Raw genomic sequence first — 57,671 nt, forward strand, 5'->3', positions numbered from 1 at the left:
AGAACACGCTAGTTCAAACAAAAGCTCGGGATGAGGTCTCCGATTCGGGGAAAGACATGCCCGTCACCATTTCAATGGTTGAAAAAGCCTATCAAGACGAGCTGTTCAAATACTTGCCCACGATGGCTCTAGTTATTTGTTTGGCGGTTTTACTGTTGACGTTTTTGCTTTGGCTGCTCCTGCGAAAAATATACACGAATCAGATATTGGCCATCACTCATGACCTGAATTTTATTGATCAGCTGCCGGAAAACACGGTGAAGGATGAGGCGCTGAGCGAAGCTTTCAATAATTTAAAAGATAAATTCGATGGTCATTTAGAGGATTATCGCCGCTTGAATAGTTATCTGACCCATGAACAAAAGAATGCCATCGCGATTTTACGAGCGAATCTAGAAATCGAACGCCAGCAAGAAGCCAATCAAGGGAATCTTACTCTGTTGGATCGTTTGACAGACAGCATCGACGATATTCTCACACTCTCCAACAATACGGCTGATCTTGGAGATGAAGTCGTGGATGTTTCTTTAGTTTGCGCCGAGGTCTGCGATGCATATAAAAAGAACTATCCTGATCTGCTGTTTGAATTCGATGAAAATGAGACGACCATGATCCGTGGACGTGACCGCTGGATTTACCGCGCCGTTTCTAATTTAGTTGATAATGCGATCAAATATGGAAACGATAAATTGGTGACTGTCAGTATTACCAACAAAAATGGCAGTGTGGTCGTTCAAGTAAAGGATCGTGGGATCGGTATAGCACAAGAGAAGCAGCCAGCGATTTTTTCCCATCGTTATCGTGTGCACGGTCTAAAGCAAGATGGCTATGGTATCGGATTATCAGTGGTTTCGCATGTTTGTGAACTGTGTCGCGGGTTCGTCTATTTAGAAAGCGAGGAAAAACTCGGCTCAACCTTTTATTTAAGTTTTCCCAGTGTGGGTTAACATTCAGTTAACACTGCATTTGCTACTATACGCTCATAGGAGGAGACGAAAGCGATGATCATCATCCGACATGCTTGGCTAAATCTTAAACGCAACCGTTCCAGTCATTTGAAAATAGGCGGTATGATTTTGTTGATTCTGCTGATTATTTTTTCAATGCTGAAAATCTATCGAACAGCGACAGCCTATTTCTCAGATTACCGAGCACAGGCAGCGGTGGTAGTCAAAGGTGTAAAAGATTTAAATCAAACCGAACAAGCGAAAAATTTGAAACCAACCGATTATGAAAAATTAAAAAACTTGTCTTATGTAAAGAAAAGTCAATTGAACGCGCAAGGGATTATTCCATCTACATTGGTGCAACCCAAAGGAAACGGCCAACCGACTAAGGACTACACTAGTTTTCCGCCAGAAAAGAATCAGGAAAACTATTTAGCGATCACCATGCTGGATAAGGACTCATTAAAAGAACTTTTAGCCAAAAAGACGGAAAAACTGAAAGGGACTGCACCGATCGACAGGAATACTTGTGTCATCAGCAGAGATTTTGCCAAGGAAAATAAGCTGAAGCTAAACGATACCCTCTCGTTGGGAGCCAAGGGGCAAGAACAAAAAGTAACGATCACAGGAATCGCTGAATTTGCCAATGCAGAAGGAGAGGGCTTTTCCAGCCCTGTTTTGATCAACTGGGATACAGGCGCAGCGATACAGGAGAGTATTCTTCCGACATATTCAATGGTGATGTTCCAACTTACTGGTAAAAAGGAACTGAAAAAATTTGTAAAAGTCTTTAAAGAATCAGAGTCCTTTGAAGAGTATTCGTTGATCGGTCAAAATTGGTCACTGCGTCTATTCCAGTCATTTAATGACACGCTCGATCTGCTATTCAATGGTCTGATCGTGGCTTTGATACTGGGAATCGTAGTGATCGCTTTGATCTATCAACGGGCGATCAATCGGCGGCAAGATTTTTACACCTTGCACCTGATGGGAATGGATCGAAGGACGCTAGCGTTAAGTGGTTCGCTGGAAAGCACTCTGCTTACTTTCGGGATCGGGGCAGGTGCCTCTATCGTCTCACTACGCTTGAGCCGCTGGATCACGGGTGAATGGCTGATTAATCTGCAACGGGAATTGTCTCATCAAGAGCCTTTTGTAGAGTGGGTGTTTCCCAAGGTTAATGAGGAGACCCTCGAAGCAAGCCGCTGGTTCGACCACGCCGAACTGCTTTTTTTAGGTGTTTGTCTGATTACCATGTTGCTGCTGATCAATTTTCGAATCGTAAAAATCGTCAGTAAGCCCTTGCAGGAGGTGTCGAAATAATGACTGAATGGGTATTGGAACAGGTTGATTATCAATACGAACAATCTGAGATTAAAACGCTGGCTGCTCTTTATGGCAGCTTTCGAACGGGCAGAAGTTATCAGATTATTGGCGATCTTGGCAGTGGGAAAAGTACGCTCTTAGCACTTTTGGCAGGGCTGGCAGTTTGTTCAAACGGTTCCTTAACGTTTGCTGAAAAAGAGCTGGCTTCACTGGATCGAAATACTTACCGCGGACGGGAAGTTGCTTGTTTGTTTCGAGAAGGCAGCTTGTTGCGGGATTCAGCATTGGCAAATTTGGAGATGGAAGTCTTATTGTCTGGCGGGAAGTCTGACAAAGAGGAATTGACGAAAGTGTTATTGTCAGTCGGCTTGCAAGAACATCAGTTAAAACGTCCGTTGAAAAAATTATCGGAAAAAGACCAGCAATTAGTCGCGTTAGCTAAATTACTAGCCAAAAAAACTGCTCAATTACTTTTAGTAGATGAACCCGAGGTCGTTTTTAGCGAATGCGGTGTCTCCTTCGCGATGGAGCGATTACGAAGACAGTGTTTACAACAGGAAAAATGTTTAGTCTTTACGACTCAAACACTACAATCGGTCAAATTTGCGGATGAATTATGGGGACTCAATGGAGGAAAACTCCTGTTTATTAAAGAACAGTAACCATGATCTGATCGCGCTTTCCAATCATCCAAGTTCTCTGACAGGAAGGATGCTACGATGAATTATTGGAAACGAGCGAGAAATAGTATTTTTAGAACCAAAGGAAAGTCCTTGATTCTATTTGCAGTTATTTTTGTTTTAGGAAATGTCATCGCCGGAGCGATCGCGATTCAGCAGTCCACGGCGAATGTTGAGAAAAAAATGAAGCAGCAATTAGGCGCGACTGTTGCGCCGGAGTTAGACCTCGATAAATTGATGAGCCAAAATAGTGGCGGTTCAGCCATCAAAGGGCCAGAAAGACTCAAGGAAGAGACTATCAAGAAAATGGGGGCCTCGCCTTATGTGAAGGACTATGATTATAGCTATTTAACCTATCTTAACGTAAAAAAATTCAAAACCTATGAAATGAAACAAGAGGGCGATATGCAAATCACTAGTCCTCATAAGTCCATGGTGCTGAAGGGCAGCAACAGTACAGAACCGATGGACTTCAAAAATAAAAAAGTCAAACTGGTTGATGGCCGAATGTTGACTAAGGAGGAACTTGAAGGCAAGAAGCCTGTTGCATTAATCTCCAAAAAAGTTGCCGATGAAAACGGACTATCCGTTGGCGATCAAATGCTGCTTGATACAGTCACACTATTGCCGAAAGATGACGGTACATTGGATTCGCAGGATTCAACGGAACATAGCATTAAGATCGTTGGCTTATTTGAACCAATAACTTTAGATAAAAAGAAAAACGACAATCAAGGACAAGATGCCATAAACAAACAGATGATAGAGCTGGATCAGTATAATACGGCCTTCGTCTCGAATGGCTTAGCCCGTGAGATCAATAAAATAGAAATTGAAAATATGTCGCCCGAATTGGCGGAAGGCATGGGCGAAGAGGTTTTACCAGTCTTCACGTTGAAATCGCCAGATGATGTTGCCGCATTCAAAGCAGAAATCAAGCCGCTATTACCAGATGGCTACAAAACAGTCGCGTCTTCGGATGAATTCGATAAAGTTGGTGCAAGTGTCAAACGCTTGTCCAAAATTTCTGGTTACGTTGTCTTGCTAGCCATTCTTGCTTCTTTGATGATTATCTCGCTGGTCGTGGTGCTGTTTATGAAAGACCGCAGGCATGAATGGGGCATCTATCTATCTCTAGGGGAACAGCGGAAAAATGTCATGAAACAAGTAATCGCTGAATTATTGGTGATTAGTATTGCGGCACTTTTGGTGTCACTCGTTACAGGAAATATTTTAGGGAAAATTGTTTCAGAATCTCTGATCGCTGGCGATAAGATGGAGCAGGTCGCTCAAAATGTCGGCAATCAAGTCATTATGACAGGTGGGGGATCATCGGTCCTAGATTCAAATTTGACCAATGAAGATGTTCTAAATAATTATGAGGTGCGTTTTTCTATGGCTTACTTCATTACATTCTTTGCTGCTGGTATCGGCACGATTTTGGTATCGGCGATTTTACCGCTGACGTATGTGATGCGGTTGAATCCTAAGAAAATCATGATGTAGGGTATTTGTTCTACTTTTTACGGTGGTTCTTGCAAAATAGAAAACTTGAAAGACAAGTTGAAACATCATAGTGGAATGAGGGTCGTCAGAAAAATGAGCACCTCAATATGAATTAGGAGAGAATGGATAATGACAATTTTAGAAGCGAAAGAGCTAAATTATTTCTATCAAGATGGCGGAAAACGACGGATGATCTTGCAGGATACTTCAGTGAAATTTGAAAAAGGTCAGTTTTATACGATCTTAGGCGAATCAGGTTCGGGAAAGACCACTTTCCTATCCTTAATCAGCGCGTTGGATGCACCGACTTCTGGTGAAATCTTATATAACGGAGAAGATATCAGGCAGATTGGGTATGAAAGATTTCGCCGTGACGATGTCAGTATTATTTTCCAAAATTACAACTTGGTACCATACTTGACTGGACTGGAAAATGTGCTGGTAGCGATGGCGATCACCGACAATGAAATGCCGAAGGACACGACCGAGATCGCCTATAATCTTTTGGATTATATCGGGATCACCAAAGCGAAGGCTGACCGCCTGATTAATCAGCTTTCTGGTGGTGAACAACAACGAATCGCGATCGCGCGGGCATTGGCGACGAATGTGGATATTATTCTTGCCGATGAACCGACGGGAAATTTAGATGTCGGAATGGAAGAAGAGATCGTGACGATCTTCAAAGAATTGGCTTCGATCCATAATAAATGTGTGATCGTGGTGACTCACTCCAGAGAAATAGCCCGTCAGTCGGATGAAACCTTCTATTTAAATCAAGGTGAGCTGTTGCCATATGAGTGATTTTCTATCAAATTTTCATGGTGATAATTATGATCGTCGCAAACAGGTAAAGGAACCGCCGAAAGAGGTGGAGCAGAAATCGAAACAGGAAGACCTTTCGACAAAAAGAAAAGAATCTCCTGAACCACCGATAAAGCGAAGAAACAGGACAAAAAATGATGACGTAGAGATCGATCCGGATTACAAAAAACAGAAAAAAAGAAAACGGCGTTTAATGATGGTTGGCATTTTCGCGGCGTGCCTAGCAATAGGTGTCTTCTATTATCAGCAGACCCACATCAAGGTTCCAAATTTTATTGGGAAAAACGTAACGGATATGCAGGTCTGGGCTTCGGAAAACAAAGTCAAGGCCAAGGTCAAGCAATCCTATGATTTAGCGAAAGAGCCCAATACGATTTTAGCTCAGCAGCAAAAGGCCGGCTCGCGGATTAAAAAAGGGGGCGTGCTCAACATAACGAACAGTCTGGGTGCAGATCCTAAAGAAAAAATCCCTTTGCCAGATTTTATGAAGATGAATAAGCAGCAGGTGGAGCAATGGATCAAGGAGAAGAAGGCGGACAATCTTTCTTTGATCGAAGAGTACAGTGACACCATCGAAAAAGGCCGGCCGATCCGTTCTGAGATCGCGAATGCGGAGGTGAAGCCAGAAACCTATCAACGGAAAGAAGCCGCTAAAGTATTCTTTTCAAAAGGCCCTCAAACCTATCAAAAGGACATCAAAGTTCCTGATTTCCAGCGGAAGCCCCGCAGCGAGGTCGAGACGTGGGCAAAAAACAATGAGATCGATTTGACTTATGAAGAAAAAACGTCAAACGATGTTCCAGTGGACAGTATCATGGAACAAAGTATTCCAAAAGATCAAAAAATCGCCAAAAAGGATAAAATGCGCGTGACGATTTCGCTAGGGAAAGGCTATGTCGTTCCTAATTTTTCTGACTATAACTTGGAAGACGCAGGCTCAGCTTTGGAGGGCGTGCAGATTCAAGCCAAGGGCATTTACACAGACAATCTTCCTTATGGTCAGTTAGTTTCCCAAAGTGAAGAAGCAGGGAAAGTCCTGAGTGCAAAGGACAATTTAACGATCAAAGTGCTGTATTCATTAGGGCAGCCCTATATGAAGGACCTGCGAGGAACGATGGTGGAAGGCGGACTGCAAAAATACTTCCACGATGAGTTTCAATCGAAGGGCGCCGCTATCAACTATGTGATTCGGCGCGTTGATTCTGACCAGCCAAAAGGCACGGTCGTTGGGATGAGTCATTTCAGTGATTATGTTCCGTTAAATCTAACCGTATCAATCGATATCAGTCTAGGAAATCTAGGATCAGCACCAAATAGTTTTCCAAATAAAAATAATCAAAGCGGAGAAACGCCAGAAGCACCAGAAAAATCAGATAATCCAGAAACGCCCAGCCAGTAATGTGCAACAAAGAAAAACTCGATCCTCCTTTTTTAAGGTGGCTCGAGTTTTTGTTATTTAATCGTGACGAAGCATTGGGAAAGTTTCTCGACAAAGGTTTCAAAAGAATCTAACTGACTCAAGCGATGGACATTTTGTTCGTCCGTACAGATCATCGCCAGGTCATCGAAAATCTCTCGGAAAATATGACGGTTGTGGTAATTGATCGAAATCAGAAAGACCAAAGTGACGAGTTGTTCGCCCCATTGAATCCCATTCGGTGCAACGACGATAAAGATTCCTGTCTGGTGGGCATCCATCGTTAACGTGTGGGGCAGCGCTACAGGTCCAAAAGCAGTGGAGGAGAGCGCTTCACGTTCCATGATCTGTGTGAAAAAATCCGTGTCTACAAAGCCGTCCTGCTGCATTTGCTGACAGATGCGCTTCAAAAGAGCCGTACTTGTGGTCTTCTTCTTCAAATGGAGAAAATGGTCGCTATTGACGAGGGACAAGAGATTTTTGCTGAATTGTTCCTCTCGTTTCTTTTCTTTGATGTCAAAGATTTTCTCGGAGACGTGCTGCCGATCCTCTAAGGTGAAGAAGGGGTTGATCATGACATAGGGAGTAGTAGTCACTTGCTTCAATTTGACGGCTGAAATAATCAGCTCGGTCGACACGTGCCGCAATTCTTTTTCATTCGTCAGGATATTTTTGATGTCCAAGTCATCGCCAAAATGCTTCTGCAATTTTTCCATGACTTGGATGTTCATATTGTAATAGAGAGGCACCAGCAGCGCACAATTGATCTTGGTAGTGCGCTGTTTTTGCACTTCCAAGGCATAGCCTAAATGAAAGGCGATGTAGGCGATCTCGTCTTCGTTGATCGTCTGATCAAGTTCTTTTTGAATAATATGTGAGACTTGAACGGCGCAATCGTAGATCAGGGGGCATTCTTTTTTCAAAGTCTCGGTCATCGGGTTTCTACAGGAATACCCGTTGTCTAAACGGAACAACAGGTTTTTGATATGGAGCGTAAAACGGATCAGAAATTCTGGTTCGTTGTTATCAATAAAGTAGATTTCTGAGACCTTGGCTAGGATCGTCGACACGAGATCGATACAGCGTTGATCGGCGACTTCAGCTAATTCTTCTTTCGAGATTTGGGTAAAATTGACATTCGTCCCGTTGGCGGAGATCAATAAAGCCAGATCCCGAATTTCCTCCTGCGGAAAGTGCAGGTCATAATGAGCAGCCAGTTTGCCGGCGATGTCTTCAGCAATCTGATTGATCAGCGGTGGGACCGAGCTGGGGGGCAGATGCTCTGCTCCAGAAAATTGAAAATTGCTTTTCATACGGTCGATTGAAATCGCCAAATGAATAATGATATTGGTCAGGGCATAATCGTTGGTGAAAAAATTGTAGTTCGCGAAAATCTCAGCCACGATCTCCTTGATGTAATCCAAATCAAAATCCGTAAAGCTTTCCTGCAGCTTCGAGATGTCGACAAAGTTTTGATCCAACTCGGAAAGCAAAATCGTATGGATCAACTGGCGTTTGGCTTTTTCAGTGCCGATCAAACGTAGAGAATCGTTGGATTGCACCAGCTCAAGAGACTGTTCTGCACATTTCTTCTTCACTTTCTTGATGTCCTTCATTAGCGTCGACTCGCTGACGTACAATTCTGCGACTAAGTCTTCGATGGAAAGCGCCTCTTCTGCGGCTGTCAGTTTTAATAGGAGATAGGCGATCCGTTCTGCGGGTGTCTCAGGGATGCCCACTTGGATGCCTTCTTGGACGGCCTTCAAACGAAGAGTGTCCACGCGATAGCCTTTGTTGGAGGAAAGAATCAATCCAGGCTCATTTTGCTGAATCTCAGAAATATAGGATTTAATGGTTCGTTTGGATAGGGAAAACTTCTCAGCCAACTGACTTGAGGGCGTCCACGTTTCCTGTTCGTTCAAATAGCGCAAAAAGGGTAAATATTTAACCTTCAAAAGAAAACCTCCTTCACCGCTGCGGTGCAAATAAATAGTTGTTTCACCGTGGGGATTTTCCTATAGTATACCTATAGATGGCAGCGCTATCAACAAAGCTTTTTAGAAACAAACAAGCAAGGAAAATGTGAATGGAAATGGGAGGAATCAACGTGGAAAAGTTAAATGTATTACTAGTGTGCGGGTCTGGAGCAAGCTCAGGGTTTATGGCGGCGAATATCAGAAAGGCGGCGTCAGCGAAGGGCATTGAGTTGAAGATCACGGCACGAGGCGAAAGTGAGATCGAAAACTATATTGAGGAGATCGATGCCTTGATGGTGGGGCCGCATTTAGCCTACATCTTAGACGAGGTGGAGGAATTTGTTGGGGATGCGCCAGTGAAGGTCATTTTGATGAAGCCGGAATACTACGCGACGTTGGATGGCGAACAAGCGTTGACGCATTTGTTGGAAGAGATGGGCTAGTTCTACAATAGGAGGGTATAAAAATGAATTCTTTGATCCATTGGCTAGAAACAAGCTTTACCCCAAGGATGAACAAAATCAACAACAATGTTTGGATCGTGACATTGAAGGATTCCATCATGCAGGCACTGCCGTTGATTTTCTTAGGGTCGATCTTTTGTATGTTGGCGATATTGAACGACTACTTCCCTTGGCTGCCGAATTTCTGGACGCCATTCGGGTGGACGATGGGGATGATCTCGTTAGTGATCTCTTTCTTGATTCCCTTTAACTTAATGGAAAAGAAACGGTTGCGGAAGCAGCGGATCAACGCGGGGATGGCAGGCATTATTTTATTTCTGATCATTATTACTCCGCAGGTCATCACGGATGGGCAACCGGGGTTCAACCACAGCGCATTAGGCGCTGGCGGGATGTTCGTGGCCATCGTGGCGGGGCTGTTTGCCGGCTTCGTGCTGAATCTATTCGGAAAATTCTCTTTCTTTAGTGAGGAATCCGTGATCCCGGACTTTGTACGTTCGTGGTTTGACGCGATGCTGCCGATCGGGATCGTGGTCGTTGTTGGATGGGTCGTTGTCGATATCGTCGGGTTCGATGTGTACAATTTTGTGTTGGCGCTCTTCATGCCGCTGCAAAATATCGTCGAAACGCCGTGGGGCTTCTCTTTGATGCTGTTTGTGGTGTGCTTCCTTTATTCGCTGGGCATCTCGACGTGGGTATTGACGCCGGTATTGAATCCCGTTTTATTGGCGGCGATCCAAGCGAACATTGATGGAACGGCGACGAATCTAGTGACGGACCCAACGATTTACTCTGCGTATCTGTGGATTGGCGGGATCGGCTGTACGATGCCGTTGGTCTTCATGCTGATGCGCTCCAAATCGAAAAAATTAAAAGCGCTGGGGACGGCATCGGTGGCACCAACTGTGTTTAACATCAATGAACCGATCGTGTTTGGCTGCGTTGCGTGGAATCCGCTGTTGATGATTCCGATGTGGCTGCAGGGGATTATTTTACCGCTGATCGTTTGGCTGCTAACTAAGGTGATCGCGTTTGCGCCGATCCCGATGGAGATGTTCCAGATGTGGTACTGTCCGTTTCCGATCGCTACGTGGCTGACCACCCGCTCGGTGTCTGGCTTATTATTGATGGTGTTGATTTTCGTGGTGGCTTCTGCGATTTGGTACCCGTTCTTTAAAGCCTACGAAAAGCAGGAGATGGAAAAAGAGGCAGAGGCTGCGAAAAAGGCCTAAGTTAAATTTGGAAGAAGGGTTGATAAAGAATGAACGAGCAGACAGTTCAAGACGCGATGCAGATCATCTTGCACGCTGGTGATGCGCGGAAATATTGCATGGAAGCATTAAAAGCGATCGAGACCAGTGATTTTGAGACCGCAGAGGAAAAAATGGTTTTAGCAAACGAAGAGATCGTGCAGGCGCATCATATCCAGACGGATGCGATCACGGCAGAAACTTCCGGCGAGGAAGGTCATTATTCGGTGCTCTTTGCCCATGCGCAGGATACGCTCATGACGATCTATAGTGAATTGAATATTGCCAAACGCATGCTGGCTATTTTTAAAACCTACGATCAGCGAATCCAACAGATCGAACAGCAGATACAAGGGGGAAGCGAAGATGAATAAAGCACCAAAGGGTTTTCCAAAAGACTTTCTATGGGGCGGTGCGATCGCAGCAAATCAGGCAGAAGGTGCTTGGGATGTGGATGGCAAAGGCTGGTGTGTGGCGGACATCAATGAATTTCGTGACGATGTCGCCTTAGAGAAAAAATCAAACATGGAAACGACGATCGCTTATGTAAAAGATGCGATGGCAAGTGAGGATCGGATCTTTCCCAAACGGTGGGGCATCGATTTTTACCATACGTATCAAGATGACCTGAAATTGCTGGCGGAATTGGGCCTAAAAACCTTCCGTACCTCGATCAACTGGTCGCGGATTTTTCCAAACGGCGACGAAACAGAACCCAATGAGGCGGGTTTGAAATTTTATGATGACCTCTTTGATGCCATCTTGGAAAATGGGATGGAGCCGATGATCACGATGTCTCATTACGAGATTCCGCTTCATTTGACGACAGCATACAAGGGCTGGTATTCACGGGAAGTCATTGATTTCTTTGTTCGCTATGGTCAGGTGATCTTAGATCGTTACCATACTAAAGTTAAAAAATGGATCGTGGTCAATCAGATCAATTTGATCATCCATGAATCGTTCAACCACTTAGGGATCGGAGAGGATGTCGTAGACGATTTGCTGTCTGCGAAATACCAAGGCGTTCATAATGAAATGGTCGCGAGCGCTCTGATTACGAAGTACGCCCATGAAAATTATCCAGACAACGAGATCGGGATGATGCTGTGCAGCGGACCTTCCTATGCCGCAACCTGTAAGGCGGAGGATGTGTTGGCGACCGTCAAGCTCAATCAAATGGAATATTTTTACGCGGATGTTTTGCTGCGGGGGTATTATCCAGGCTACGCTTTCCGTTATTTTGAAGACAAGGGAATCACGGTCGTCTTCGGAGAGGGCGACGAAGACGCACTGAAGCATACGGCAGATTTCATGTCCTTCTCTTATTATTATACGCAGATCTGCGATGAGGATTCTTACGCCAAAGACTTAGGACCCCATCGCAACAAGGAGCTCGATGCGAACCCTTGGGGCTGGACGATCGATCCCGTTGGCCTGCGGATCGCATTGAACGAGTTTTATGATCGCTACCAATGCCCGATCTATATCACCGAAAATGGCATCGGCTATTTCGATAAGCTGGAAGAAGGGGCGATCCACGATTCCTATCGCATCGACTATTACCGCGACCACCTGAAGGCGATGAAAGAAGCCATCAAAGACGGCGTAGACCTGCGGGGGTATTATGCTTGGGGGCCGATCGATATTATTAGCTGCTCTTCCAGCGAGATGAGCAAACGGTACGGCTTCATTTATGTGGACCTTGATGATTATGGAAAAGGCAGCGGAAAACGATTGAAGAAAGACAGCTTTGCTTGGTACCAACAGGTGATCCAAAGCAATGGCGACTCGCTGGACTGATTATTTAAGAGAACTTAACGAGGAGACTCGTTAGGTTTTTTTGTTTGTTTCCAGCCTCATCCGAAATATATCGAAAAATGTTTATTGTTTACGGATTTAAAAGCAGAATGATTTACTGTAGAAAGGGCATAAAAGCTTCCTAGCAGCACTTAAGGGTAGTGGGCTAAGGGCAGTATGAACCAAACGATAACTAAAAAAATGGAAATAAAGGCTATAAACGTATTCGTATAATCGAAACATAAGTATATTTATATCTGCGATAAAATAATTATTTGCATTATAACGATAACTATATTAATATTAAAACAATAGAAAATATCATTTATTTGTATTTTGCAAATGGGGGTTTTTAGCAATGGATGGAACAACTGAGGAACAGGATAAAATTCGCCGAGCGACGTTGATGATCTCGCTCATACTGCTGCTGGTTAGCTGCGGAAGTTTTTTTCTTTACCAATATGCCTATCAGACCAGATTGAATGTGACCGTTACCAGTAAAAAACTACTTCCAGAAACTGAAAAGGTGAAAAAGAATTCAGTGAAGTCCTCTAAGAAACCCGACGAAGACCAAGCGGTGACAAATAATCAAACGACAAATGAAGGGATCAAGGAACTGGAGCAAGACCCGTTAAAACAATTGCCAGAGACAGCCAACGATCCTTTGAAAAAGAAAAAAGCAGTGATCTCTTCTTCGAAAATTTTTAAGTTAGGAGATACGACGGAATATCTGCCGTAAGCTTTACGGACGATTATCGCTTCAGTTTTTCTAAACGACAAGAAAATTTAAATAACGAATAAAGTGTAAAAATACGGATTATCCTGCGAGGATAAACGCTCAACGCGCTAAGAAATGATTGTTCATTTCTTAGTTCGTTGAGTTTTTTTATGAGCTTAAAAGCGATATTCCGCTAAGAAGTGGAAATAAAAAGCAATAATTTAAATAACGACTGTTTTTAATTCGCTGAAAAACGACGAAAACGTTTATATTGAAGAATACTATTAATAAACCACAAAAATTTATACATTTTACGGTTAGATTTCGATTTAATAAAGGTTTTTTACTTATTTATAGAAAGAAAATTCTAATGAGGGTGACTTTTTTGTTATTATTTTGGAAAATAAAATTTTGAAAGCATTCCATATGCTTCTTTAAAGAATATAATGTTCTATAACTGAATAAAAACCGTATGGCAATCCAGTTTGAACATATTATTTGTGTTATTTAAGAGCATATAATAATATTAAATTAACGAATAAAGCTCATTAAGAAAGAGTCATTCTAAAATAATAAAAATTAAATGAAGTTGAAGGGGGTGGGTGAATTCATGGTATTTGTTAAAAAAGCAACTGGGATCGTCCTTGTTTCCCTGTTATTTATTTGCAACGGCAGCTCGTTGATAGGCGTTCATGCAGAAGGAACACCAGAAGGATCGGAGCATAATGAAACAACAGCATCTAATGAACAAAGCTTAAAGACGCTCACTAGTTCTGATGAATTTTTAGAGGACCTGTCCGCGGATGATGGCGCTACCAAAAAAACGACCGCGTCTACGGAGGCGTCAGCGACCATCGAGTTCGCAGCTGCAAAAAACGAATCGGGAGAGGAGCAGGAGGCAACTGCTTCCAGTTCTGAAGCAACGGAGGCATCAACGGAAGAAACGACAGATTCTTCTGTTGAACAGGCGGAAACTTTCGCAATTGGTGTACAGGCAGTAGGTGAAGGAACAGCAGAAAGCCCGCGTATCGTCGAAAATGAAAGTGAATTAAAAACAGCGATCGAAGTGGATAAGGTCAGTCATATAAAGCTGGCTCCTGCAAGCGACCCTAATCAAGTGTTTGCTCTCACAAGCAGTGGCAGAATCGGCATCACGAATAGCATGACGATCGATGGCAACGGACGAACGGTCTCCTATACGTCTTCACGTGCATTTGAAGTAAACACGGCGGGTATTTACGTGACGTTTAAAAACATCACTTTCGGCTCAACCGATTTTACCGTTCCAGCAGATGAATATTATGGCTTTTGCCGAATTTTTGGACAAACGAATGTCACCTTGGAAGTCGAGAATGTGAAGTATTATTCGAACAGAGGAGCACAGCCGTTTTATAATCGGAACACTGGCGGAAAAATTATTTTCTCAGGAATCAACGATTTTAGAGTAAGCAATGGTACTTCCGCACAAGAATTTGCGGAGGCCAACAACTATCTTTTTAAAAAAGATAGTCAGACAATGGTGCGTCACAGCACAGGTTACGCTCGTGCGGTACGAGCGAATGGTGAACTTATTTTTGAATTAGAAGAAAACGCGCAGGTTGATTTTACTACCAACTCGCCTGATTTCGCTGAAATATCAGCGGACGGTGCAAGGTTCACCGTAGGAAAAAACGCCAATTTAAAAATCAATGGGGAGACGGATTTTTCAAATAATAACAGTCGTAATGTTTCCTTTGACATTCAAGATCAGGCAAAGGTGGCAATGACCTTTGGAAATGCGATCAATATCAGCAGCGATTCCACACTCAAAGTAGGGAAAGGGGCAACGCTCGATTTGAAATCGACGAATGACAGCAGGATTTTTCGCAGTACCATCCCGCCGGAAAACTTTGTCGTGGACAATGCCCTTCGAATGACCTTCAATGTGTCGGGAACTAGAAGTGGCGAGCCGCTAAATACCGGCTTTACTTTCAGCGACTTTATAGCGGATGTTACAAGCTACGGGATCACAGCGAATGGCGAGCCAATCGCGAGTACAGTCCAAGCGAGGGACAAGATTACTTCGAATGGCACAAATCTTACATTGTCGAACGCTTCCACTCGAGCGGACTTTACCACAGAGGAAAAAACCGCGATCCGAGGAGCAACGAGCATGATTTTTCAACGGCTGCCGAATCCGTCGGTCGTGTTGAATGTGAGAAGTGTCATCAGAGATACGACGGCGACGTTTACTATAAGCGACTACCTCTCAAATAGCAATACAATAACGAAGGCTATCTTTCGTCTGTACGACAAGGAAAAATCTCCAGACGACCTGAAGCAGGACAGTGATTCGGATTTGGTGGAGGAAAAGACACTCGCAAGCGACGCCCTTACGTCAAAACTCGAATTTACGGATTTAGATGCTGAAACAGATTATTGGCTGTATGTTCAATTAAAAACCAATTTTGATTCCACGGATAGTGAGTGGTACGGCGTGCCATTTGTCACAAAATCCAGTCTGTTATCCGTGTCGATCCCAACGTCGATGTTTTTCACGACGGAGATGGACGAGTCAGGCAATTTGTATGTGCAATCACCTAGCTATGCCGTAAAAAATAACAGCGCTTATTTTGTCGATGTGTCAATGGCAAGCTTTGAAGAGGAAAGCAATGGAAATGTTGAACTGGTGGACGGTCCTCAAACAAACAATACGAAAGATCTGTGGTTGGAGCTGACTAAAAACCGGGAGCAACTGACGACACTAAAAACGGATCTATCCAATGTTCCCATCAGTAAATTGGATACAGATGAACGCAGCGAGCTCCGATTCGCCGGCGAGTATTACGGACCGGGGGGAAGAGAGGTCAACGTGGCCTATAAAATGACATTGAAATTTGAAAGAGCGGAGGATTAACGCATGGAGGAACTCAATAAACAGCCAGAAAACAAGCGGAAACGACTGTTGTTACTTTTACTTCTGTTGTTACTGTTGAGTGTTGGCGGCTATTTCGTCTATCAGCACTTTAACCAACCAGATACACCTGTGACCGTGGTCAGCGGCGAATTTTTACCAGACGGGAAAGATGCTTCAAAAATCTCGGAAAAAGAACTTCAAAACATGGCTCAGAAAAAAGTCGACGCGAGTCAATTCAATATGGTGATCGCGCCAACCGCAACAGTCAATCAAGACATGACAAGCGATCTATTCATTCAGAATCCGGCGCACAATGGTCATCCCATCAATGTCGAAATTCGTTTAAAAGGGTCAAATGATTTGGTTTATACCTCGGGGGCGATGCAACCGGGTTATGAAATAAAAGGAGCAACCTTAGAAAAAAAATTGGAGAAGGGGGAACATCAGGCAACTGCACTCTTTAGTATTTATGACGATACTACCAAGGAAAAACGCGGCCAAGTCGCGGCAGCAATCACATTTCATGTAGAATAATACCATTTGGAAGGAAGATGAGAGATGAAAAAATTTATCAGTTTAGTAGCGTTATCAAGTTTGATGTTTTTAGCAGTACCAGTAGGAGCAACAGATATTGTTGGAGAAGAATCCGGCGAAATTCCGATCAACGGAACTTTAGGGATGGACAATACAGATGAAGAGGCAAAAATCGTGGAAGGCGAAGATTCATGGATCAATGTCACATTGCCGACAGAAACGATTTTCTATAGTACGAATACTAAAGCAAACGCGCCGATCAAATCACCAGACTACACGATCACTAATAATTCAGGACGTCCAGTGGACATCAAATTCAGTAAATTGACTAAAGACGCGGGTTCAAGCACTACTGATGTAGATTACGACGTGTCATTACGAGGATTTACTACAAATCCTGCTATCATCACTGGTGGTGAAGAGGTTGATCAATCAGGTTCCCCTACGACGATTCATCGATTAGCCAACAGTAAAGGAAAATTATTAGAAGGAGATACGGACGGTTCAAATCTGAAAACAGTGACTTACGGCTATGAAGGAACAGTCAATGAAGACTTAGCTGCTACCGTCAATCATAACTTTGATATGACACTTGAATTTGAGTCTGTTGGCTGGTAATCAAAGGATAATTTCGGGAGGCCATGCAGATGAATGATACGATCAAAGTTACAGGGACCTTGAACATGCCTGTTGAATCGTCTGTTCCAGAGCCTGAGGCTGCTTCCCCCAGTTCAAAGCCTAAAGAAGTGATCCACGCGACTACGCGAAATGAGTATTACCCCCAAACAGGCGAAAGAATGGAAAATGAGTTTTTGATCTTAGGAATTCTGCTGATCTTACTCGCAATCGTTATTTATATGAGACAGCAGTTGAAGAGTGAAGCTCAATAGATAGGAAATAAACTGACGGGCCCTCGTTGGCTTTCAGTGGAAGAGAAACTCGAAGCGTTGAAGACTTTAGTGACTTCAACACTTCGAGTTTTTTTGTTTAATGGTTTAAAGAAGCAGGAGAGGTCTTTCTTTTAATAGAAGGCTCTTTTTGAACACCGTCTAGTTCCGAGAAAGAAGGGATGGTAGCGCTTAAAAAACGGTTGACACTGAATTTTTTCTCCCGTACAATAATAGTGAGAAAACTTAAATCAAAGCAACGGTGGTAGTTGCTGCTTTGAGTATGTTACTGATAATGCAGGCAGAACTCAAATTACCTTGGGATAAATTCGCTATCCCCAGGTAGTTTGAGTTTTTTTGTTGGAAAGGAGGGAAAGCATGATCATCAGTCAAATTCTAAACAATAATGTAGCCATTGTAAAAAAAGGGAGCAATAACCAAGCTCGCGGGAATGAAATCATTGTTTACTCAAAAGGAGTGGCCTTCAAGCACAAAGTCGGGGACGGCATCGCAGAGGCAGAGATTCAAAAGACGTATGTGTTAGATTCCCATGACAAATTGGAGCATTTCAGCTATTTACTTTCGAATACCAAAGAGGAATACCTTCAAATCGTGACCGAGACGATTGAATATGGGGAGAAAGTAATCAAGAAGGATGTTTCTGATTATCTGTATCTGGCGCTGCTGGATCATATTGATTTTGCAATCAAGCGTCTGAAAAAGCAGCAGATCGTAAAGAGTCCTTTAGATTGGGAGGTTCGGAAATTCTATCCGGATCACTATAAGATCGGCTTGTACGCGGTAGGCTTGATGGAGAAGGCAATAGGGATGACCTGTCCGAATGAAGAAGCCGTTTCGATCGCCCTGCATTTTATCAACCTGCAAAACAAAGGCAGCGAGGATGACACCATGATGAAAATGATGGAGGCGGTTCGAGACATTTTGTCCATCATTAAATATCACTTTCGATTGGATTTTGAAGAGGAGAGCATCAACTACATTCGGTTAGTGACCCACTTGCAGTATTTCATCGTTCGTATGTTCAAAAACGAGGCCTTTACATCAAATGAGACTGAGCTCAATCGGCAAATTCGGAAGCTTTATCCAGAAGCCTATAGCTGCGTGAACAAAATACGTATCTATGTTAGAGACACATTTGGAAAGGAATTGTCTGATGATGAGGAAGCGTATTTGATGCTCCACATCCAGCGTGTAACGAAACGAGAAGAAGACAGCATCTGAGTGTGTAGTGAGGCTCAGTGACTGTCACTGTGAAAAGTGAGGAGAAAAAAATGAGCTATGAAAAATTTGGAAAACAACTGATCGAGCTGGTCGGCGGGAAAGAAAATATTCAAAGCGTAACGAATTGCATGACGCGCCTGCGTTTTAAATTGAACGATCGGTCGATCCCAAAAACAGAAGAAATCAAAGAATTGCCTGATGTTATCGACGTCGTATCGAATGATGTCGCGTACCAAGTCATCATAGGGACGCAAGTACAGGAGATTCGACCGGAGATCAATCGGCTTTTGGGATTGACGGGTGGTGAAAAAGCGCAGGGAAACGGTGAAAAAGAAAAGTTTGTCACGATGGCGCTGCGTGTCTTATCGGAGGCAATGGGGCCCATCCTGATCCCCATCATGGCTGCTGGTTTGTTGGCAGGGATCTTATCGTTAGTCTCTTTGACTGGAGTCGTATCTGCGGAGAGTTCGACCTATCTGATCTTAGATGCGATTCGTCAATCGGTGTTCTTTTTCTTACCAGTATTGATCGCGATTTCTTTTGGCCGTCAATTAGGAGTGAATGAATATTTGGCTGTCACGATCGCTTTGACTTTGATGTCAGACACGATCAATGGTGCTAAAGGCTTGGATTTTCTTGGCTTGAGCCTGCCGGAGACAACCTATTCTAATTCGTTCTTCCCGATTATTTTAAGCATTATTTTCATGAAATATGTTGGGAAAGGCTTGGATAGAATCATTCCAAAGGCTTTGCAGTATTTCTTTAGTCCCGTGTTGACGTTGATCATCACGCTGCCAGTGACGTTGATTTTATTCGGACCCTTAGGTATGTATATCGGTGATGGGTTGAACTTTATCTTTGATTTTATCGGCAATACTTTTGGCAGCTGGAGTGTCGTGATGCTCTACGCAGCTTTACAGCCGTTCTTGATCACGATCGGCGCAGGGAACTTTATTATTCCGATCTTTATGAACTCTTATGCGACGTTAGGCTACGATCCAGTATTTACCGCAGCATGGGTCATTTCAGATATTGCAGTATGCGGCGCCGTTTTAGGGTATTTCTTCCGCTCAAAGGACAAAAAGCAAAAACAATTATTCGCGACGACAGCCTTCAGTGCATTCATGGGTGTGACGGAGCCAGCTGTTTATGGGGTATTCGTGAAATATCGTCGCCCCTACATCGCCGTTGCTATTGGAGGCGGATTGGGTGGATTGTTCGCGGGGATGATGAAGGTTGTCGGCTATGCACCGGTTGGAATCTTGGGGCTTCCTTCTTTCATCGGTGAAAGCAATTATCGGAACTTTTATATGATGCTGATTGCTGTGATCATCGGATTTGTAGGAGCTGGGATCGCTTCCTTCATCTTGGGGATACCGGATGACGAAAAAGTAGCGACGAAGCAAACAGATCCTAGTGAGAACGGCGCGGAGGCAGTGACAAAATTATTGATCAAAGCGCCAGTGAAGGGGAGAAATGTGGCGCTGAGCCATGTGGATGATAAAGCTTTTTCTTCATCCGCGTTAGGAAAAGGGTTAGGGATCGAACCAGCAGAGGATACGATCCATGCGCCTGTCAATGGCGAAATCGTGAGTTTGTTTCCTACCAATCATGCGATCGGAATCAAAACAGAGTATGGTGTAGAGATCCTAATCCATATCGGAATCAACACGGTTGAATTGGAAGGCAAGCATTTTGAATCCTTTGTGAAACAAGGAGACATGGTCTCTGTCGGGGATACGATTCTTAAAGCCGATATGGCAGCTATTCGCGACGACGGGTACGATCCGGTCGTGATTACGGTGATCACCAATACGGCCGATTATTTAGATGTGTTACCCACAAGTGATTTAAGCGTGAATAATGAAGAGGACTGCTTAACAGTCGTCGTATAATACGGAGGAAGTAAAATGAAGGAATTATCAAACAAGTTTCTTTGGGGCGGCAGTATCGCCGCGCATCAATTAGAAGGTGCCTGGCAAGAAGGCGGAAAAGGCCCCGCGATCATGGATTTTGCGACTTCAGGTTCAGCCGCGATCCCTCGTGAATACACGAAAACGATCGAAGAAGGCAGACGCTATCCTTCCCATGAGGGGATTGATTTTTACCATCGTTACAAAGAAGACATCAAGCTTTTTGGGGACATGGGATTCAAGAGTTTGCGACTATCTGTTGATTGGTCACGGATCTATCCAAATGGGGACGACGCTGAACCGAATCAAGCAGGCATTGAATTCTATCAACAGGTCGTCGATGAGCTGCTGAAACACAACATCGAACCAATCGTTACACTGTATCATTTTGAACTCCCAATGAATCTAGTGACGAAATATGGTTCCTGGAAGAATCGAAAAGTGGTCGACTTCTATTTGAAGTATGCCGAAACAATGCTCCATGCGCTGAAGGGGAAAGTGAAATATTGGGTGACCTTTAATGAGATGAACCATCTTGAACCGCAAACAGAAGCTTCAGATATGTTCACCTATATTTTGGCAGGATTAAAATACAGAGAGTTAGAAGGAAATAAAAAGGAGACGCTGGCGATCATCGGCTATCATATGACGCTGGCAGCCGTGAAGGCGAACCAATTGATTCGTCAAATCGATGCGACGAATCAAGCGGGGTGTGTGTTTGGCATCGTGCCAACGTATCCTATCAATTCTGATCCCATCAATGTGCTGAACGCCTTCAAAGAAATGGACCGTGATTTTTATCAGATCGACGCGATGTGTTACGGCGAATTTCCGAAATATAAAATGACAGAGCTGGAAGATATGGGCATCGATATTGGCATGACCGAGGAGGACAAAGCTGCTTTTGCGGAAGGAAAGCTAGACTTTATCGGAATGAATTATTATATGTCTCAGGTGGCACGTTATGAAGGGGATACGGCTGATGAAAATGCTCTGTTCGGCGGGGTGCAAAATCCATTCATTGAAAAAAGCAAATGGGGCTGGGGAATTGATCCGATCGGCTTGAGGTATTTGCTGAATTATACCTACCGCAGATATGGTTTGCCCATCATTATTTGTGAAAATGGTCTGGGGGCCTTCGATGAGGTCGGGCCAGATGGCATCGTTCATGATGACTACCGTATCGACTTTTTGCAAAAGCATCTGAGGGAATTAAAAAAAGCGGTGGTTGAAGACAAAGTCGATTGCTTCGGCTACCTGATGTGGGGACCAATTGATTTGGTCAGCGCAACTACAGGGGAAATGCGAAAACGCTATGGTTTCATTTATGTCGACAAGCAGGATGATGGCACCGGCGATCTCTCGAGAACGCCGAAAGAGTCGTTTTATTGGTACAAAAAGCTGATTGCTGAAAACGGCGCGTCCCTCTAAAAATGATCAGAGCAACGAGTTTATTTACCTCATGACAGAAAAAAGATGACGAAGAAGGTCCCTTTTCAGGGAACGATCTTTGTCATCTTTTTGTCATTCTTATCGTAAATTCGAGAAAGCACCGAATTTGGTCAAGAGTTCGTCAAAGCCTGGGACGGTTTCTTCGCGGTTCCAGTCTCGTTGCAATTCACAGGCGAGCTGCGCGATCGAAGTCAGTTGTGCACCGGCTTGTTCGACACGGCGCAACGCCGTTTCGTGGGCAATTGGGGAAGTTCCGCCAACGGCATCAATGATTGGATAGACTTCGTAGCCTTCTTTTAAGGCGTCTAATGTCGGGAACGTCAAGCAAGCTTCTGTCCATAGGGCTAAGATCAATATTTTCTTGCGGCCGGTCGCTTTGATGGCTTCGTTGTATTCTTTGTCTTCCCATGCGTTGATCGAGCTGCGGTCGTAAGAAGGAACGTCTTCTCCTACGGCTTTTTTCAGTACAGGGATCGTATCTGTGTTCCAGCCTTTTTCAACGTTGACGGTTGAAAGGACAATCGGAATATTATAAAGTTTCGCCAGTTCGATCGCGATCTCCGTGTTGCGGATCAGCTCTGAACGGTTCATCGAATTAATGGAATTGATTTGGGTCGGTTGATAGTCGATCACGGTCAATACTGTATTATCAGGTGAGAGTAGCTCGTCTTCTGTTCGTTTCACATAACTTGTCATTCTATCCACTCCTAATTTTTATTGAGGCCGTCATTTTTCCTTGCAGAAAATGAGGCACAGCCTGTTTTTGACACACCTATTGTAACGCGGAATGGTGAAAAGCACGAAGATTTCGTTTTGTTAGGAAGTGGGCAAAGCGTCTAGAAAACGTCTTGCGGCATTGGAGAACACCTGCTTCTTTTTCCAAATAATACTGATTTTTGCCGTCAGTTCAGGCACCAGAGGAACGAATACCAAGCCGTTGTTTTCTGTGGGAATGATCCCATCGAGACAAAAGGCGACCGTCGTACCTTCTTTTACGAACAACGACGCGTTATAAAGCAAATCGTAGCTGCCGGCGATCTTAAATTGACTCAAATTGCCGCCGAGCCATTCGGAAAGCTGGTGATTCACCATGGTTTGACTAGAAACCAGCAAGGAGTGATTCTTCAAGTCACTGGGGGATACCCTTTCTTTTTTTGCCAGTGGATGGAAGTCATTGACCAGTACGCCCCAGCGGTCTGAAACAGGAAGAGCAAGGTATTCGTATTTTTGCTTTTCCACCGGATCGATTACCAAGCCAAAATCCAGCAGTCCTTTGTCGAGTTTATCCTTCACATCGTCTGCATTGCCGCTGTACATCTCAACTGTGATGTCAGGATACGTGACCATCAGCTCGTTTAAGGTCTTGGCCAAGTAGCGAAAGGCGGGCGTCTCGCCGCCACCGATTCGGATGGTTCCGCCGATCACGTCATTTTTCTTCAGGTTTGAGGTGGTCGTGTCCACGAGGGAGAGGATCTCTTGCCCGCGGTTTCGCAAGTAGATGCCGTCTTCCGTGAGCGAAATCTCGCGATTGCCGCGGATAAATAATTGGACGCCTAACTCCTCCTCCAGCTCTTTTAATTGTTTGGAGAGGGTAGGTTGGGATAGGTGCAGCACCTCTGCTGCCTTACTGATTGTTTTTTCCCTCGCGACAGTCATAAAATAGGTCAAAACACGAATATCCATTTACTTCCTCCTATAGCTAAAAACGATAGTTAGCTATTTTATATAAGTATTAGTCATTGCTAGTATAGCGAAGTATACTGGACTCAGCAAGTAAAGGGAGGATGATTCGGATGGAACAGGCATTTTTGGCGAAAATCCAAGGCATGGAGATTTTACTTGGCTCCGAAATTTATGGAGAAATTCATGAACTAAAAGCCGATAATGAGCGGCTCGTTATGGAGATGAACGGCGCTTACCATACACAGAGGGAGATGCGAGAGTGTTTAGAGAAGATCACTGGAAGCACCATTCATGACTCGGTCACCATTTCTCAACCGTTTTACACGGATTTCGGCAAGCATATCTCCTTTGGGAAGGATATTTTTATCAATCAGAATGTGATGTTTGTCGATTTAGGCGGGATCGTGATTGAGGACCATGTGCTGATCGGTCCTATGTGTCGGATCATTTCGGTGAATCATCTCACGGACCCGAAAAAACGCCGCGGCTTGTCTGTTGCGTCAGTAAAAATCGAAGAAAATGCTTGGCTAGGCGCCAACGTGACGGTTTTACCCGGTGTGACCGTGGGGAAAAACGCGATCGTGGCGGCGGATTCGACGGTCACAAAGGATGTGCCGGAGAATGTGATCGTTGCAGGATCACCAGCCAGAATCATCAAAGAAATAGCTTTTCAGTGAGTTTCCCACAAAATTTAAAGAGAAATGGGGAATAGCGGATGTCTATTTTTCGAGTATTATTGTTATTTTATATAACACTGGCAGCCCTGACTGCTTGCGCAAAACCTTCTGTCGATACTGCCTCGATCTCCAGCAATGACACCCAGTGGACAATGAATGGGCATCCGCTACAAATAGAACTGGAGGATACGGAAGCTAGTTGGCAGTTGTCAGAGGTTTTGCCTGATCAATTCGTGATGCAGGATTTGAACGGGAATGAGAAGTATTATACACTCCCGAAACGTCTGCCGACGAGTGAAACGCAAGTCGAAAGGATTGAAGCAGGAGACGTGATGTTGTACGGTAATAGGACCCTCGTTGTCTTTTACCGCTCCTTTTCAACCAATTATTCCTACACACGAATCGGTCGAGTGAAGAATAACGAAAAGTTAGCGGATCAGCTAGGCGAAGGGGACACAATGGTGGAACCACGCAGTGATGAAAGGAAGGAATAAGTATGTTAAAAGAGACGTATACATTAACGAATGGAGTAGAAATTCCTAAGATCGGGTATGGAACCTGGAAAATCGCAAACGACCAGGCGACTGAAAAAGTGCTGGAAGCAATTGAAGCAGGATATCGCCACATTGACACGGCACAGGCTTATGGCAATGAAGCAGGCGTTGGCGCAGCGATCAAAAAAACAACGGTACCAAGAGAAGAGCTGTTCCTCACCACCAAGCTTGCGGCAGAAATCAAAGATTATGACAGTGCGGTGAAGGCCATCGATGACTCACTGAAAAAATTAGGCGTAGATGTTATTGATCTAATGATCATTCACAGTCCGAAACCATGGGCAGAATTTCATGGCGAGGAGCACTATTTTGAAGGGAATCTCGCGGCTTGGCGTGCTCTTGAAGAAGCCTATCAAGCAGGAAAATTGCGTGCCATCGGCGTCTCCAACTTTGAGATTGTCGACTTGGAAAATCTATTGAAACATTCTAAAGCCAAGCCCGCGGTGAATCAGGTGCTTGCCCATATTGGTCAAACCCCATTTGATGTCATCGAGTTTTCCCAGAAGCAGGAGATTCTTGTCGAAGCCTATTCACCCATCGCCCATGGTGCGATGCTGAAAAGCAAGACCATCACTGCCTTAGCGGACAAATACAAGGTCTCCATTCCGCAATTGGCGATTCGCTACTGCTTACAGTTGGGTCTGTTGCCATTACCAAAAACGGAAAATCCAGCGCACATGAAGAACAACGCCGAGGTAGATTTCGAAATTTCCGATGAGGATATGGAAAAATTAGCTCGTGTAACAAGTGATTTTGATTATGGCAAGAATAACGACATGCCTGTCTTTCGCAGAGTTTTAGAATAACAAAAAAGCGTCTGTCTCTTACACGAGGCAGACGATTTTTTTTGTTATTTAATGAGTCTTAGGCGGTAGGCAAAACGATCCGTTGATTCGTCACTGGATCAATAATGTCCTCCAATTGAAAACGATCATTTTCGTAAGTCAAGTCGAAAATCGTGCAATTCGGGAAAGGGCGCACCAACACGTGCTCGTCTCCAGACCAGACGGATTGAAGAAAGCTTACACAGGCGCCGTTATGAGAGACGGCGAGCACTTTTTGATGATCCTCATGGCTCATAATATGATGCAAGGCCTGCGTGACGCGCTTTTGAACATCTAAGGTCGATTCTCCGCCGAATTGCAGATAAAAGGATTCAAAATACGCTTTTCCTTCCGGCTGTAAAAACTGCTGCTCCCCCTCAAAAGAACCGAAGTTCATCTCCTTCAACTCTTTCAACCGCTGATAGTTTTTACTGTCAGTAATCAGCTCCAAGGTGTCACAGGCCCGCTCTTGGGTCGAAGCATAGAGGTGATCAAAGTGGATACCGGTCTCTTTAAAATAACTTTTTGCCCGCAACGCTTGCTGGATGCCATTTTCAGTCAAGGGCGAATCACAAGCGCCTTGCACTTTTTTTAATTGATTAAAAAGCGTCTCCCCGTGACGCATCAAATATAATTTCTTTTTCATGATGTCCTCCTATTGTTCACTCTCTCCATACTATCAAATTAAAGATGGAAGCGCATCACAAAGTTGGTAAAGGCCGCTCTATAGCACAGAACCCGGCAGCTTTAAGAGTTTCAAGGACTCCTCCAATAGCTGATCTAATGCCTGCTGATCCGTCATTTCTGGTGTCTCGTTCCATTTCCACAAGGCGGGATAGCCCTTGGTATTTTGACGATTGTTCGGTGAATAGACGGCACCTCCTTGGGCATGGGGATCTGTTGCTGCATAGAGCGTGGGCAATGCACCTTCCGCGGCACTTTGTCGGATGCTGGGGAATACCCGAAACAAAAGCGCCCCCATGCGCATTGCGGTGGAGGTGGCCCCAGCGTTTTTTGTTACTAGATTGGTTGCGGCAACACCAGGATTTGCCGCCATCATTGTGATGGGGTACCTTTTTTCGGTGAAGACTTGGTCTAGCTTGCGAGCGATTTGCGCTTGCGCTAGTTTGGTCTCTAAGTAAATGGTCCATGCGTTGTAATTGTGGCCATCTACATTGGTCAAATCGATCTTAGGATGACCAGCCGGCAACGACGTCAAATTCACGACACGAGCGGCCTCGCTCCGCTTCAAAAGAGCCAAAAGCTGGATGGTCAAATAAAGTCCGCCTAAATAGTTTGTAGCCCACATCATTTCGAACCCGTCCACGGTGACAGATCGTTCCGCCGGCATCATCAAACCAGCGCTGTTGATCAGAATATCTAGACGATCAAGGGGAATATCTTCGCTGAATTTCTTGATGACAGCTAAGCTGCTCAAATCCAATGTGTGATAATAAATATGGCGGTTTCCTGTAGCTTCGATCAGATGATCCCTGGCGTCTTGACCTCTTTGCGCATTTCGTGCGGAGAGATGGACCTCCGCACCCTTTTCAGCTAATGCTCTGGCTGCTTCAAGACCGATGCCGCTGCTTCCACCGCTGATTAAAGCGATTTTTCCAGTCAAATCAGGGATGTCCTTTGTTGTCCAATGAGTTTTTGGTTGCTGATACGTTGTCATAAATAGTCTTCCTTTCATAAAAAAGCGATGCGCCTTTGTAATTTGTACTCCTTTAGTAAGTGGCGATAATGCACAGTTGTGCATTTGAATGAAATGAATTATAGTTTATGGGCAAACAAACGAGCAATCAAAGCGGCTTGTATTTGGAAAAGATGCACAAAAAACAAAATGTGTGAAGGGGATAAAAAATGAAGGCAGACAGTCGAGGATATAAGAATTTATCTCAGGAATATATTACGAAGGCTCTTTTAGCGTTAATGGAAGAAAAAGCCTATGACGAAATCAGTATCACTGAAATAACAAAAATGGCGCAACTGGCACGAAGAACCTTTTATTTGAACTTTTCCTCGAAACAAGAGGTATTAGACGGCTATTTTGAGGTCCTATTCATGGATTTTATGGATTCATTGCGTCAAACCAAGGAGGCGGACCTTTATCATAAAGCACTCGCCTATTTTAACTTTTGGAAGTCACGACTGAGATTTGTCCTTCTCCTTGAGAAGAATCAGCTATTTGAAGGACTGATCAAAAAATACACAGAAAAGCTGGCGGATCAGCAATACTTCAATTCGTTTAAAGATCTTGGGAAAGACCTATCTGAAAAAGAACTCGAAATTTTGATCCTTTTTAACGCGGCGGGGCTATGGAAAATGCTGGAATACTGGGCATTAACGAACAACCAAGAATCTGCTGAAGACATGGCGCGAATCTTTTGTAAAATCGTAAGGAATGAGTAAAACAAAGTATTTTATAGAAAAAAATCTTATTAAAAAAAGAGCGTATACGCACTTTTTTCAATAAGATTTTTGTTTTTTCTTAATGGGGAACTACGAAAAAAAGAAATAAGGCACATTTTTTTGCGTGTAGGTGTTGAAAACACTGGATTGTTCACTTGTGAAATGCGCTTTCTAGTCGACATAAAAAAATTATTGCATTGACAGCGTTTTCTATTTAGGCATAAACTCTTGGTAAGATCCGTGAGAAATAAAAAGAAGGGCGTTCATGAGGACACCCTAACTGCCTGCTTGTCGATACGCATCACTCACTCCAAAGGCCAAGGAGTCTGATTGATGCCTGTTGAGAAGAACGGGTACAGAGAGAAGTCCCTTGAAGGATTCGGCTGCTGCATTCGTGAACGACATTTCAGTTGCTTGATCCCAAGGCTTATTCCACCGATCGATCACCCATTCATACCTCTCTTGAATCAAAAAGAGAGACTTGTTCTATTGTTTTGCCTATTCTCGTCAATACCGATCCCGCCGATGTGAGCCAGATGTGTTTTCACGTTCTTTGTGAACGAGGACCTCGAAGGAGAAAGGATCAGTGACGTTCGTTTTAATAAAAATAGTAATTTTGGAAGGAGAAAAATACATGCGAAGTTTAGTTGTAATTTTTGAAAATAGTGAAGGAAAAAATCATCGCTGGGTTTTGAAAGATCCAGATGTTACGAAATCACCAGAAAAGATCCGGGCAGAATTAGAGAAAATGACGCGCTTGAATCTTTTTGAGAAGGACGGCGTGAAGCTGTTCCAGAAGGTGGTGAGTGCGAAATTCGTCGAAACGGTGGTGACACCGATCTTTGACGTGACTACAGATGTTGAGGAGACCGCAGAACCTCTGCGTCAAGAGGAATCCGAAGCTAAATCAGTCCCACAATCAAAAGAAGGGGCGGTAGAATCAGGGATCACGATCCAAATGACGGATGAAGATGACGAAGGTGTCAAACAGATGGAGTTCGTTATCCCAGAGGGCACGGATATCGAGGCCTTGTCTGATCAGGAGCTGTTAGCGCTCTTTAGGGACATTTTGCCAGAAGGCGCGGAGTTAGAGGAGCTGTATTACGAAGCGGAGGAAGAGCCGCCCCAAGATCCGCTAGTCGATTTGGAGACACCAGATCTGGAAGGAGAGGCGAAAAAGGAACCCCAGACAGTGCCGGAGAATATCCCCATAACGACGCCAGAGAAGGCGAAAAAGGGCAGAAGACCGAACAAAACCAATCGAAAGCTATTGGAGCGGTTCAAAAAGCATAACTCCATGTAGCACATACGTGATCGAATCAAAATCCAACGTTGGTATTCGAGAACGCAAAAGAAAAACGTTTTATAACAGAGCCAGCAAGCGCCGTTTCATTTGTAGGAACAGGAAAAGTCTCGCTTACGCGAAAAAGCGCTTGCACAGGCTTGTTTTTCAGTGCTATAATTCAGATAAAATAAACACAAACTGGATAGTGATTGCTTTATGCAAGCTAAACCTGTTGACAAAATAACACGTGTGAAACGTGTATTTGTTGACGGGTTTTTCTTTTGGGTAAAGTAAAGCCATCTAATTTTACGGAAAAGAGGAACGATACATGGTATTTCCAAAAGGGTTTTTATGGGGCGGCGCAACGGCTGCCAATCAATGTGAAGGCGGCTGGAATGAAGGCGGCAAAGGCGAGAGTATCCCTGACCATATGCGGGCAGGCGGGCTGCATAAACGACGGGTCATGACAGAGGAGATCGATCCGCAGGGCTATTATCCGAACCATGAGGGCATCGACTTTTATCATCGCTACAAAGAAGACATTGCACTATTTGCGGAGATGGGCTTTACTGTTTTTCGCTTGAGTATCGCTTGGTCACGGATTTTTCCGAAGGGGGACGAGACGGAACCGAATGAAGAGGGACTGGCCTTTTATGATCAGGTTTTTGACGAATGTCGGAAGCATGGGATCGAACCGTTAGTGACAATTAGTCATTTTGAGCTGCCCTATGCGCTGGCTGAGAATTACGGCGGCTTCGCGAATCGCCAAACGATCGACTTTTTTGTTCGTTATGCGACAACGCTTTTTGAACGATACAAGGACAAGGTCAAGTATTGGCTGGCCTTCAACGAAATCAATTTTGGGACATTGCCATTAGGCGGGCGCAATCTTTTAGGGATCTTGGACAAGGAAGACAATGAGGAACGCCGCTATCAGGCGCTTCACCATATGTTCATCGCAAGCGCTTTGGCAGTAAAAATCGGGCATGAGATCAATCCAGAATTCAACATTGGGTGCATGCTGGCGTATATGACGATGTACCCGTTGACGTGTAAACCGGAGGACGCATTGGCGAATCAGGAGCTGGTTAAAAAACTAAACTGGTTCTGCGGCGATGTTCAAGTCAAGGGGAAATATCCGTATTATATGAAGCACTATTTTGAAAAGCAGAATATTCATCTGGAATTCGCAGCTGACGATGAAAAGATTTTACGAGAAGGCACGGTCGATTTTTACACCTTCTCCTATTATATGACCAGCTGCGTGACGGCAGACCTTGATGAAAACGGAGATCGCGTGGGCGGTAATTTATTCGGCGGCGTGAAGAACAACTATTTGGAAACCAGCGAGTGGGGCTGGCAAATTGATCCTGTCGGTCTGCGCTTCACCTTGAATGAATTGTACGATCGTTATGAGATTCCCTTAATGATCGTGGAGAACGGGCTAGGTGCTGTCGATCACGTGGAAGAGGATGGCACGATCCATGATAGCTATCGCATCGAGTATTTCCGACGCCACATCGAGGAGATGGGTAAAGCGATCGAAGACGGCGTCGATTTGATCGGCTATACGCCTTGGGGCTGCATCGATCTCGTTTCTGGCGGCACAGGCGAAATGTCGAAACGCTACGGCTTTATTTATGTCGATAAAGACGATGAAGGCAAGGGAACTTTTGACCGCAGCCGCAAAGACAGCTTCTATTGGTATAAAAAAGTCATCGCCAGTAATGGGGGAGAGTTGGGGTAGATGCGCTTGTCATTGACGAACAAGCGTAAAAATGGCTCGTTTTAGAAAAACAGCATAAATCAACGGATGAAAGACGAATCAATTTCCTGATTCGTCTTTTTGCTTTGGTCAAAGGAGTTAAAAGTTAGTCCGTACTTTCTAATGTATAAGAAAAAAAGTGAACTGTCTTTCGAAAGAAAACAAGATTTAGTCCTGAGAAATATGGGAGGTAGGACACTTGTCTATAGGCAAGGCTGTAAACGGTTCACTTCTTCTCGTTATGCAAAAATAAAGCGAACTGACTTAGCATTGTAGAGGGATGCGTTATCAAATATAGTGAGTGTGTAAAGCAAATGCATAAGAAAGAGGTGAGATACATGTTGCAAGAAAGCATCGAAGAATCCTATATTCAATTAGATGTAGAAGCTGAAAATTTTGAAGAGGCGATCAGGAAATCATTTGATCCGTTGATAGAAAACAAGGCGGTTACAGAAACCTATGTAGAGTCAGTTATTCGAATTTATCACGAAACAGGTCCTTATATCGTAATAACTAAAAATATCGCCTTGCCTCACGCTCCAGTAGAAGACGGAGCCCAAAAATTGGGACTAGGTTTTGTAAGACTGAAGGTACCAGTCGTTTCAGGTCATACAACGAATGATCCTGTCCGATATTTGTTTCCGCTCAGCGCTAAAGCCAGCAATGAGCACATCGAGCTACTGTCAAAATTAGCTGATTTATTGAGTAAAAAAAGTTTCATCGAATTTTTACAAAACGTATCTTCAAAGGAAGAATTCGTTCATTATTTTAACAATCAATAAGACAAACAAACTAAATTTCATCCGTTTGTCTAAAAAAGGGAGAGAAGAAGTATGTATAAAGCATTAGTCGCGTGTCGAGCAGGAGTAGGATCAAGTTTGATGCTAAAAATAAAAGTATCGGAAGTTGTTAAAATGAATAATTTTCCTATTGAAGTAGAACATTCGTCATTAGATGGTGTTCCAGGATTTGGTGGGCAAATGATCATTACTTTACCAGATGTTGCAGAAGAACTTGCACAAAAAAATCTACCATACAAATTGATTGGGATCAGTAATATCGTGGACAAAGATGAAATCAAGGCAAAATTAGAGGCAGCCTTAGCTGAATTAGGATAAAAAGGGGTTTGGGAGGGAAATAAAAAATGGATTTTTTTATTAGTTTCTTAAGTACACCAGCAGTCATGTTAGGAATGGTGGCATTCATCGGATTGGTTGCTCAAAGAAAGAGCGGGACCGAAGTATTGACGGGCACCTTTAAAACAATTATTGGTTTCTTAGTGTTTAGTGCCGGGGGCTCGATTATGACGGGCGCCTTGCAAAACTTTAACCAATTATTTCAAAAAGGGTTCCATATCCAAGGAGTTGTCGCTTCACCTGAAGCGGCTACTGCGTTGGCTCAAACTGAGTTCGCATTTGTTACAAGTTGTACGTTGATCATCGGTTTCATTATGAACCTTGTAATTGCGAGAATCACACCCTTTAAAAATATTTTCTTTACAACCGGACATAGTCTATTTTTCGCGTGCGTACTATCGTTGATCTTAAAAGCGCATCATGTAGCCGATGTTCCAGCAATTATTATTGGCGGGTTATTATTAGGATTCTTCTCAGCAGCTTTGCCAGAGTTATGTCAGCCATTCATGCGCAGAATCACGAACAGCGATGCTACTGCAATTGGTCACTTCAATATGATTGGGTACGCTTTGTCGGGGTACATTGGCATGCTTTTCAGCAAGCATAAAGATAAAACTACGGAACACATCAACTTCCCTAAGTGGTTGTCTTTTTTCCGAGATTTCTTAATGGGTGTTTCAGTTGTCATGTTGATTTTGTTTTATGTATCTGCATTAAAAGCAGGACGTCCGGCTGTTGAAGAATTGGCTGGCACACAACATTGGTTAGTATTCCCATTTGTTCAAGCGTTTACGTTTACAGCGGGGATGTCGATCTTAATGACAGGTGTTCGGATGTTTCTATCAGAGATCACCGCGGCCTTTGTTTCGATCTCTGAAAAATTTATTCCAAATTCACGTCCGGCATTGGATGTGCCCACAGTCTTTCCATTCGCTCCAACAGCGGTAATCGTAGGCTTCTTGTCTTCCTACACCGCGGGATTGATCGGAGTATTTTTAATGGTTGCTCTTAAATTTCCAGTAGTTATCATCCCAGCAGCGCACATCTGCTTCTTTTCAGGCGGAACTGCGGGAGTATTTGGAAACTCCACTGGCGGGTGGCGAGGTGCTGTCGTAGGGTCATTCGTCATCGGATTGCTATTGGCATTTTTACCTACTGTTCTTTATCCACTATACGGCACATTAGGCATTGAAGGATCAACATTCCCGAATATTGATTACAACGTGATGGGAATAATGTTAGACAAAATATTGTCACTATTTGGTAGATAGAAGAAACAGACTTAGTGATGAAGCTTCGCTAAGTCTGTTTTTAAAAGAGAGAGGTCAAGAGAATGGAAATTACTACGAAAAAATTGGATGCGTACATTGAGGTCCTTCAACCAGAAATCAACGAATACATCAATCGGTTAGATAAGGAAAAAGTTGTTGAGGCATGTAAAATCATTTCTGAATCAAAAAGAAACCACGGACGAGTTCATATTACAGGTGTAGGAAAACCAAGTCATGTAGCAGAATATATTGCAGCATTGAATTCTTCAGTAGGAACACCTACGTATTATTTGGATACAACAGAAGCAATTCATGGATCAGCTGGGCAGGTTGTTCCTGGAGATGTTGTTATCGCGATCTCCAATAGCGGTCAGACGGAAGAGCTGAAGCGAACGGTTGAATCATTAAAACGATTGGATGCAAAAATTATCGGCGTTAGTGGTGGCGAGAATTCTTGGTTAAAAACGCACTCTACAGTATTTTTGTTAGCCGGCGTTAAGCAAGAAGGAGACGATTTGAACAAACCACCAAGAATCTCGATTTTAGCTGAAATTATTGTTTTGCAATGTTTGTCTATCTTATTGCAACAGGAAGAGCAATTGGATTTAGATAAATATTATCAGTGGCATCCCGGCGGGGCGTTGGGGGCATCTATTAAAGAGTTGAAAGAAGTGGACTCAAAATGAAAATAAAAGGGATTATCACAGCGATGGTCACGCCATTGTCAGAAAATGGAATCAATGAAAAAGCAACGCGAAAATTGGTGAACAAATTGATAGACAGTGGCATCCACGGGCTATTTATTTTAGGCACCAATGGAGAATTTTATGCCTTGAGTGAGGAAGAAAAGCTCGAGTTAGTGAAAATAGTGGTGGATGAGGTTGATGGTCGAGTGCCGGTATTTGCAGGTTCTGGAGGGATTTCGACAGAAGCAGTGATCAAATTGACCAATCAATTTGCAGCACTTGGAGTAGACGCCGTATCTGTCATAACGCCTTATTTGATCAAAGTAAGTGATGACGAATTAATTCAGCACTATAAAAAAATCGCCGAGAATACGAACCTGCCGATCATTCTCTATAATATTCCAGCCAATACAAAAATTTCAATCAGTGAAGCTGTCTTCAAAGAGTTGATAAAAATACCTGAAATCATCGGAATAAAGGACAGCAGCGGTCAAATCGATACAGTCAAAATGTATTTAACGTTGAATGAACGAGATGATTTTTCAGTTTTAGTTGGGTCAGATTCCTTAATTCTTACGGCTCTGAAAGCAGGAGTAGATGGTGCTGTTGCTGCAACCTCAAACGTTCTAACAAAAACAGATCTAGGAATTTATCACGCGTTTCAAAATAATGAGCTCGAAAAAGCAAAAATTCTACAAGAAAGTATTAATGATTTTCGTAGAATTCTAAAATTAGCTACAGTTCCGAGTGTTTTGAAATACAGTCTGGAGGTAACAGGAATACCTGTAGGAAGTCCTAAACGTCCAGTTTGCGATGTGCCGGTAACATTTGACTCCGAGATTCGAACTACACTGGCCCAATACAAAGAAATAGAAGGGATGAACGATTTATCATGAAAAAAATAGCGACACTAACGAGAATCAATGAAGAAAAATTGATGGCGATCATTCGGGTAGAGACGATCGAGCGAGCCGAAGAAATTGTTGATGGATGCCTCGAAGGAGGGGTTTCATGCTTAGAAATCAGCTACACGAATCAAAACGCCGGAACCATTATTGAACAGCTAAAGGACCGCTACCAAGAAAAAGTAGTCATTGGTGCGGGAACAGTACTTGACAGTGAGACAGCTCGTCACGCAATATTGAAAGGTGCGGAATTTATTATAGCACCAAACTTCAGCCATGCGGTCGCGAAACTGTGTAATCGATACCAGATTCCATATATGCCGGGTTGCACATCCATGACGGAAATTGTCGAAGCGCTTGAAGCTGGAGCAGATATGGTCAAAGCCTTTCCTACATCCTCCTTTGTCGGTCCCAAAGTAGTAGCCACGATCAAAACACCGATGCCCTATGTTCCTGTGCTCTCCTCAGGTGGCGTAACCACAGAAAATGTTGCGGAGTGGCTGCATTCAGGGGTAGATTGTATGGGTGTAGGAACCCTATTGTCTAAAGGAAGTAAAACAGAAATAGCAGAGAATGCTCGTTTATTGCGGGAAAAGGTAACTGAAAGTTTGAACTAAGCAAGAACAGGAGGAAACGAGATGCAAAAAGTTGATCAACGAACACGTCAGATTTTACTCAAGCTGATTGAAAAACCGATTATCTCTTCTAAAAATTTATCCACCCATTTGAAGCTGACGAAAGTTCAAATTGATTATGTCATTACGAAAGTGAATGAATTGTTAGCTGAAGAAACGCTTCCTCCTGTTTGGTTTGATGGAAACTATTTTCACTTATCCGATGACAGTCGTCTATTTTTAGTTGAATTTTTCTCGAATGATCAGATTTATCGTCAATATGAGATGGATATTGACGAACGAAAAAAATACATTTACCTCATGCTTTTTTATCATACTGATGAGTATCTGTCAGTAAATCACTTTTTAGAGGTGCTAGATATAGGGAAGACGACCTTCATAAACGATCTGAAAAAAGTAGAAAAAGAATTGGAATCTATCTCGATCCAAATAAACTATGATCGTAAGAATGGGTATACTTTGTCAGGAGACGAGTCCCTTCTGCGGTATCATCTTATGAAACTAGTGCTGGAAGATTTACGCTCGGATAATGGTAGCTTCTTGTGGGACTACTTTCTATTTAACGAAAGCTCAATTGAAAAAGAACAAACCTTTCGCCAGATTTCTGATGAGCTCGATCGCTACTCGATTTCATTAGTTGAAAACCGCCTTCTTGAATTTAGTTATATGCTGATTTTTTTGTTGCCCCGTCTAAACAAAGAATGGGCAGAATTTTATGACAACTATAGCTTTCAAACTTTTTATCAAATGAAAGAATATGCTTTCTCTGTGAGTTTATTAAAAAAATTTTCAATCGAGAATAAGTACGCTGTCTTGTATATTTGTGGTTGGATGCTGGGAATGGCGATTGGAGATGCATCGGAAAAGACACCAGATTACTCCATCATCAATGAACTTGTTGAACGCATCTTTGATCGATTTGAACAATTGTCTGGTATTCGCTTTAAGGAGAAAAGTAACGTAAGAAAGCAGCTGTACAGCCATTTTCGGCCCGCTTATTATCGCCTGTTTTTCCATCTGCCAATTATCAATCCATTAAACAAGAAAATTATTCAAGAATATCCTGACTTGTTTCAGATCGTTAGAGAAACGATGAAACCAATCGAAAATTTATTTGGTACACGGATTCCAGATGAAGAGATATCTTTTTTAACTATCCATTTCGCTTCATTGATCAATGACAACGATGAGTATCAGGTAAAACGAAAGGTTGGAATCATTGTATGCCCGAATGGCATTGGCAGCTCTGCTATTATTTACAATGAATTAAAAAATTTATTTCCTGAAATGATTTTTATAGGACCCATAGAAACCAATGAAATTTATAAAAAGAAGCAAGACTATGATATGATTTTTACTACGGTTCCAAATATACGTCTGTTCTCATTAAAAAAACCGGTTTATACGGTCAATCCTATCATGTCCATCGATGAGAAATATAGTTTGGTTCAAGAAATTCAAAATAGTACAAGAAATCTATCAAGTGATTATCAATTTGAGGAGCTTATGAGCATCATAAGCAAGTATACGAAGATAGAAGACGAAGCTGTGCTGAGAAAGGAACTTGTTCGACATTTAAGACAGCCGAAAATCAATCACGCAAAACACAAATTGAATGAGAAATCAGAAATAACAGATTTACGGTTATCTGATATTCTTTCACCAGATTACATACAGTTAGGACTTGCAACGAATAGTTGGGAAGAAGCATTTTATGTTGCTGCCACTCCATTGATCGAAGCAGACATCGTTAGTCGTCGGTACATTGATAAAATCATTCAGACGACTTATGAAGAAGGACCCTATATGGTGATTTCTGATCATGTCGCTTTGCCTCACGCTCGACCAGAGGACGGAGTAAAAAAAGTGGGGTTAGGAATAACGGTGTTAAAAAAACCAATAAAAATATTAGGCCTGACACCGATGAAATATATCTTTACATTGGCTGCTGTGGACAATAAAAAACACTTATCAGCGTTAGCTGAACTTGTTTCATTGATTGATCAGCCCGAATTTTTCAAAATGCTTGATCACGCTTCTTCAAGTAACGATGCATACCAATGGATTAAAAAATATATTTACCCATAGTCTTAAAAAGCAGCTTTCAACACAGGTACCAGTATAAAATTTATTTTAACTAATTTGTTTATAAAATGGCTTTTTTTATAATAACCCCTCTCACCTAAAATCAAATATTTCCCAATTTTTTCAGAGTTTAGTATGATTGTTTTACAATTAGGGGGGAAAGTTATGAAGAGAAAGTCAGAGCTATGGGGGAAACTGATCATAAGCTGGATCATTGTCATTGTTTTGTTATTTATAATTCCTGCGATCATTCCCAAGAGCTTGCCAGTTGCTGGCAAATTGGTGATTCAAAATACGATCATGCTGATTGCTACGTATCTTTTAGGAAAATATTTGTTGAAAATTCGTCCGAAGTTCTTTTCTGGCAAACGATTTTTATCACAGATCATCGTAGTGATTCCTGTTCTTTTATATTTAGCGGTCATGGTATTTGGGACAATGGTCAATCTGTCTAAGAGTCATGGAAATGTGGCGTCGATCGTTCTTAGTTCCGCGATTTTGGGGCTGTTTGCTGCATTATTTGAAGAACTTTATTTCCGAGTGGTCATGCAAACAACGATTTTTCGTTCTTATACGGGCAGTCAAGCGATCTACATGTCTGTGATCGTAACCAGTGTCCTGTTTTCTTTGAGTCATTTGATCGTGAACTATTCACCGGGAGATGTTTCCGGCGTATTGATGCAGACGGTCTCTACCTTCGGCTCAGGATTATACATGGGCGCGTTGTTTTTACGAACAAGAAACATCATCTGGCCGTTATTGCTTCATGGCGTCAATGATTTCACGAGTATCGCTGCGTCTGGCGGCAGCATCGCACCAACGAGTTCCACCGGCGGCGGAGGTATACTGGTGCAACTGTTAACGACCGTCGTATTTATCTTAGTGGCGTTATTTATTTTACGAAAAAGCAAGCACGCAGAGATCCTTGATCAGTTCAGTGAGAACGCGGGCTAATAGGGAAGGCGATAGTCTCAGAGACTGTCGCTTTTTTGTTGTTTAAAAACGTTAATGAAGCTTTTACTTGTTCACTTTATTGCAAGCGATTTCTTTGTTTTATTCGAGGGATTTTTGCATAATAGAAGAAAATTTAAATAGGGAGGTTAAGAAAAATGTCAACGATGGTATTTGCCAATTACCCAGTGAAAGATGTCCAGGCCTCAACGGAATTTTATACGAAATTAGGGTTCACAAAAGTAGAGGAAATGTCGAATGAGAATTCCAGTTCTATGCGATGGGACGACAATTTTTGGATCATGCTGTTGAGCCATGAGTTTTACGGGCTGTTCCTTAAAAACAAAGAAATTGCGGATGTCAGAAGCCAAAGCGGTGCATTGACTGCGTTTTCTGTTGAAAGTCCTGAAGTGGTGAAAAAGATCGCGGATGCAGCGAAAGCGAACGGCGGCGATTATTTTGCGGTAGACATGGGAATCCCAGAAGATCAAATGTTTAGTCTAGAGATCACGGATCTCGATGGCAACCAGTTTGAACCTGTTTGGATGGAGATGTAAGGGCACCGTTAAAGTCACGGCTTTTTAGGAGGTCGTGACTTTTTTCGCATAGGCACACGAGTGAATACCTAGTAAAAATGAGAAGGAAGAATCACTACCGCTTCTTTTTAAAAGAGAAATTATGAGAAACAAAATTTCAATTTTGCAAATCGTCGTTTTATTGGTTGAAATGCCTTATTTTTTTTACTTTATTCGGCGAAACGATAAAAATACGAGTGTTTTGTTACCCTTTTTTTTATTTATTTACTATGATGCTAGCAATGAAAGAATGAATGAACGATTAGACAGGATCGAAAAAAGGGATGGATACATGTAATGGAACGAAAAGATTTTTTTGAAAGCTTATTTGATCGGAAGACCTTTTACCAGCGTCGCATGCTGTTATTACTGAATTCGACGAACGGTCGGTGGGTGTCCAGCGAATGGCTTGGGGATCAATTGGGACTGAGTAAGCGTACGACCTTAAATACGATCAATGATCTGGCGAATCAAGTCGCAAGGTTTCGGCCGGATCAATTCACATTTGAACTCTCGAAAAGTCGAGGGGTCTCGTTGAATGTAGAAAATGACGCAGATATTTATGAATTGATCACATTCATAGTGAAGCAATGCGCAACAGTCGGTATGCTGGAGTCGCTGCTGACGGAGGAATTCGAGAGCGTCAAAAGTTACGCGATGCGTCACTTCATCAGTGAGTCGACCGTTCGCAGAGATTTGAACAAGATCCAAGAACTGTTGGCAAATTATTCCATAGAAATTGGTCGGGAGCGTGCGAAGCTGCTGGGGGAAGAACATCAGATCCGTATGTTTATGGGAATCTTTTATTGGAGCGTCTACCGAGGAAGTTCTTGGCCCTTCAAGTATGTCGATGAACGCCTGATGGAAACGTTCGTGGAGGATTTGCTCAACAACGAAGCAACTGTTTATTCGAAGATTCCGCTGGGGCATAAGAAACAGATGGCGTATCTATTTGCGGAAGCGACGATCCGCACGCGAAAAGGAAACTTTGTTCAGATTACCCCAGCATTTGCGAAGCCGCTGAAGCAAAGCTTTTTATATCCTTGTTTTGAAAGAAGAATCGGAGAGCTTCACGGAATCGTCAATGACAAGCATTCAGAGATTCCGTTCTTTTTTGCCGCATGGCTGGTGCTCCCGGAAACGATGGACATTTTAAAAAAGGAGATTTTGGACCGTTCATTGGCGAAACTGGCAGATGAAAAAGGACCGATCTATTTAGCCACTGATCTCATGATGACACGCTTTCAAGAGGTCTTTCGTCCGATCGAGGAAAAGGAACAGGTTCGATTTCGAGCTTATGTCACGGGAAGTCATTATTTTGCCTACTATTTTAAAGGCTTCAACACGGATGTTACGGGCAACACGTTTCGGCATACTTTTTTTAAACGGTACCCGAAGCTCGTTGCGAAGACGAGGCGTTTTATCACGGATCTCTATAGGGAATCCCGCAACCCCATTTTTTTAGAAGTGGATTATTTGCTGATTAGTTATTTGAGAAATATCTTCTTTTTAGACGAGCCTTGCCAGTATGAAGTGCCGATCCATGTCATGATCGAAAGTGACATGTCCGGTCTTTTAATGGAAAAATTCATCCAGCAAATCAATGGCTATTTTAGCTACCTCTACAATTTAAAATTCCATGACGTGTTCGACTGTCACGAGCTGCCGGTGGATGTTCTGCTGACGACGGGCAACATGGCAGAACTCTGCAGGGTCTATCCTGAAGCGGAAACAGTCGTCGTTTCTAAAGCGTTGTCTATCGTGGATATGTCTCGGATCAATGACGTGTTAGAGGGAGTTTCGGTTAAGAAATACAGGAGTGATTGTTGAAATTTCCAAAAATGATTCTGAAAAAGCGCGTTTTTTGAAAATAACAGGTGCAATTATTTGTTATAACAGTCAATGGCGCTATTTATCAAAAAGTAAGGGAGTTAAAGAAGATGACAAACAAAAAACGGGTAGATAAATGGGTCTATGGATTTATGACCTTTTTGATCTTATTAAATTCATTGACGCCTTTAACGTCGTTGGCTGAAGAAAGAGAATCTCCTTCGCTGAAGCTGGAGAATGTTTCCAAAGGTCAATCAGAGACTCAATTGGAGCTGACGCTTCAAACAACGGAGACAACAGATAAAATACCTGTGAAGATCCGCTCGTCACAAGCAATTATTGATCACGCGGAACTTGAACAGAATGGGCAGACGACTGCACTGACTGTTGAAAATGCTCAGCAGATCGAGATACCAACTGCGGCAAGCGGAAAAGGTATTGTGCACTTGTCGTTGAAGCAAGAGCGTTTGAAGGACCTTCAGCAAGTGGACTTCAGTTACCAGGAGCAGACAGTCAGCTATCAATTTCCAAAAACAGACACAAGTACGTCCGCCACTTCAACGAGTGCTTCAAGCGACGCACCTGAAGCCAGCAGTGCAGACGACTCAAGCACAAGCAGCAAAACGCCTCCTGCAACTACGACCACGTCAACAAGCGAGACGGCGCAAAGTACACAGCCGTCTGCTTCATCTGAACCAAAAAAATCAGATAAAAAAGCCGCCAAAGCAGAAGACGGAACGGACATTCGGACGTATTTTCCTGGAGGAAGCGGGACAATTTTGACAGGGTCAAACCTTGTTTATCTTGACGATGATGGAAATATCATCGAGCCGCCGGTGCCAGCGAACACGCATGTGCGGATTTATTATGCTTGGAGTATTCCAGAGGAGGTTCGCAGCCAGATCAAAGCGGGGGACTATTTTGATTTCAAGCTGCCGGAAGAGCTGCGTCCGTCAAAACCTCTCAATGGGGAATTGAAAAATGCGGATGGCGAAGTGTATGCCACCTATACCGTTGATCAGGACGGCAATGTTCGCTTTACCTTTACGGAGGAAGTCGAAAATCAAAGCGATATTAATGGAAGCTTTTATTTTGATGCACAGTTTAACCAAGAGCACATCGATGGACCGGGAGACATCACGATTCATTATCCTGTGGAGGATGATATTCCGCCAGTCGATGTAGAAATTCGTCCAGATACAGAAACTTCGATCGATAAGAAAGGGCATTTTGATCGTACCCCCAATCCTAACAACGTGGAATGGACCGTCGATGTCAATCAGTCGATGGAGCATTTAACAGATCCGAACGTTACAGAAAACTGGCCTGAGGGGATCAATTACAAATCGGTCAAGGTCTACGAACTGGTCATGAATCTAGACGGGACGGTAAAGGAAGTCGGTCGTGAGCTAAATCCGAGTGACTATACCGTAGATGCAAATGGGAATGTTACAGTCAAAGGCGATACGAACAAAGCCTATCGACTCGTGTATCAAACCGCGATTGATGACTCAGCCAAGCCGGAAAACGGCGGCAAAGTCAGCTTTACGAATCACGCGACCTTGTCGGATAAAAACGACCCTGATGGGATCGACGCGAAGGCTACAGTGACGACAAATTACGGCAAACCCGTGGAAAAAAGTATGACGGGCTACGACCCTAATGGACAAACCTTCAATTGGGAGATCAAGTACAACTACGGAGAGAAGCATCTTTCTAAAGATCAAGCGACGATCACAGATACCATCAGTAAGAACATGGACTTGGTGGACGGCTCCGTGAAACTTTACCCGATCACTTTTGATGCGCAGGGACATGAGACAAAGGGCCCACCGTTAGAAGAAGGAAAAGACTACGAATTGGTTCCAAATCCCGATGGTCACGGCTTTAAAATAAACTTTTTGCACGACATCGACCAAGCGATCATCATGGATTATCAAACAAAGGTCAATGGTATCGTCACAGATCCGACCCAAGTGGATAACAGTGTTGCTACTGGGACGGGAGACACAGGCAGTGATTCAGGGACAGCTCAGCAACAAAACGTCATTAAAAATTTGACAGATGTGGATTACGCGACACGTAAAGCGGGCTGGCAGATTGCTATCAATAAAAATCATTATTACATGGAAAACTTGGAGCTGACAGACACGTATTCACCGACTCCAGGATTAACGATGTCCATGAAGGCAGATGGAAAAACGCCCGATCTTGAAATTCGCGACGTGACTGGCAATAAAGTGTTGGAACCTGGCAAAGACTATACGCTTGAATTGACCAAAAATGCGGCAGGTGAAGAGACCGGCTTCAAGATCGTCTTTCTTAACCCGTACAATCCGACAAGTTCTGAATTTGTGATCAATTATCACACAGATTTTGATGTGTCATTGTTGGACCCCAACAACCCAGACAAGGACCGCTTTAAAAACAATATGGCGGCTGATTGGAAAGACAAGTCTGGAAATGACCATCATTCAGATGGCAGTCACGACTTTAAGCCCAATGATCCTTATCAATTGAACGCGCAAAAAAGCGGGCAATACAACGCACAAACGAAAGAGATCACTTGGACGATCGCTGTTAATTTAAGCGGGAACCCTTTAAAAGAAGCGCAATTAGTCGATCAGATCCTTAAAAATCAGGCGTATGTGGCAGGTTCAGTGAACGTGTATGAGGCAGAAGTCAAAAAGGATGGATCGGTAGAAAAGAAACAACCGGAAACCTCTGTTAATCAGGACATGAAGACACTCGATGAACCTAGTGAGAAAAACGATCAAACCTTAACGATCGATTTTCCAGAAAACGTGGCGACGACCTATTTGATCGAGTTTAAAACCTCCGTCGCCGGAAAAATCATCGAAGGCTCGAATAAGTATGACAATGTTGCGCAGTATGAAAACGATCATGATGAGCGAGATGTGACTGGAGAAGTCAGCGTAAAAAATGGCGGAAAGTATGTTCAAAAGTCTGGTGAGCAGGATAGCAAGAACCCCGATTACGTTGACTGGAAAGCCGTGATCAATCCTTCGCAGTCAACATTGAGTGATGTGGTGATCAAAGACGAACCCACGGAAAATCAAGTCATTGACCAATCGTCAATCAAGCTTTACGAAACAACCGTTGCCATTGATGGAACGGTCACGCCAAACTATGACAAGCCACTGACCTTGAATGAAGATTATCAGGTGGCGCTGACAACGGACAATCTGACAGGCAAGCAGGTGTTGACGATCACGATGCTTCATAAGATCGACACCGCCTATCAATTGGAATACAAGAGCTACATCACCTCAAGTGCCAGCGGCAGCAAGGACACCGTCTCAAATAAAATAACTGTCACTGGAGACAATGAACAGACGATCTCTGGTGGAGACGGGGAAGACGTGACGGTCGAGGTGGACCACAGCGGCGGCTCTGCGAATGGGAAAAAAGGCAAGCTGACGATCCAGAAAACAGAAGCCGATGAGAAAACAAAACTGACTGGGGCGAAATTCCAGTTATGGAACACAACCAAAACGCAAATGCTGCGTGAAGGCGAAGTCGACAGTAATGGACAATTGACATTCGGCAGTCTGCCTTATGGTGAATACTTGTTGATCGAGACGCACGCACCAGAAGGCTTCACGATTTCAGATGAGCTCATCGACGGCCGCAGAATCACGATCAATGAAAAAACATCTGCAGAAAATGCAGCGCCATTAACGATTCCCAATGAGCGGTACAAGGTGATCCTGCAAAAAACAGACGCGGATGGACAGCCGATCAAGCTGGGAAATGGCATCACGGCAGGTGCACGTTTTAAACTAGAGCGATTAGATCCATTGGCGCCAAACGGTTCTTTATGGGACCCGGTAGCCTTAAACCCAGATCGTACGAATAGTGACGGGGTTCTCGAAATCGACAGCCTGCCGCTAGGATTTTATCGGATGACAGAGATCGAAGCACCTACTGGGTATATGATCAACACCGCGCCGAAATACTTCCTAGTGTATCGCAACAGTCAGCAGCAGGTGCCGCTGAATAAATTTGATTATCCAAACTATCAAGGCAGTGCCGAATTGATCAAAAAAGACAGTGAAGGCAATCCTTTAGCAGGTGCCGAATTTGATGTGATCGACAGCAAGGGAAAAAAAGTCAATCAGCAGCCGTTGGTTTCACAAGCGGATGGGAAAGTGACAGCGACAGGCTTAGCACCAGGAGATTACAAGTTTGTCGAAACCAAAGCACCTTCAGGATATATCCTCAATTCCACCGAGGTACCCTTTACCATCGCCTCTGGTGCTCAAGACAAACCGAAAACCGTGACCACACAGCCAGATGGCAGCCCATTAGAGCTAACAAATGAGAAGGGTGCTGTCGAATTTGTGAAGAAAGACAACGCTGGCCGTTCGTTGGCAGGTGCCGAGTTTGATCTATTAGACTCAAAAGGCGACAATGTCAATCAGACACCGCTCACCTCGGACGAGCAAGGGAAGGTCCACGTGGATCATTTAGCGCCCGGCGCATACACATTTGTGGAAACGAAGGCGCCTGAAGGGTATGTATTGAATGAGAAAAAATTAAGCTTCACGATCGATGAGGCCCATAAAGGGAAGGTCCCAGTCATCGAATTATCAGATTTCATCAATTACAAGGGCGGTTTCCAACTCGTCAAACGCAATACAGATGGCGACGGCTTAGCAGGCGCCGAGTTTACTCTTTATGACAAAGATAAAAAACCACTAAACAAAACAGCCGTCAGCGATAAAAACGGGAAAGTGACCTTCAAGGATTTAGCGCCCGGCAGTTATTATTATCAAGAAACCAAAGCGCCAACTGTGACAGAAGGTTCTGATTATGTCATCAATCCGGCGTTGATTCAAGTGACGGTCACTGATCGTGCATACGGTGAACCGGAGATTCAACAAGAAGGCGACTTCCAAAATTTCCGTGGACGAGCACAGATCACGAAAGTCGGAGAAGGCGGATCGATCGCTGGTGCGGAATTTGAACTGTATCACATCGTCAACGGCGACCAAAAGCTTGTGCGGACGATCACTGTACCAGAAAATGGTCTTTTGAATATCTCAGGGTTAGGTGCAGGAGAGTATCTCGTCAAAGAAGTAAAACCAGCACCGGGATACATTCTGAATCAGCAGCCGATCTACTTTGTCGTCAAGGAAAATGCGGATCAAGACCCGAACATCGACAACCTTGATTTCAAGAATTACGAATCAGGGGTCATCGGACGTAAAGTCGACGATCAGAAAAAGGCGCTGAAGGACGCAGCCTATCAAGTCTATCGGGCCAACGATCAAAATCAGCCGCAAGGAGATCCGCTTTCTGTGAAGGATCGCGAAGGCGCCGAGTATCCTGACAACACGATTTCTTCAGACGAAAAAGGGGAGATTTACTTCCAAGGCTTAAGTCAAGGACATTACGTGATCGTTGAGACCAAAGCGCCTAAAGGCTACATTTTGGATACAACGCCGCATCCTTTCGATATAACTGGACAATTAGGAAAACCTGATAAAGTCAATTTGGGCGATTTCGTAAACGAAAAGGGCTCTGTCTCATTGACTAAAAAGAACGACCATGGACAGGTTCTTGCGGGGGCCGAATTTGAAATTCAAGACAATAAAGGAAAAACACAAACGGTCTTGAACGAAGCAGGAAAAGAAACAGAAAAGCTTGTTTCTAACAAAGACGGAAAGGTCGTTGCGAAAGGATTGGTTCCTGGCAGCTACCAGCTCGTTGAAACGAAAGCACCAGAAAATTACGTGCTCAATGAAGCAAAAATCACCTTTACTGTTCCGACAAAAACGCAAGGCAAGCCAAAAACGATCACTTTAGCAGACGTTATCAATTATCAGGGTTCAGTCAAATTACAAAAGGTTTCTTCATCTAATGCTGCTCTAACAGGTGCTGTTTTCACACTGCATCACGACAATGGCAAACAAGTCGGAGAATACACCTCTAACAAACAGGGGCAACTCTCAGTAGACCGCTTGGCGCCGGGAGCCTATTACTTTACGGAGAAAAAGGCCCCCACTGGGTATGCCCTCAGCAAGGAGAAACGCCGATTTACTATTGCCTCTTCAGAAAAAAACAAACCGGCAACCATAGATTTAGGAAAATTTGTAAACACAGAATCGCCGAAAGCACCCGACGTTCCCAAATCATCCAATAAACCAACGACCTCCGAAACAGCAAGCGGAAGTTATCCGAAGACAAATGACACACGAAATCCGTGGCTTCTTGTCGCAGGTGTGGGAATCGTGTTGATCGCGGGGATTCTATATTACAGAAAACGAAAGCATTAATAAGAACGACCTAGAGCAGTGACAGGGCTTTAGGTCGTTTTCCTATTGCGAAAAAAATGAAAGCGCTATATTCTTGATGGAAGGAGTAAGTAAATGCGAGAGGGTGAGTAAATGAAAAAGAGGATCTTTTTTGACTTGGACGGGACCTTGTGTCGCGGCTACGGTTTGGAGCTAGAAACAGAAATAATCGAGGCCTTTGAGCACTTGCGAGAAACGGATGTCCAGCCGGTCATCGCGACAGGGCGCAGCTATTATGAAGTCAAACCTATTTTGCAGGCATTGCAGGTCAACGATTATATTTTATCAGATGGGTGTTACGCTTTTTTTAATGGAAAGGAGATCGTGAACGAGACGTTTTCTTCGTCTGAAATTGAAGCGATTCTCACGGTCGCGGCTGAAATGGGTGTCGCCGCCGGTTATTTTAACCAGCAAGGGTATGCTGTCACAGAAATGACAGGAGAAGTAAGCGAACATGGCGCTCTTCTAGGTCAGAAAAATGTTCCGATCGCTCCAACGTTTTATCAAACGCAGCCTGTCAATTTTATGAACCTGTATCTGGACAGTAAAAAAGAAGATCAAGTGACGAGAAAACTAGAGAAGATAGCTGATCGCATTCGCTTCTCACCTTTAGCGGTCAGCCTTTTGCCAAAAAATAGTTCTAAGGGGACGGCGATCAAGAGAGTCTTGGATCACTGCGCCACCTCAGAATCAGTGACCTATGCCTTTGGAGATAACGACAATGACCTGACGATGTTCCAATTAGTGGATCATAGCGTCGCCGTGAAGCAAGCGACGGAGGGTTTAAAACAACAAGCAACCTACATTGCGAAATCTGAGCAGGGCGTGATCGAAGGTCTGAAGCACTATCATTTGCTTCCTTAAAGATACTAAAGTGTGAGAAGGGAATGAGACTTTAGGCGGATGCCCTTATATTAAGAATTCGTTAAGCTGAATGTATTCAATATGAGGGAGTGGGAAACGTTGTGAAGGGAAATCGAAGAAATATTAGTTATTTGATGTTGGGGCAAGTCATTTCAGTGTTCGGGGGTGCGATCCTGAGATTTGCACTGTCGTTATTTGTATTAGATATTACAGGACGGGCGGATATTTTCGCCACTGTCTTGGCTATCTCAAGTATTCCGGTCTTGTTTGCGCCAATAGGCGGAGCGATCGCTGACCGGTATGACCGTAAAGTGCTGATGGTATTGATGGATGTGTGCAATGCGATCATTGCAGCATTGTTATTTTTAGTTGTTGGGACCTCTCAATCAATTTTTGGCATCGGTCTGCTCATTTTTATTCTCGCGATCATTGGCAGCTTTGATACACCGGTGGTGGGCGCGAGTATTCCTCTATTAGTAGAAGAAAGTGAGCTGGAAAAAATCAACGGGCTATCAAATGGGATTCTGCAATTGTCAAACGTTGTTGCACCGATCATTGGCGGGATCTTCTACGGATTAATGGGCGCGAAACTATTGGTCGCCAGCAGTGTCGTGTTCTTCGTGATCGCAGCGATTATCGAAAGCTTTTTGAAGATTCCTTTTGAAAAACGCGAGAGCTCTTCAGGGACCGTGAGGCAGATTTTGACGGACGATTTAAAGGATGGCTTCAAGGAAGTCAAGAACAATCAAGTGATCTTTAAGTCGATCCTCATCGCAGCCGCAGTGAATTATGTTTTGACGTCTTTCTTTATAGTAGGACTTCCTGTTATTTTACGAATGACCTTACAGGTGAATGACACAATGTACGGTGTTGGGATGGGTGTATTTAGTTTGGCTAGTATTCTTGGAGCCATCTTCGCAGGACCCTTGACGAAGAACGTTACGTTTAGTAATTTTTACCGTGTCTTTACGTATTCTGGGATCGTCCTGCTAGTGACCAATATTCTGCTGAGTATGACCAACGCAACGGTCGGCTTCTTCCTTGTACTGATTATGGAAATCATTATCGGAATGATGGCCAGTGCCATTTCGATCTACTTGATTACGCTGGTCCAACGAATCACGCCGAGGGAAAATTTAGGGAAGGTCATGGCGACCATCGTAGCCGTCGCCCAGTGCGCGGTGCCATTAGGGCAATTATTGATGGGCCTCATCTTTAGAAATTCAGCGGCAAGCGTATTTATCCCTGTCCTGCTTATCAGCGTGCTGGTTCTCCTGATCTCAGGCGTCTGTTATTGGCTGTTTAAAGAAACCAAAGAAAGTGACCTGAATCCAGTGAAAAAGTAGCTGGTAATAAAAGCAAAAACAAGGTGCGACACATTCGTACCTTGTTTTTTTGCGTTTCCGATGCTTTAACCCCCTCGAAGACCGTATAAAGATCGTGTAAAGAAATGGCATCAAGTTTCACACTATCTTTAGGTCTTTTTTTTTATGCTTAGAAGGTAAACAAAGGCCCCTTGATTTAATAAGCGGGGGTAAAAGGAGCGAAATGAAATGACGATTATTTTAGGAATTATCGGACTTCTAGTCATGATCTATCTTTTCTGGTTTTTATTTAAGGGGGAAGAGTTATGAGCAGCATCATCTATCAAGGACTATTTTTCTTGTTTGTTTTATTACTATTAGCGGTGCCGCTGGGCTGGTACATCAAGGAGATCATGCAGGGCGCGATCCCAAAAGGCGTGCGGTTTCTGCAGCCAATCGAGAGAATGTTTTATAAGGTGATCGGTCCCATCAGTAAAAAGGAAATGTCCGCCAAGCGCTACGCGATGACTATTTTACTGCTTAGTTTTTTCTCGGTGGTATTACTGACAGTTCTATTGATGACGCAGCACTTTTTGCCGGGGGGTGCAGCGGTAAAAAATCTTTCATTTCCCTTAGCCGTCAACACGGCTGTAAGTTTTGTGACGAACACGAACTGGCAGGCCTATGCAGGTGAGACGACCTTGTCGAACACGTCTCAAATGTTTGGATTGACTGTACAAAACTTTGTTTCGGCAGGTGTGGGTATCTCTGTTTTAGTGGCGCTGTTGCGAGGAATCTCGCAGGTGAAAAAGAAAGCGTTAGGAAATTTTTGGCAGGATTTGACTCGCAGCTTGGTGTATATTTTGCTTCCGTTGGCGATCGTTTTCGCCGTGTTGCTTATTTCACAGGGAACGGTGCAGTCCTTTCGATCAGGCTTTTCTTATCAGGGGCTAGAGGGAGGAAGCTCGTGGTTACACTTAGGACCGGTGGCTAGTCAAGTGGCGATCAAGCAGCTTGGGACCAATGGCGGCGGTTTCTTCGGAGCCAACTCCGCCTATCCCTTTGAGAATCCGACGATTTTCTCAAACTTTTTAGAAACGATCGCGATCCTATTGATTCCAGCCGCCTTGATTTTTACTTTTGGCTTCTGGGTGAAGGATTGGAAGCAGGGCCGGACGATCATGGTCGTTTCCTTGTTCTTCCTGTTACTTGCGTTTATCGGTGTCGCGATGAGTGAATACTATGGACCAGAATTTGCGCGGGTCCTTGGCTCGGCCAATATGGAAGGAAAAGAGGTACGCTTCGGTGTCGGCTGGTCCAGCTTGTGGTCCGTCGCAACGACTGCCGCCTCCAACGGCTCGGTCAATGCGATGCTAGACAGCTTCACACCATTGGGGGGCGCTATCCCAATGTTCTTGATGCAGTTAGGAGAGATCATCTTCGGCGGTGCCGGCAGCGGTCTTTATGGCATGCTCGCGTTTCTGCTGCTTGCTGTTTTTATCGCTGGACTGCTTGTGGGACGGACGCCAGAATATTTAGGAAAGAAAATCGAAGCTTTTGATATAAAAATGGCGAGTTTAGTTATTTTAACACCCTTGATGCTGACGCTTTTCGGGGCGATGGCCTTAATCCTGCATCCTGAGGTCATGAGCTGGCTGACCAATCGCGGCCCGCATGCATTCAGTGAATTACTTTATGCTGCAACCTCTTTAGCCAATAACAATGGTAGTGCCTTTGGCGGATTAACCGCGGACACCCCATTTTTAAACGGTTTGGGGAGCGTATTGATGACTGTCTCAAGATACCTGCCGATCGTCGCGATCTTGTTCTTGGCTGAAAACATGGGAGGCAAAAAGAAAGCCGCCTTGAGCTCTGGAACCTTGTCGACGGTCAGCCCAACCTTTGTCTCAATGCTGATTATTGTTATTTTAGTGATCGGTTCGTTAAGCTTTTTACCCGCTTTGGCCCTTGGACCAATCGCAGAATTTTTTACACTGAACTAGATGGAGTGAATAAAAATGAAGAAAATCTATCAATGGGCAGTGGGTCAGTCCTTCAAAAAACTAGACCCGCGCCAGCAAATTAAAAATCCGGTGATGTTTGTTGTCTATCTGGGCGCCATCATCACGACCGTATTATGCTTTTACCCCATGCGTGTACCGGTTTGGTTTAGTATCTCTGTGACACTCTTTCTCTGGTTGACCTTGCTCTTTGCCAATTTTGCTGAAGCGGTTGCCGAAGGGCGCGGAAAAGCGCAGGCGGATAGCTTGAAAGAAGCGAAGAAGGAAGTCATGACTTACAAAATCAATCGCTTAGAAGATATTAAGGACGAAAATTTTATCGAGCTTCGTTCCTCTGATTTGAAGCGCGGCGACTTGGTGTACGTCCGTGCCGGAGAACAAATTCCCGCAGACGGTGACGTAATCGAAGGCGCAGCCTCTGTTGATGAAAGTGCCATCACCGGTGAATCGGCACCTGTTATTCGTGAATCTGGCGGCGATAGAAGTGCGGTGACTGGTGGGACAACGGTGGTCTCTGACTATTTGGTGATTCGAGTGACTTCCGAAAATGGGCAATCGTTTTTGGACAAAATGATCGCGATGGTGGAGGGCACCCAACGAAAAAAGACACCGAATGAGATCGGGCTGCAAATTTTTCTGATCACACTGACGATCATTTTCTTAACCGTCTCCATCACGTTAGTTCCCTTTACGGCTTTTAGCAGTCAGTTATCTGGAAAGGGAGAGGCACTATCAATGATCATCGTGATCGCGTTATTGATCTGTCTGGCACCAACGACGATCGGCGCCTTGATTTCCTCTATTGGGATCGCTGGCATGAGCCGTTTGACAAAGGAAAATGTGATTGCTATGAGCGGTCGTGCCATTGAGGCGGCGGGGGACGTCGATGTTCTTTTATTGGATAAAACAGGAACCATTACACTGGGCAATCGACGTGCCAGCGAATTCATCCCCGTCCACGGTGTCAGTGAAGAACAGCTTGCAGACGCTGCGCAGTTGTCCTCCTTGGCAGATGAAACGGCAGAAGGACGAAGCATTGTGATCCTAGCCAAAGAGCGATTCAATCTACGGGAAAGAGCGTTCCAGCAGTCTGAAGTGAAATTTATTGATTTCAGTGCGAAGACGCGGATGAGCGGCATTGATTACCGGGGAGATGTGATTCGCAAAGGTGCGGCGGATACCATGAAAAAATACGTGCAGGCCAACGGCGAAAGCTACCCCGTTGAATGTGATGAGATCGTTGATAAGATTGCGCGATCAGGGGGAACGCCGCTAGTAGTGGTAAAAAATAATCGGGTGATGGGTGTCGTCTACTTGAAGGACATCGTAAAAAATGGCGTCAAAGAAAAATTTGGCGATATGCGCAAAATGGGCATCAAAACTATTATGATCACCGGAGATAATCCCTTGACGGCTGCTGCGATCGCGGCGGAAGCTGGTGTGGATGATTTTCTGGCAGAAGCAACGCCAGAGAACAAGATGGATCTGATTCGTGAATACCAAGAAAAGGGACACCTTGTCGCCATGACAGGAGATGGTACCAACGATGCGCCGGCACTGGCGCAAGCGGATGTGGCGATGGCGATGAACACTGGAACACAGGCCGCCAAGGAAGCGGGGAATATGATCGACCTAGATTCAAGCCCCACGAAGCTGCTGCAGGTCGTTCAAATCGGAAAGCAATTGTTGATGACGCGGGGCGCCTTGACCACGTTTAGTATTGCCAACGATATCGCCAAGTATTTCGCGGTGATACCTGTGTTATTTTATAGCATCTATCCGCAACTGGATCGGTTGAATGTCATGTCATTAGGCAGTCCCTTGACGGCGATTTTATCCGCAGTTATCTACAATGCGGTAGTGATCGTGGCGCTGATCCCACTGGCATTAAAAGGCGTGAAGTATCAAGAAAAGCCGGCGAGTCAAATCTTGCGGCACAATCTACTCGTCTACGGACTAGGAGGGATCATCGCGCCATTTATTTTTATCAAACTAATCGATATGATCCTTTCACTGATCATTTTATAACGAAGGAGCAAGTACAATGAAAAAGAGTATTTTAGGCAGTCTGCGTTTTCTTCTGCTGAGTGTGATCGTTTTTGGCGGGCTCTACACAGCGGCCGTTACTGGGATCGGTCAATTATTTTTTTCAGACCAAGCGAATGGCAGTCAAGTCACAAGGAACAACCAAGTGGTCGGCTCAACACTCATTGGTCAGGAATTCAAGCAAGCCCAGTATTTTTCCGGCCGCAGTGAAAAAGTCAGTCAATTGTCTCCCGTTTCTTCTGAGCAAAAGAACCTAGTCGACGCACGGACCAAAGCCGAGCTGGCAAAAAATCCGACAGAAAAGAATGTTCCAAATGATCTCGTAACGGCTTCAGCCAGCGGCGTCGATCCGAATATCAGTCTAGAGGCGGCGGAATTCCAAGTTTCGCGAATCTCCAAAGAACGAAAGGTGAGTCAGCAGAGCATTCGTACTATAATAGAAGAAAACAGTCAAAAGGATTGGTTTTCTGACCGTCATTATGTCAATGTTTTGCAGTTGAACTTAGCATTAGATAAACTGTAAGTAGCAGAACAAGCAATTCTCTGACCGCGCTCAATGGTTAGGGAATTGTTGTGGGAGAAAGGGGGACGCTGATGGAAGAGGAAAACAAACAATTAGGAGACGCCCGACGCGGCCGTTTGCGTGTGTTTTTCGGTTTCGCGGCAGGGGTTGGGAAAACCTACGGAATGCTGGCGGAGGCGCATGAATTGTTGCTGATGGGAAAAAATGTGGTGGTGGGCTACGTTGAACCCCATGACCGACCAGATACCAATCGCCTACTAGAAGGATTGCCGCAGATCCCCCCGAAGAAAATTCATTATAAGGAAATCCTGTTAAATGAGCCGGATATTGATGAAATCATTCGGCAAAAACCGGAGATCGTTTTGATCGATGAACTGGCCCACACGAATGCGATAGGCTCGCGAAACCGCAAACGGTATCAGGACGTTGATGAATTGCTGAATGCGGGAATCGATGTGTTCACGACTGTCAATGTGCAGCACATCGAAAGCTTGAACGATATCGTTGAAGAGGTGACGGGGATCGAAGTGAAAGAGACAGTTCCCGATACCTTTCTACAACAAGCAACGATCAAGGTCATAGATGTGGAGCCGGATGAATTGATCGAGCGTCTCGAGCAGGGAAAAATCTACGCCAACGAAAATGCGAAACGGGCGTTACAAAATTTCTTCATTCCCCAAAAATTAGACCAGCTGCGAGGGCTGGCAATCCAGCGTGCCTCTGACCATATCAATCGGATCAGCGGTAAACGAACCGGAATCCAAAATAAATTACTAACGGTGGTAAATGATACGTTTCCTAAAATGACTGAAAAATGCATTCGCTGGACCGCTCGTTTGGCGCAAGGACTAGGCGCGGAATGGACAGTGATCCAAGTACGTTTGCAGGACGATACACCCACCAATATCCCTTTAGCTGAAAAGCTTGGGGCGGAAGTGATCAGCATCGAGGAAGAGGACAGCTTTGAGACCATCGTGGAGTTCGCAAAAATGACCGGTGTGACTGACATCATTATGGGAAAGAATCTGCGGCAGCCTTGGTACGAGAAGCTGTTTACGGAAGCCTTTGATGATCGGTTGCTGCGGCGGTTGAGCGACACAGAATTGCACTTGATCCCCTTTAATGAGGAAAAACATTCCTTGTTTTTTAAAACACGCAAAGTCATTGAGGGCGGCGGAAAAGATCTAGGAATCGCGATCGGCGGTGTTTTTTTAGCAACGATCGTGACGGAGCTGATGAAATACATCCATGTGGGTGATCAAAACTTGATGCTTGTCTATATCTTCTTTATCTTGCTTGTGGCACGCACGACTTCAGGTTATTTTTGGAGTGCCTTGTCCTCGATTTTGAGCGTGCTATCCTTCAACTGGTTTTTTGTCGCACCGCTGTATTCACTGACGGTTTATAAGCAGGGCTACCCCATCACACTCGTCATCATGTTCGTGGTGGCGCTGATGATCAGTAATCTTATGGTTCGATTAAAAAAACAAGCGGAGAGCGCCATGGAGAAAGAACATCAAATGGAGATCCTCTATGAATTAAACAAGCAATATGTTTTGGCGGAGAGCCGGCAGCAGATTCTCGATATTTCTGCGACGTATTTGTCCAGACTGCTGGAACGAGAAGTGATCATTTTTGATCGTCAGGCCAAATTGGAGAGCAATCACCGAGTGGATCAGCGCCCGTCCCTCTTGGATACGAAGGACGAAGCAGCGGTGGCCTTTTGGTCTGCAAAAAATCAAAAGGAAGCCGGTAATGGAACGGACACCTTGATCGGGGCAAAAGGTTTTTATTTACCGATCGTCGCTAGCGGAAAAACATTGGCTGTTTTAGGGATCGAACGAAACGCGGGTCTTGAATTAGAAAACGATCAGTTGAATTATTTGAAGCTGGTTTTGACGCAGATCGCTGTTATTTTAGAACAAACAGAATTGAAGGACGAAAAAGAACAGGTCGAATTAGAGAATGAGCGGGAAAAAGTCCGCAGCAATTTGCTTCGTGCAGTTTCCCATGATTTGAGAACGCCCTTAACTGTTATTTCTGGAATTGCCGAAACCTTAGGTGCCGGGAATGAATTAAAAGAAGAAACACGAAAAAAACTGTTAAGTGACATCCAGGAAGAGTCGCAATGGCTGATTCGTATGGTGGAGAATTTGTTATCTATCACGCGTATCAATATGGACACGATGAAGGTGACGAAAACAGCGGAACCGGTAGAGGAAATCATTGAGGCGGTGTATAAGCATCTAAAAAAAGTCTATCCTGAAGGACAAGTGGCGGTCCAATTGCCAGATGACGTGATTTTCATCCAAGCAGACCCTATTTTGATCGAGCAAGCACTCTTCAACCTTGTAGAAAATGCTTTCCGACATGGTGAGAAGGAGCAACCAGTAAAGCTGACTGTTTATCAAGAACAGGGGCAAACGGTTTTTGAGATTGAGAATCACGGGGAAATCCCACTGAAGCAATTTCAAAAAATCCAGTCGAATCTTTCCAGCGCAAATGAAGTGTCGGTGGATTCCAAAAATGGGCTGGGGATCGGATTAAGCATCGTAAAGACGATCATTCACGCCCACAACGGAAAAATGACCATCGATGTAAAGGAAGGCAAGACGCTTGTTAGAATTTATTTGAAATGAGGAAAGGCTATGAACCCATCTATTTTACTGATTGAAGATGATCCGAATATCACGGATTTTATGGAAGTCGTTTTGGATCAAGCGAGGTATCAACTGACGATCGCGCGTACTGGAATGGAGGCGTTGACGGCTTTTCAGACGACCGCTATTGATTTGGTGCTGCTGGATCTAGGGTTGCCGGACATTGATGGCATGGACCTGCTGAAGATCCTTCGCAAGCGAATGGAGCTGCCGATCGTGATCATCTCAGCTAGGAACAATGAAGAAGAAAAGGTAAAAGCTTTAGATCTAGGCGCGGATGATTATGTCACTAAACCCTTTGGCACCAACGAACTGCTTGCCCGTATTCGTACGGCTCTTCGACATAAAAATACGCAAGCAGCGACTTCTCCAATAATAGAAAATAACACGTTGTCGATTGATTTTGAAAAGCAGCTAGTCTACAAAGACGGACAAGAGATTCATCTGACGAAAAACGAATACCGAATTTTGGCGTTGATGTTTCGTCAATTAGGAAAAGTCGTGACGTACCAAACGTTGATGACAGAAGTCTGGGGGCCTTATAGCAACGACTCCCAAACGTTGCGGGTGAATATGTCGAATATCCGAAAAAAAATCGAGACGGACACATTGAAACCTGAATACTTAGTCACGGAGATCGGTGTAGGCTATCGACTCCGAGACCATCGCACCGACCGATAGCCTACTTCAAAAAAACAGGGATCTCTGCATGAGTGGAGATTCCTTTTTTGTGTGGAGAAAAGTTGGACTTTATTTAAAATTAGAGGATTTTCTATAAAAAAAGCATAATATAAATACTGTTATTCAAGTTATTCTCTTTACA

General features: G+C 44.0%; 49 protein-coding genes (1 of these 49 running past the window's edge). 43 read left to right on the plus strand and 6 right to left on the minus strand.

Annotation, left to right across the window (positions count from 1 at the left end; all coding sequences use genetic code 11):
- The 6 genes from IGI66_RS15295 to IGI66_RS15320 form a co-directional block, all read left to right on the plus strand.
- Positions 1 to 947 carry the 3' portion of a sensor histidine kinase gene (locus IGI66_RS15295; protein WP_438849472.1) on the plus strand. 151 nt of this gene lie to the left of the window's left edge, so 947 of the gene's 1,098 nt are visible here — the last part of the coding sequence; the start codon falls outside the window, past its left edge; its stop codon occupies positions 945 to 947.
- Between the two features lie 54 nt (positions 948 to 1,001).
- Positions 1,002 to 2,270 (plus strand): hypothetical protein, encoded by a 1,269-nt coding sequence (locus IGI66_RS15300; RefSeq protein ID WP_438849473.1) that lies wholly within the window; start codon positions 1,002 to 1,004, stop codon positions 2,268 to 2,270.
- Positions 2,270 to 2,935, plus strand: a complete 666-nt coding sequence (locus tag IGI66_RS15305) for an ATP-binding cassette domain-containing protein (RefSeq protein ID WP_438849474.1) — start codon at positions 2,270 to 2,272, stop codon at positions 2,933 to 2,935. Before IGI66_RS15300 ends, IGI66_RS15305 begins: the two co-directional genes overlap by 1 nt.
- 57 nt (positions 2,936 to 2,992) lie before the next feature.
- Positions 2,993 to 4,459 (plus strand): ABC transporter permease, encoded by a 1,467-nt coding sequence (locus tag IGI66_RS15310; RefSeq protein ID WP_438849475.1) that lies wholly within the window; start codon positions 2,993 to 2,995, stop codon positions 4,457 to 4,459.
- Between the two features lie 129 nt (positions 4,460 to 4,588).
- Positions 4,589 to 5,263 (plus strand): ABC transporter ATP-binding protein, encoded by a 675-nt coding sequence (locus IGI66_RS15315; RefSeq protein WP_288227009.1) that lies wholly within the window; start codon positions 4,589 to 4,591, stop codon positions 5,261 to 5,263.
- Positions 5,256 to 6,683 carry a PASTA domain-containing protein gene (locus tag IGI66_RS15320; protein WP_438849476.1) on the plus strand — a complete coding sequence of 476 codons (1,428 nt, stop codon included), beginning with the start codon at positions 5,256 to 5,258 and terminating at the stop codon, positions 6,681 to 6,683. Before IGI66_RS15315 ends, IGI66_RS15320 begins: the two co-directional genes overlap by 8 nt.
- Before the next feature lie 53 nt (positions 6,684 to 6,736).
- Here IGI66_RS15320 and IGI66_RS15325 read toward each other — a convergent pair whose 3' ends face one another.
- Positions 6,737 to 8,656 carry a BglG family transcription antiterminator gene (locus tag IGI66_RS15325; protein ID WP_438849477.1) on the minus strand — a complete coding sequence of 640 codons (1,920 nt, stop codon included), beginning with the start codon at positions 8,654 to 8,656 and terminating at the stop codon, positions 6,737 to 6,739.
- Positions 8,657 to 8,787: 131 nt separating this feature from the next.
- Between IGI66_RS15325 and IGI66_RS15330 the strand changes: the two genes are divergently transcribed.
- The 12 genes from IGI66_RS15330 to IGI66_RS15385 all read left to right on the plus strand — a co-directional run bounded on the left by IGI66_RS15330 (position 8,788) and on the right by IGI66_RS15385 (position 21,812).
- Positions 8,788 to 9,120, plus strand: coding sequence for a PTS sugar transporter subunit IIB (locus tag IGI66_RS15330; RefSeq protein ID WP_010779193.1), 333 nt, complete (start codon positions 8,788 to 8,790; stop codon positions 9,118 to 9,120).
- A 23-nt stretch (positions 9,121 to 9,143) separates the two neighbouring features.
- Positions 9,144 to 10,373 (plus strand): PTS sugar transporter subunit IIC, encoded by a 1,230-nt coding sequence (locus tag IGI66_RS15335; protein WP_438849479.1) that lies wholly within the window; start codon positions 9,144 to 9,146, stop codon positions 10,371 to 10,373.
- A 29-nt stretch (positions 10,374 to 10,402) separates the two neighbouring features.
- Positions 10,403 to 10,765, plus strand: a complete 363-nt coding sequence (locus IGI66_RS15340) for a PTS lactose/cellobiose transporter subunit IIA (RefSeq protein WP_010779195.1) — start codon at positions 10,403 to 10,405, stop codon at positions 10,763 to 10,765.
- Positions 10,758 to 12,194, plus strand: coding sequence for a glycoside hydrolase family 1 protein (locus IGI66_RS15345; protein WP_438849480.1), 1,437 nt, complete (start codon positions 10,758 to 10,760; stop codon positions 12,192 to 12,194). The genes IGI66_RS15340 and IGI66_RS15345 overlap by 8 nt, the downstream gene beginning before the upstream one ends.
- Positions 12,195 to 12,549: 355 nt before the next feature.
- Positions 12,550 to 12,930 carry a hypothetical protein gene (locus IGI66_RS15350; protein WP_438849481.1) on the plus strand — a complete coding sequence of 127 codons (381 nt, stop codon included), beginning with the start codon at positions 12,550 to 12,552 and terminating at the stop codon, positions 12,928 to 12,930.
- Between the two features lie 589 nt (positions 12,931 to 13,519).
- Positions 13,520 to 15,805: a hypothetical protein gene (locus IGI66_RS15355; protein ID WP_438849482.1), complete on the plus strand. Its 2,286-nt coding sequence runs from the start codon at positions 13,520 to 13,522 to the stop codon at positions 15,803 to 15,805.
- Positions 15,806 to 15,808: 3 nt separating this feature from the next.
- Entirely contained in the window at positions 15,809 to 16,339 is a 531-nt protein-coding gene (locus tag IGI66_RS15360) for a hypothetical protein (RefSeq protein ID WP_438849483.1), read from the plus strand.
- Between the two features lie 24 nt (positions 16,340 to 16,363).
- Positions 16,364 to 16,957 (plus strand): hypothetical protein, encoded by a 594-nt coding sequence (locus IGI66_RS15365; protein WP_114525560.1) that lies wholly within the window; start codon positions 16,364 to 16,366, stop codon positions 16,955 to 16,957.
- Positions 16,958 to 16,986: 29 nt separating this feature from the next.
- Positions 16,987 to 17,229, plus strand: coding sequence for an LPXTG cell wall anchor domain-containing protein (locus tag IGI66_RS15370; protein ID WP_162787377.1), 243 nt, complete (start codon positions 16,987 to 16,989; stop codon positions 17,227 to 17,229).
- A gap of 375 nt (positions 17,230 to 17,604) precedes the next feature.
- A complete protein-coding gene (locus IGI66_RS15375) occupies positions 17,605 to 18,468 on the plus strand; it encodes a PRD domain-containing protein (RefSeq protein ID WP_438849484.1) in 864 nt (287 codons plus the stop codon).
- A gap of 50 nt (positions 18,469 to 18,518) precedes the next feature.
- A complete protein-coding gene (locus tag IGI66_RS15380) occupies positions 18,519 to 20,363 on the plus strand; it encodes a beta-glucoside-specific PTS transporter subunit IIABC (protein WP_438849485.1) in 1,845 nt (614 codons plus the stop codon).
- A gap of 15 nt (positions 20,364 to 20,378) precedes the next feature.
- A complete protein-coding gene (locus tag IGI66_RS15385) occupies positions 20,379 to 21,812 on the plus strand; it encodes a family 1 glycosylhydrolase (RefSeq protein WP_438849486.1) in 1,434 nt (477 codons plus the stop codon).
- 99 nt (positions 21,813 to 21,911) lie between these two features.
- Here the strand turns inward: IGI66_RS15385 and IGI66_RS15390 are convergent, their stop codons facing one another.
- A complete protein-coding gene (locus IGI66_RS15390) occupies positions 21,912 to 22,529 on the minus strand; it encodes an isochorismatase family protein (RefSeq protein WP_438849487.1) in 618 nt (205 codons plus the stop codon).
- 120 nt (positions 22,530 to 22,649) lie between these two features.
- A complete protein-coding gene (locus IGI66_RS15395) occupies positions 22,650 to 23,516 on the minus strand; it encodes a LysR family transcriptional regulator (protein WP_438849488.1) in 867 nt (288 codons plus the stop codon).
- Positions 23,517 to 23,626: 110 nt separating this feature from the next.
- Here IGI66_RS15395 and IGI66_RS15400 point away from each other — a divergent pair, with 110 nt between their 5' ends.
- From IGI66_RS15400 to IGI66_RS15410, 3 genes are read left to right on the plus strand one after another with little or no spacing between them, the layout of a single operon-like run.
- Complete coding sequence (locus tag IGI66_RS15400) at positions 23,627 to 24,193, plus strand: DapH/DapD/GlmU-related protein (protein ID WP_438849489.1); 567 nt, start codon at positions 23,627 to 23,629, stop codon at positions 24,191 to 24,193.
- Between the two features lie 38 nt (positions 24,194 to 24,231).
- A complete protein-coding gene (locus IGI66_RS15405) occupies positions 24,232 to 24,687 on the plus strand; it encodes a cyclophilin-like fold protein (RefSeq protein WP_438849490.1) in 456 nt (151 codons plus the stop codon).
- A gap of 2 nt (positions 24,688 to 24,689) precedes the next feature.
- Positions 24,690 to 25,553, plus strand: coding sequence for an aldo/keto reductase (locus IGI66_RS15410; RefSeq protein ID WP_438849491.1), 864 nt, complete (start codon positions 24,690 to 24,692; stop codon positions 25,551 to 25,553).
- A 58-nt stretch (positions 25,554 to 25,611) separates the two neighbouring features.
- Here the strand turns inward: IGI66_RS15410 and IGI66_RS15415 are convergent, their stop codons facing one another.
- Positions 25,612 to 26,217, minus strand: a complete 606-nt coding sequence (locus tag IGI66_RS15415) for a histidine phosphatase family protein (RefSeq protein WP_438849492.1) — start codon at positions 26,215 to 26,217, stop codon at positions 25,612 to 25,614.
- Between the two features lie 78 nt (positions 26,218 to 26,295).
- On the minus strand, positions 26,296 to 27,249 hold the full coding sequence (locus tag IGI66_RS15420; protein WP_438849493.1) for an SDR family NAD(P)-dependent oxidoreductase: 954 nt from the start codon (positions 27,247 to 27,249) through the stop codon (positions 26,296 to 26,298).
- 188 nt (positions 27,250 to 27,437) lie between these two features.
- On the opposite strand from IGI66_RS15420, the gene IGI66_RS15425 reads away from it, so the two are divergent.
- The gene (locus tag IGI66_RS15425; protein WP_438849494.1) at positions 27,438 to 27,986 is read left to right on the plus strand and encodes a TetR/AcrR family transcriptional regulator; all 549 of its coding nucleotides are present in this window, start codon (positions 27,438 to 27,440) and stop codon (positions 27,984 to 27,986) included.
- A gap of 276 nt (positions 27,987 to 28,262) precedes the next feature.
- Here IGI66_RS15425 and IGI66_RS15430 read toward each other — a convergent pair whose 3' ends face one another.
- Positions 28,263 to 28,433, minus strand: a complete 171-nt coding sequence (locus IGI66_RS15430; RefSeq protein WP_438849496.1) for a hypothetical protein — start codon at positions 28,431 to 28,433, stop codon at positions 28,263 to 28,265.
- A 187-nt stretch (positions 28,434 to 28,620) separates the two neighbouring features.
- On the opposite strand from IGI66_RS15430, the gene IGI66_RS15435 reads away from it, so the two are divergent.
- From IGI66_RS15435 to IGI66_RS15535, 21 genes are all read left to right on the plus strand, one after another.
- A complete protein-coding gene (locus IGI66_RS15435) occupies positions 28,621 to 29,289 on the plus strand; it encodes a DUF2922 domain-containing protein (RefSeq protein ID WP_431378493.1) in 669 nt (222 codons plus the stop codon).
- A gap of 310 nt (positions 29,290 to 29,599) precedes the next feature.
- Positions 29,600 to 31,018, plus strand: coding sequence for a 6-phospho-beta-glucosidase (locus tag IGI66_RS15440; protein WP_438849497.1), 1,419 nt, complete (start codon positions 29,600 to 29,602; stop codon positions 31,016 to 31,018).
- Between the two features lie 356 nt (positions 31,019 to 31,374).
- Complete coding sequence (locus tag IGI66_RS15445) at positions 31,375 to 31,818, plus strand: PTS sugar transporter subunit IIA (protein ID WP_431378495.1); 444 nt, start codon at positions 31,375 to 31,377, stop codon at positions 31,816 to 31,818.
- A 51-nt stretch (positions 31,819 to 31,869) separates the two neighbouring features.
- Complete coding sequence (locus tag IGI66_RS15450) at positions 31,870 to 32,154, plus strand: PTS sugar transporter subunit IIB (protein ID WP_010779214.1); 285 nt, start codon at positions 31,870 to 31,872, stop codon at positions 32,152 to 32,154.
- A 26-nt stretch (positions 32,155 to 32,180) separates the two neighbouring features.
- Positions 32,181 to 33,443: a PTS ascorbate transporter subunit IIC gene (locus IGI66_RS15455; protein WP_010779215.1), complete on the plus strand. Its 1,263-nt coding sequence runs from the start codon at positions 32,181 to 32,183 to the stop codon at positions 33,441 to 33,443.
- Between the two features lie 62 nt (positions 33,444 to 33,505).
- Positions 33,506 to 34,129 (plus strand): SIS domain-containing protein, encoded by a 624-nt coding sequence (locus IGI66_RS15460; protein ID WP_010779216.1) that lies wholly within the window; start codon positions 33,506 to 33,508, stop codon positions 34,127 to 34,129.
- Entirely contained in the window at positions 34,126 to 35,025 is a 900-nt protein-coding gene (gene dapA, locus IGI66_RS15465) for a 4-hydroxy-tetrahydrodipicolinate synthase (protein ID WP_086304935.1), read from the plus strand. Before IGI66_RS15460 ends, dapA begins: the two co-directional genes overlap by 4 nt.
- Positions 35,022 to 35,651, plus strand: a complete 630-nt coding sequence (locus IGI66_RS15470) for a bifunctional 2-keto-4-hydroxyglutarate aldolase/2-keto-3-deoxy-6-phosphogluconate aldolase (protein ID WP_316406468.1) — start codon at positions 35,022 to 35,024, stop codon at positions 35,649 to 35,651. Before dapA ends, IGI66_RS15470 begins: the two co-directional genes overlap by 4 nt.
- A 21-nt stretch (positions 35,652 to 35,672) precedes the next feature.
- Entirely contained in the window at positions 35,673 to 37,757 is a 2,085-nt protein-coding gene (locus tag IGI66_RS15475) for a BglG family transcription antiterminator (protein ID WP_010779219.1), read from the plus strand.
- A 162-nt stretch (positions 37,758 to 37,919) separates the two neighbouring features.
- A complete protein-coding gene (locus IGI66_RS15480) occupies positions 37,920 to 38,708 on the plus strand; it encodes a lysostaphin resistance A-like protein (protein ID WP_438849498.1) in 789 nt (262 codons plus the stop codon).
- Positions 38,709 to 38,863: 155 nt separating this feature from the next.
- Positions 38,864 to 39,262: a VOC family protein gene (locus IGI66_RS15485; protein ID WP_010779221.1), complete on the plus strand. Its 399-nt coding sequence runs from the start codon at positions 38,864 to 38,866 to the stop codon at positions 39,260 to 39,262.
- Between the two features lie 315 nt (positions 39,263 to 39,577).
- The gene (locus tag IGI66_RS15490; protein ID WP_438849499.1) at positions 39,578 to 41,110 is read left to right on the plus strand and encodes a helix-turn-helix domain-containing protein; all 1,533 of its coding nucleotides are present in this window, start codon (positions 39,578 to 39,580) and stop codon (positions 41,108 to 41,110) included.
- Positions 41,100 to 41,246, plus strand: coding sequence for a hypothetical protein (locus IGI66_RS15495; RefSeq protein ID WP_162787373.1), 147 nt, complete (start codon positions 41,100 to 41,102; stop codon positions 41,244 to 41,246). The genes IGI66_RS15490 and IGI66_RS15495 overlap by 11 nt, the downstream gene beginning before the upstream one ends.
- Entirely contained in the window at positions 41,221 to 47,412 is a 6,192-nt protein-coding gene (locus IGI66_RS15500) for a SpaA isopeptide-forming pilin-related protein (RefSeq protein ID WP_438849500.1), read from the plus strand. The genes IGI66_RS15495 and IGI66_RS15500 overlap by 26 nt, the downstream gene beginning before the upstream one ends.
- A gap of 111 nt (positions 47,413 to 47,523) precedes the next feature.
- The gene (locus IGI66_RS15505) at positions 47,524 to 48,294 is read left to right on the plus strand and encodes a Cof-type HAD-IIB family hydrolase (protein WP_438849501.1); all 771 of its coding nucleotides are present in this window, start codon (positions 47,524 to 47,526) and stop codon (positions 48,292 to 48,294) included.
- Positions 48,295 to 48,395: 101 nt separating this feature from the next.
- Positions 48,396 to 49,640: an MFS transporter gene (locus IGI66_RS15510; RefSeq protein WP_438849502.1), complete on the plus strand. Its 1,245-nt coding sequence runs from the start codon at positions 48,396 to 48,398 to the stop codon at positions 49,638 to 49,640.
- A 284-nt stretch (positions 49,641 to 49,924) separates the two neighbouring features.
- A complete protein-coding gene (gene kdpA / locus IGI66_RS15515) occupies positions 49,925 to 51,601 on the plus strand; it encodes a potassium-transporting ATPase subunit KdpA (RefSeq protein WP_438849503.1) in 1,677 nt (558 codons plus the stop codon).
- 15 nt (positions 51,602 to 51,616) lie between these two features.
- Positions 51,617 to 53,647 carry a potassium-transporting ATPase subunit KdpB gene (gene kdpB, locus IGI66_RS15520; RefSeq protein WP_438849504.1) on the plus strand — a complete coding sequence of 677 codons (2,031 nt, stop codon included), beginning with the start codon at positions 51,617 to 51,619 and terminating at the stop codon, positions 53,645 to 53,647.
- A gap of 16 nt (positions 53,648 to 53,663) precedes the next feature.
- Entirely contained in the window at positions 53,664 to 54,188 is a 525-nt protein-coding gene (locus tag IGI66_RS15525; RefSeq protein WP_438849505.1) for a potassium-transporting ATPase subunit C, read from the plus strand.
- Between the two features lie 71 nt (positions 54,189 to 54,259).
- Complete coding sequence (locus tag IGI66_RS15530) at positions 54,260 to 56,827, plus strand: DUF4118 domain-containing protein (RefSeq protein ID WP_431378506.1); 2,568 nt, start codon at positions 54,260 to 54,262, stop codon at positions 56,825 to 56,827.
- Positions 56,828 to 56,836: 9 nt separating this feature from the next.
- The gene (locus tag IGI66_RS15535) at positions 56,837 to 57,529 is read left to right on the plus strand and encodes a response regulator transcription factor (protein WP_086304914.1); all 693 of its coding nucleotides are present in this window, start codon (positions 56,837 to 56,839) and stop codon (positions 57,527 to 57,529) included.
- Positions 57,530 to 57,671 lie beyond the last annotated feature (142 nt).

This window comes from Enterococcus sp. AZ048, assembly GCF_051715125.1.
GTDB lineage: Bacteria > Bacillota > Bacilli > Lactobacillales > Enterococcaceae > Enterococcus_A > Enterococcus_A gilvus.

What these genes read in the sequence shown, in the direction of transcription:
- IGI66_RS15345 (WP_438849480.1), top strand. Translation starts at nt 10,758, where the DNA reads ATGAATAAAGCACCAAAGGGTTTTCCAAAAGACTTTCTATGGGGCGGT.
- IGI66_RS15435 (WP_431378493.1), top strand. Translation starts at nt 28,621, where the DNA reads ATGCGAAGTTTAGTTGTAATTTTTGAAAATAGTGAAGGAAAAAATCAT.
- IGI66_RS15390 (WP_438849487.1), bottom strand. Translation starts at nt 22,529, where the DNA reads ATGACAAGTTATGTGAAACGAACAGAAGACGAGCTACTCTCACCTGAT.
- IGI66_RS15490 (WP_438849499.1), top strand. Translation starts at nt 39,578, where the DNA reads ATGGAACGAAAAGATTTTTTTGAAAGCTTATTTGATCGGAAGACCTTT.
- IGI66_RS15355 (WP_438849482.1), top strand. Translation starts at nt 13,520, where the DNA reads ATGGTATTTGTTAAAAAAGCAACTGGGATCGTCCTTGTTTCCCTGTTA.
- IGI66_RS15530 (WP_431378506.1), top strand. Translation starts at nt 54,260, where the DNA reads ATGGAAGAGGAAAACAAACAATTAGGAGACGCCCGACGCGGCCGTTTG.
- IGI66_RS15440 (WP_438849497.1), top strand. Translation starts at nt 29,600, where the DNA reads ATGGTATTTCCAAAAGGGTTTTTATGGGGCGGCGCAACGGCTGCCAAT.
- IGI66_RS15320 (WP_438849476.1), top strand. Translation starts at nt 5,256, where the DNA reads ATGAGTGATTTTCTATCAAATTTTCATGGTGATAATTATGATCGTCGC.
- IGI66_RS15400 (WP_438849489.1), top strand. Translation starts at nt 23,627, where the DNA reads ATGGAACAGGCATTTTTGGCGAAAATCCAAGGCATGGAGATTTTACTT.
- kdpB (WP_438849504.1), top strand. Translation starts at nt 51,617, where the DNA reads ATGAAGAAAATCTATCAATGGGCAGTGGGTCAGTCCTTCAAAAAACTA.
- IGI66_RS15335 (WP_438849479.1), top strand. Translation starts at nt 9,144, where the DNA reads ATGAATTCTTTGATCCATTGGCTAGAAACAAGCTTTACCCCAAGGATG.
- IGI66_RS15300 (WP_438849473.1), top strand. Translation starts at nt 1,002, where the DNA reads ATGATCATCATCCGACATGCTTGGCTAAATCTTAAACGCAACCGTTCC.
- IGI66_RS15395 (WP_438849488.1), bottom strand. Translation starts at nt 23,516, where the DNA reads ATGGATATTCGTGTTTTGACCTATTTTATGACTGTCGCGAGGGAAAAA.
- IGI66_RS15410 (WP_438849491.1), top strand. Translation starts at nt 24,690, where the DNA reads ATGTTAAAAGAGACGTATACATTAACGAATGGAGTAGAAATTCCTAAG.
- IGI66_RS15535 (WP_086304914.1), top strand. Translation starts at nt 56,837, where the DNA reads ATGAACCCATCTATTTTACTGATTGAAGATGATCCGAATATCACGGAT.
- IGI66_RS15350 (WP_438849481.1), top strand. Translation starts at nt 12,550, where the DNA reads ATGGATGGAACAACTGAGGAACAGGATAAAATTCGCCGAGCGACGTTG.
- IGI66_RS15380 (WP_438849485.1), top strand. Translation starts at nt 18,519, where the DNA reads ATGAGCTATGAAAAATTTGGAAAACAACTGATCGAGCTGGTCGGCGGG.
- IGI66_RS15455 (WP_010779215.1), top strand. Translation starts at nt 32,181, where the DNA reads ATGGATTTTTTTATTAGTTTCTTAAGTACACCAGCAGTCATGTTAGGA.
- IGI66_RS15525 (WP_438849505.1), top strand. Translation starts at nt 53,664, where the DNA reads ATGAAAAAGAGTATTTTAGGCAGTCTGCGTTTTCTTCTGCTGAGTGTG.
- IGI66_RS15375 (WP_438849484.1), top strand. Translation starts at nt 17,605, where the DNA reads ATGATCATCAGTCAAATTCTAAACAATAATGTAGCCATTGTAAAAAAA.
- IGI66_RS15500 (WP_438849500.1), top strand. Translation starts at nt 41,221, where the DNA reads ATGACAAACAAAAAACGGGTAGATAAATGGGTCTATGGATTTATGACC.
- dapA (WP_086304935.1), top strand. Translation starts at nt 34,126, where the DNA reads ATGAAAATAAAAGGGATTATCACAGCGATGGTCACGCCATTGTCAGAA.
- IGI66_RS15330 (WP_010779193.1), top strand. Translation starts at nt 8,788, where the DNA reads ATGGAAATGGGAGGAATCAACGTGGAAAAGTTAAATGTATTACTAGTG.
- IGI66_RS15475 (WP_010779219.1), top strand. Translation starts at nt 35,673, where the DNA reads ATGCAAAAAGTTGATCAACGAACACGTCAGATTTTACTCAAGCTGATT.
- kdpA (WP_438849503.1), top strand. Translation starts at nt 49,925, where the DNA reads ATGAGCAGCATCATCTATCAAGGACTATTTTTCTTGTTTGTTTTATTA.
- IGI66_RS15505 (WP_438849501.1), top strand. Translation starts at nt 47,524, where the DNA reads ATGAAAAAGAGGATCTTTTTTGACTTGGACGGGACCTTGTGTCGCGGC.
- IGI66_RS15415 (WP_438849492.1), bottom strand. Translation starts at nt 26,217, where the DNA reads ATGAAAAAGAAATTATATTTGATGCGTCACGGGGAGACGCTTTTTAAT.
- IGI66_RS15310 (WP_438849475.1), top strand. Translation starts at nt 2,993, where the DNA reads ATGAATTATTGGAAACGAGCGAGAAATAGTATTTTTAGAACCAAAGGA.
- IGI66_RS15385 (WP_438849486.1), top strand. Translation starts at nt 20,379, where the DNA reads ATGAAGGAATTATCAAACAAGTTTCTTTGGGGCGGCAGTATCGCCGCG.
- IGI66_RS15305 (WP_438849474.1), top strand. Translation starts at nt 2,270, where the DNA reads ATGACTGAATGGGTATTGGAACAGGTTGATTATCAATACGAACAATCT.
- IGI66_RS15480 (WP_438849498.1), top strand. Translation starts at nt 37,920, where the DNA reads ATGAAGAGAAAGTCAGAGCTATGGGGGAAACTGATCATAAGCTGGATC.
- IGI66_RS15450 (WP_010779214.1), top strand. Translation starts at nt 31,870, where the DNA reads ATGTATAAAGCATTAGTCGCGTGTCGAGCAGGAGTAGGATCAAGTTTG.
- IGI66_RS15340 (WP_010779195.1), top strand. Translation starts at nt 10,403, where the DNA reads ATGAACGAGCAGACAGTTCAAGACGCGATGCAGATCATCTTGCACGCT.
- IGI66_RS15360 (WP_438849483.1), top strand. Translation starts at nt 15,809, where the DNA reads ATGGAGGAACTCAATAAACAGCCAGAAAACAAGCGGAAACGACTGTTG.
- IGI66_RS15365 (WP_114525560.1), top strand. Translation starts at nt 16,364, where the DNA reads ATGAAAAAATTTATCAGTTTAGTAGCGTTATCAAGTTTGATGTTTTTA.
- IGI66_RS15370 (WP_162787377.1), top strand. Translation starts at nt 16,987, where the DNA reads ATGAATGATACGATCAAAGTTACAGGGACCTTGAACATGCCTGTTGAA.
- IGI66_RS15405 (WP_438849490.1), top strand. Translation starts at nt 24,232, where the DNA reads ATGTCTATTTTTCGAGTATTATTGTTATTTTATATAACACTGGCAGCC.
- IGI66_RS15445 (WP_431378495.1), top strand. Translation starts at nt 31,375, where the DNA reads ATGTTGCAAGAAAGCATCGAAGAATCCTATATTCAATTAGATGTAGAA.
- IGI66_RS15420 (WP_438849493.1), bottom strand. Translation starts at nt 27,249, where the DNA reads ATGACAACGTATCAGCAACCAAAAACTCATTGGACAACAAAGGACATC.
- IGI66_RS15425 (WP_438849494.1), top strand. Translation starts at nt 27,438, where the DNA reads ATGAAGGCAGACAGTCGAGGATATAAGAATTTATCTCAGGAATATATT.
- IGI66_RS15460 (WP_010779216.1), top strand. Translation starts at nt 33,506, where the DNA reads ATGGAAATTACTACGAAAAAATTGGATGCGTACATTGAGGTCCTTCAA.
- IGI66_RS15315 (WP_288227009.1), top strand. Translation starts at nt 4,589, where the DNA reads ATGACAATTTTAGAAGCGAAAGAGCTAAATTATTTCTATCAAGATGGC.
- IGI66_RS15470 (WP_316406468.1), top strand. Translation starts at nt 35,022, where the DNA reads ATGAAAAAAATAGCGACACTAACGAGAATCAATGAAGAAAAATTGATG.
- IGI66_RS15485 (WP_010779221.1), top strand. Translation starts at nt 38,864, where the DNA reads ATGTCAACGATGGTATTTGCCAATTACCCAGTGAAAGATGTCCAGGCC.